General features: G+C 65.5%; 53 protein-coding genes, 2 tRNA genes, 1 pseudogene and 1 riboswitch (2 of these 57 running past the window's edge). Of the genes and pseudogenes, 32 read left to right on the plus strand and 24 right to left on the minus strand.

What is annotated here, in order from left to right:
* Positions 1–741, plus strand: partial view of an MFS transporter gene (locus ACE10W_RS41715; RefSeq protein ID WP_011083388.1) — the 3' end only. The gene continues 948 nt to the left of window position 1, outside the view; only the last 741 of its 1,689 coding nucleotides appear in the window; its start codon lies beyond the left edge, outside the window; it ends in the stop codon at positions 739–741.
* Between the two features lie 155 nt (positions 742–896).
* On the opposite strand, the gene ACE10W_RS41720 is transcribed toward ACE10W_RS41715, so the two are convergent.
* On the minus strand, positions 897–1,112 hold the full coding sequence (locus ACE10W_RS41720; RefSeq protein ID WP_011083389.1) for a hypothetical protein: 216 nt from the start codon (positions 1,110–1,112) through the stop codon (positions 897–899).
* A 165-nt stretch (positions 1,113–1,277) separates the two neighbouring features.
* Positions 1,278–1,601, minus strand: a complete 324-nt coding sequence (locus ACE10W_RS41725) for a hypothetical protein (protein ID WP_011083390.1) — start codon at positions 1,599–1,601, stop codon at positions 1,278–1,280.
* A 254-nt stretch (positions 1,602–1,855) separates the two neighbouring features.
* Here ACE10W_RS41725 and ACE10W_RS41730 point away from each other — a divergent pair, with 254 nt between their 5' ends.
* The gene (locus ACE10W_RS41730; protein WP_011083391.1) at positions 1,856–2,911 is read left to right on the plus strand and encodes a polysaccharide deacetylase family protein; all 1,056 of its coding nucleotides are present in this window, start codon (positions 1,856–1,858) and stop codon (positions 2,909–2,911) included.
* A 165-nt stretch (positions 2,912–3,076) separates the two neighbouring features.
* On the opposite strand, the gene ACE10W_RS41735 is transcribed toward ACE10W_RS41730, so the two are convergent.
* From ACE10W_RS41735 to ACE10W_RS41755, 5 genes are all read right to left on the minus strand, one after another.
* Complete coding sequence (locus ACE10W_RS41735) at positions 3,077–3,445, minus strand: hypothetical protein (protein WP_011083392.1); 369 nt, start codon at positions 3,443–3,445, stop codon at positions 3,077–3,079.
* 167 nt (positions 3,446–3,612) lie between these two features.
* Positions 3,613–3,688: transfer RNA gene (locus tag ACE10W_RS41740), tRNA-Thr, on the minus strand.
* A 99-nt stretch (positions 3,689–3,787) separates the two neighbouring features.
* Positions 3,788–5,518, minus strand: coding sequence for a heme biosynthesis protein HemY (locus ACE10W_RS41745; protein ID WP_304549745.1), 1,731 nt, complete (start codon positions 5,516–5,518; stop codon positions 3,788–3,790).
* A 36-nt stretch (positions 5,519–5,554) separates the two neighbouring features.
* Positions 5,555–6,766, minus strand: a complete 1,212-nt coding sequence (locus ACE10W_RS41750) for a COG4223 family protein (RefSeq protein WP_304549747.1) — start codon at positions 6,764–6,766, stop codon at positions 5,555–5,557.
* A gap of 89 nt (positions 6,767–6,855) precedes the next feature.
* Positions 6,856–7,602, minus strand: coding sequence for a uroporphyrinogen-III synthase (locus ACE10W_RS41755; RefSeq protein WP_370205254.1), 747 nt, complete (start codon positions 7,600–7,602; stop codon positions 6,856–6,858).
* 151 nt (positions 7,603–7,753) lie between these two features.
* On the opposite strand from ACE10W_RS41755, the gene tsaD reads away from it, so the two are divergent.
* From tsaD to ACE10W_RS41770, 3 genes are all read left to right on the plus strand, one after another.
* On the plus strand, positions 7,754–8,827 hold the full coding sequence (gene tsaD, locus ACE10W_RS41760; protein ID WP_304549751.1) for a tRNA (adenosine(37)-N6)-threonylcarbamoyltransferase complex transferase subunit TsaD: 1,074 nt from the start codon (positions 7,754–7,756) through the stop codon (positions 8,825–8,827).
* Positions 8,828–9,015: 188 nt separating this feature from the next.
* A complete protein-coding gene (locus tag ACE10W_RS41765) occupies positions 9,016–9,996 on the plus strand; it encodes an NAD(P)H-dependent glycerol-3-phosphate dehydrogenase (protein WP_304549753.1) in 981 nt (326 codons plus the stop codon).
* Positions 9,997–10,147: 151 nt separating this feature from the next.
* Positions 10,148–10,561, plus strand: a complete 414-nt coding sequence (locus ACE10W_RS41770; protein WP_028174950.1) for an EVE domain-containing protein — start codon at positions 10,148–10,150, stop codon at positions 10,559–10,561.
* 26 nt (positions 10,562–10,587) lie between these two features.
* Here ACE10W_RS41770 and ACE10W_RS41775 read toward each other — a convergent pair whose 3' ends face one another.
* Positions 10,588–11,667, minus strand: coding sequence for an adenylate/guanylate cyclase domain-containing protein (locus ACE10W_RS41775; protein ID WP_304553942.1), 1,080 nt, complete (start codon positions 11,665–11,667; stop codon positions 10,588–10,590).
* A 123-nt stretch (positions 11,668–11,790) separates the two neighbouring features.
* Between ACE10W_RS41775 and ACE10W_RS41780 the strand changes: the two genes are divergently transcribed.
* Positions 11,791–12,246 (plus strand): SRPBCC domain-containing protein, encoded by a 456-nt coding sequence (locus tag ACE10W_RS41780; RefSeq protein WP_011083400.1) that lies wholly within the window; start codon positions 11,791–11,793, stop codon positions 12,244–12,246.
* A 14-nt stretch (positions 12,247–12,260) separates the two neighbouring features.
* Here ACE10W_RS41780 and ACE10W_RS41785 read toward each other — a convergent pair whose 3' ends face one another.
* Positions 12,261–13,430, minus strand: coding sequence for a DNA topoisomerase IB (locus ACE10W_RS41785; RefSeq protein WP_011083401.1), 1,170 nt, complete (start codon positions 13,428–13,430; stop codon positions 12,261–12,263).
* Positions 13,431–13,821: 391 nt separating this feature from the next.
* Here ACE10W_RS41785 and acs point away from each other — a divergent pair, with 391 nt between their 5' ends.
* Both acs and ACE10W_RS41795 read left to right on the plus strand, forming a co-directional pair.
* Entirely contained in the window at positions 13,822–15,768 is a 1,947-nt protein-coding gene (gene acs / locus ACE10W_RS41790) for an acetate--CoA ligase (RefSeq protein ID WP_304549756.1), read from the plus strand.
* Between the two features lie 432 nt (positions 15,769–16,200).
* Positions 16,201–16,716 (plus strand): L,D-transpeptidase, encoded by a 516-nt coding sequence (locus ACE10W_RS41795; RefSeq protein WP_161532776.1) that lies wholly within the window; start codon positions 16,201–16,203, stop codon positions 16,714–16,716.
* Positions 16,717–16,769: 53 nt separating this feature from the next.
* On the opposite strand, the gene ACE10W_RS41800 is transcribed toward ACE10W_RS41795, so the two are convergent.
* The gene (locus ACE10W_RS41800; protein WP_161532777.1) at positions 16,770–17,354 is read right to left on the minus strand and encodes a thermonuclease family protein; all 585 of its coding nucleotides are present in this window, start codon (positions 17,352–17,354) and stop codon (positions 16,770–16,772) included.
* A 233-nt stretch (positions 17,355–17,587) separates the two neighbouring features.
* On the opposite strand from ACE10W_RS41800, the gene ACE10W_RS41805 reads away from it, so the two are divergent.
* Both ACE10W_RS41805 and ACE10W_RS41810 read left to right on the plus strand, forming a co-directional pair.
* On the plus strand, positions 17,588–19,618 hold the full coding sequence (locus ACE10W_RS41805) for a methyl-accepting chemotaxis protein (protein ID WP_304549759.1): 2,031 nt from the start codon (positions 17,588–17,590) through the stop codon (positions 19,616–19,618).
* A gap of 141 nt (positions 19,619–19,759) precedes the next feature.
* Positions 19,760–21,190: an FAD/NAD(P)-binding protein gene (locus tag ACE10W_RS41810; RefSeq protein WP_304549761.1), complete on the plus strand. Its 1,431-nt coding sequence runs from the start codon at positions 19,760–19,762 to the stop codon at positions 21,188–21,190.
* A gap of 48 nt (positions 21,191–21,238) precedes the next feature.
* Here the strand turns inward: ACE10W_RS41810 and ACE10W_RS41815 are convergent, their stop codons facing one another.
* Positions 21,239–21,445, minus strand: coding sequence for a DUF1674 domain-containing protein (locus tag ACE10W_RS41815; protein WP_304549762.1), 207 nt, complete (start codon positions 21,443–21,445; stop codon positions 21,239–21,241).
* 189 nt (positions 21,446–21,634) lie between these two features.
* On the opposite strand from ACE10W_RS41815, the gene ACE10W_RS41820 reads away from it, so the two are divergent.
* The 3 genes from ACE10W_RS41820 to purH all read left to right on the plus strand — a co-directional run bounded on the left by ACE10W_RS41820 (position 21,635) and on the right by purH (position 26,619).
* Entirely contained in the window at positions 21,635–22,981 is a 1,347-nt protein-coding gene (locus tag ACE10W_RS41820) for an RsmB/NOP family class I SAM-dependent RNA methyltransferase (protein WP_028174958.1), read from the plus strand.
* A gap of 159 nt (positions 22,982–23,140) precedes the next feature.
* A complete protein-coding gene (locus ACE10W_RS41825; protein WP_028174959.1) occupies positions 23,141–24,859 on the plus strand; it encodes a heparinase II/III family protein in 1,719 nt (572 codons plus the stop codon).
* Positions 24,860–24,918: 59 nt separating this feature from the next.
* Positions 24,919–25,001, plus strand: a riboswitch (ZMP/ZTP riboswitch).
* Between the two features lie 25 nt (positions 25,002–25,026).
* The gene (gene purH, locus ACE10W_RS41830; RefSeq protein WP_304549764.1) at positions 25,027–26,619 is read left to right on the plus strand and encodes a bifunctional phosphoribosylaminoimidazolecarboxamide formyltransferase/IMP cyclohydrolase; all 1,593 of its coding nucleotides are present in this window, start codon (positions 25,027–25,029) and stop codon (positions 26,617–26,619) included.
* A 128-nt stretch (positions 26,620–26,747) separates the two neighbouring features.
* Here the strand turns inward: purH and ACE10W_RS41835 are convergent, their stop codons facing one another.
* Positions 26,748–28,133 (minus strand): MFS transporter, encoded by a 1,386-nt coding sequence (locus tag ACE10W_RS41835; protein WP_011083411.1) that lies wholly within the window; start codon positions 28,131–28,133, stop codon positions 26,748–26,750.
* 98 nt (positions 28,134–28,231) lie between these two features.
* Between ACE10W_RS41835 and ggt the strand changes: the two genes are divergently transcribed.
* The gene (gene ggt, locus ACE10W_RS41840) at positions 28,232–29,983 is read left to right on the plus strand and encodes a gamma-glutamyltransferase (RefSeq protein ID WP_074076448.1); all 1,752 of its coding nucleotides are present in this window, start codon (positions 28,232–28,234) and stop codon (positions 29,981–29,983) included.
* 97 nt (positions 29,984–30,080) lie between these two features.
* Entirely contained in the window at positions 30,081–31,376 is a 1,296-nt protein-coding gene (locus tag ACE10W_RS41845) for an MFS transporter (protein ID WP_028174963.1), read from the plus strand.
* A 133-nt stretch (positions 31,377–31,509) separates the two neighbouring features.
* Here the strand turns inward: ACE10W_RS41845 and ACE10W_RS41850 are convergent, their stop codons facing one another.
* Positions 31,510–32,175 (minus strand): glutathione S-transferase family protein, encoded by a 666-nt coding sequence (locus tag ACE10W_RS41850; RefSeq protein WP_060909632.1) that lies wholly within the window; start codon positions 32,173–32,175, stop codon positions 31,510–31,512.
* 149 nt (positions 32,176–32,324) lie between these two features.
* Here ACE10W_RS41850 and ACE10W_RS41855 point away from each other — a divergent pair, with 149 nt between their 5' ends.
* From ACE10W_RS41855 to panE, 4 genes are all read left to right on the plus strand, one after another.
* Positions 32,325–32,921: a DUF2239 family protein gene (locus ACE10W_RS41855; protein ID WP_011083415.1), complete on the plus strand. Its 597-nt coding sequence runs from the start codon at positions 32,325–32,327 to the stop codon at positions 32,919–32,921.
* A gap of 69 nt (positions 32,922–32,990) precedes the next feature.
* Positions 32,991–34,355 (plus strand): MATE family efflux transporter, encoded by a 1,365-nt coding sequence (locus ACE10W_RS41860; RefSeq protein WP_304549770.1) that lies wholly within the window; start codon positions 32,991–32,993, stop codon positions 34,353–34,355.
* 108 nt (positions 34,356–34,463) lie between these two features.
* Positions 34,464–35,072, plus strand: coding sequence for a 2-hydroxychromene-2-carboxylate isomerase (locus ACE10W_RS41865; protein WP_028174966.1), 609 nt, complete (start codon positions 34,464–34,466; stop codon positions 35,070–35,072).
* Positions 35,073–35,274: 202 nt separating this feature from the next.
* Complete coding sequence (panE, locus tag ACE10W_RS41870) at positions 35,275–36,198, plus strand: 2-dehydropantoate 2-reductase (protein ID WP_271555739.1); 924 nt, start codon at positions 35,275–35,277, stop codon at positions 36,196–36,198.
* Positions 36,199–36,387: 189 nt separating this feature from the next.
* Here the strand turns inward: panE and ACE10W_RS41875 are convergent, their stop codons facing one another.
* The 4 genes from ACE10W_RS41875 to ACE10W_RS41890 form a co-directional block, all read right to left on the minus strand.
* Complete coding sequence (locus tag ACE10W_RS41875) at positions 36,388–36,981, minus strand: cytochrome c (protein WP_028174967.1); 594 nt, start codon at positions 36,979–36,981, stop codon at positions 36,388–36,390.
* Between the two features lie 189 nt (positions 36,982–37,170).
* A complete protein-coding gene (locus tag ACE10W_RS41880) occupies positions 37,171–38,451 on the minus strand; it encodes a sorbosone dehydrogenase family protein (RefSeq protein ID WP_304549773.1) in 1,281 nt (426 codons plus the stop codon).
* A gap of 380 nt (positions 38,452–38,831) precedes the next feature.
* A complete protein-coding gene (locus ACE10W_RS41885; RefSeq protein WP_304549775.1) occupies positions 38,832–39,818 on the minus strand; it encodes an NAD(P)-dependent oxidoreductase in 987 nt (328 codons plus the stop codon).
* A gap of 76 nt (positions 39,819–39,894) precedes the next feature.
* A tRNA-Gly gene (locus ACE10W_RS41890) sits at positions 39,895–39,969 on the minus strand.
* Positions 39,970–40,243: 274 nt separating this feature from the next.
* On the opposite strand from ACE10W_RS41890, the gene trxA reads away from it, so the two are divergent.
* On the plus strand, positions 40,244–41,167 hold the full coding sequence (gene trxA, locus ACE10W_RS41895; protein WP_028174970.1) for a thioredoxin: 924 nt from the start codon (positions 40,244–40,246) through the stop codon (positions 41,165–41,167).
* Between the two features lie 115 nt (positions 41,168–41,282).
* Positions 41,283–41,960 (plus strand): LON peptidase substrate-binding domain-containing protein, encoded by a 678-nt coding sequence (locus ACE10W_RS41900; protein ID WP_011083424.1) that lies wholly within the window; start codon positions 41,283–41,285, stop codon positions 41,958–41,960.
* Positions 41,961–41,973: 13 nt separating this feature from the next.
* Here ACE10W_RS41900 and ACE10W_RS41905 read toward each other — a convergent pair whose 3' ends face one another.
* Positions 41,974–44,412 (minus strand): EAL domain-containing protein, encoded by a 2,439-nt coding sequence (locus ACE10W_RS41905; RefSeq protein ID WP_304553943.1) that lies wholly within the window; start codon positions 44,410–44,412, stop codon positions 41,974–41,976.
* On the opposite strand from ACE10W_RS41905, the gene ACE10W_RS41910 reads away from it, so the two are divergent.
* Positions 44,368–44,562 carry a hypothetical protein gene (locus ACE10W_RS41910; RefSeq protein WP_304553955.1) on the plus strand — a complete coding sequence of 65 codons (195 nt, stop codon included), beginning with the start codon at positions 44,368–44,370 and terminating at the stop codon, positions 44,560–44,562. The two genes, ACE10W_RS41905 and ACE10W_RS41910, sit on opposite strands and share 45 nt — an antisense overlap.
* 94 nt (positions 44,563–44,656) lie before the next feature.
* Here the strand turns inward: ACE10W_RS41910 and ACE10W_RS41915 are convergent, their stop codons facing one another.
* From ACE10W_RS41915 to ACE10W_RS41930, 4 genes are all read right to left on the minus strand, one after another.
* Entirely contained in the window at positions 44,657–45,250 is a 594-nt protein-coding gene (locus ACE10W_RS41915) for a cytochrome b/b6 domain-containing protein (RefSeq protein ID WP_304549778.1), read from the minus strand.
* 62 nt (positions 45,251–45,312) lie between these two features.
* Positions 45,313–45,591 carry a PepSY domain-containing protein gene (locus ACE10W_RS41920; RefSeq protein ID WP_028174973.1) on the minus strand — a complete coding sequence of 93 codons (279 nt, stop codon included), beginning with the start codon at positions 45,589–45,591 and terminating at the stop codon, positions 45,313–45,315.
* Between the two features lie 220 nt (positions 45,592–45,811).
* Positions 45,812–46,630, minus strand: a complete 819-nt coding sequence (locus ACE10W_RS41925; RefSeq protein WP_304549781.1) for an SDR family oxidoreductase — start codon at positions 46,628–46,630, stop codon at positions 45,812–45,814.
* Between the two features lie 62 nt (positions 46,631–46,692).
* Positions 46,693–47,043 (minus strand): hypothetical protein, encoded by a 351-nt coding sequence (locus ACE10W_RS41930; RefSeq protein ID WP_028174975.1) that lies wholly within the window; start codon positions 47,041–47,043, stop codon positions 46,693–46,695.
* 91 nt (positions 47,044–47,134) lie between these two features.
* On the opposite strand from ACE10W_RS41930, the gene ACE10W_RS41935 reads away from it, so the two are divergent.
* The gene (locus ACE10W_RS41935; RefSeq protein ID WP_211433342.1) at positions 47,135–47,668 is read left to right on the plus strand and encodes a TetR/AcrR family transcriptional regulator; all 534 of its coding nucleotides are present in this window, start codon (positions 47,135–47,137) and stop codon (positions 47,666–47,668) included.
* Positions 47,669–47,742: 74 nt separating this feature from the next.
* Complete coding sequence (locus ACE10W_RS41940) at positions 47,743–47,940, plus strand: Trm112 family protein (RefSeq protein ID WP_011083431.1); 198 nt, start codon at positions 47,743–47,745, stop codon at positions 47,938–47,940.
* 214 nt (positions 47,941–48,154) lie between these two features.
* Here the strand turns inward: ACE10W_RS41940 and ACE10W_RS41945 are convergent, their stop codons facing one another.
* On the minus strand, positions 48,155–49,375 hold the full coding sequence (locus tag ACE10W_RS41945) for a ubiquinone biosynthesis hydroxylase (protein ID WP_304549788.1): 1,221 nt from the start codon (positions 49,373–49,375) through the stop codon (positions 48,155–48,157).
* Between the two features lie 217 nt (positions 49,376–49,592).
* Between ACE10W_RS41945 and tesB the strand changes: the two genes are divergently transcribed.
* The gene (tesB, locus tag ACE10W_RS41950; RefSeq protein ID WP_028174978.1) at positions 49,593–50,456 is read left to right on the plus strand and encodes an acyl-CoA thioesterase II; all 864 of its coding nucleotides are present in this window, start codon (positions 49,593–49,595) and stop codon (positions 50,454–50,456) included.
* 3 nt (positions 50,457–50,459) lie between these two features.
* Here the strand turns inward: tesB and ACE10W_RS41955 are convergent, their stop codons facing one another.
* Positions 50,460–51,338 carry a DUF4339 domain-containing protein gene (locus tag ACE10W_RS41955; protein ID WP_028174979.1) on the minus strand — a complete coding sequence of 293 codons (879 nt, stop codon included), beginning with the start codon at positions 51,336–51,338 and terminating at the stop codon, positions 50,460–50,462.
* 238 nt (positions 51,339–51,576) lie between these two features.
* Here ACE10W_RS41955 and ACE10W_RS41960 point away from each other — a divergent pair, with 238 nt between their 5' ends.
* From ACE10W_RS41960 to ACE10W_RS41990, 7 genes and pseudogenes are all read left to right on the plus strand, one after another.
* On the plus strand, positions 51,577–51,915 hold the full coding sequence (locus ACE10W_RS41960; protein WP_008142802.1) for a P-II family nitrogen regulator: 339 nt from the start codon (positions 51,577–51,579) through the stop codon (positions 51,913–51,915).
* Positions 51,916–51,986: 71 nt separating this feature from the next.
* Positions 51,987–53,289, plus strand: a pseudogene (locus ACE10W_RS41965) (ammonium transporter).
* 81 nt (positions 53,290–53,370) lie between these two features.
* Positions 53,371–53,685 carry a helix-turn-helix transcriptional regulator gene (locus ACE10W_RS41970; RefSeq protein WP_011083437.1) on the plus strand — a complete coding sequence of 105 codons (315 nt, stop codon included), beginning with the start codon at positions 53,371–53,373 and terminating at the stop codon, positions 53,683–53,685.
* 28 nt (positions 53,686–53,713) lie between these two features.
* Complete coding sequence (locus ACE10W_RS41975) at positions 53,714–54,067, plus strand: SRPBCC domain-containing protein (RefSeq protein WP_304549798.1); 354 nt, start codon at positions 53,714–53,716, stop codon at positions 54,065–54,067.
* 40 nt (positions 54,068–54,107) lie between these two features.
* A complete protein-coding gene (locus ACE10W_RS41980) occupies positions 54,108–54,710 on the plus strand; it encodes an ATP-dependent Clp protease proteolytic subunit (RefSeq protein WP_011083439.1) in 603 nt (200 codons plus the stop codon).
* A 447-nt stretch (positions 54,711–55,157) separates the two neighbouring features.
* Positions 55,158–55,496: a P-II family nitrogen regulator gene (locus ACE10W_RS41985; protein ID WP_008142813.1), complete on the plus strand. Its 339-nt coding sequence runs from the start codon at positions 55,158–55,160 to the stop codon at positions 55,494–55,496.
* A 37-nt stretch (positions 55,497–55,533) separates the two neighbouring features.
* Positions 55,534–55,655, plus strand: partial view of an ammonium transporter gene (locus tag ACE10W_RS41990; RefSeq protein ID WP_028174983.1) — the 5' end (the start) only. It continues 1,327 nt past the right edge of the window; 122 of the gene's 1,449 nt are visible here — the first part of the coding sequence; the start codon lies at positions 55,534–55,536; its stop codon lies off the right edge, out of view.

Here is a 55,655-nt window from a genome sequence, read left to right on the forward strand (position 1 = left end):
ACAGAACCGGTGCTGACGGCGACCGCGCTGGTGCTGGCCGGCGCGGTCTGGATGGCCGCCGTCGCGCTGTTCAATATCGGCGTGCAGCTCTCGGCACCGCGCTGGGTCGCAGGCCGGTCGCTGGCAGCGTTCCAGGCCTCGATCTCCGGCGGCATCGCGATCGGCGCGTGGGGCTGGGGCCATCTCACCGACTATGCCGGCGTCGAGGTCGCGCTTCTGGTCGCGGCAGGCCTGATGCTGATCTCACCGCTGCTCGGGATCTGGCTCACGATGCCGCGCGTCGGCGCCCGCAACGAGGACGCCGAGGTGCTGGCCGATCCCGAAGTCAGGCTGTCGCTCACCGGCCGGAGCGGACCGCTGGTGGTCGAGATCGAATACCGGGTGTCTCAGGAGAACGCGCGCGCCTTCCACAATGTGATGCAGGACGTGCAGCTCTCAAGGCAGCGCAACGGCGCCTATGGCTGGTCGATCGCGCGCGACATCGCCGACCCCGAATTGTGGACCGAGCGCTATCACTGCCCGACCTGGTTCGACTATCTGCGCCAGCGCAACCGCTCGACCCTATCCGAACGCGCGCTGCATCAGCAGGCGATCGATTTCCACATCGGCCCCGAGCCGGTGCGCGTCCGCCGCATGCTGGAGCGTCCGTTCGGCTCGGTGCGCTGGAAGGAAGAGACGCCGGACCAGGGAGCAAGCGAGGTGCTGCCCGTGGTTGCGACCGCGGCGGGGAGCAGCACGTAGGTTCTGCCGTCGTCCCGGCGAAGGCCGGGACCCATAACCACAGGCAAAAGTTTGGCGAAGACTCGGAGTTGCGACCGAGTCCTGTACAGCTAGTCGCGCTCTATCGATAGATCACGCGGTATGGGTCCCGGCCTTCGCCGGGACGACAAGCACGTTTACTGCCCGTGCTCCGTCAGCACCTTGTCGCAGCCCTTGCTCAGCCGCGTGCGGTTCTGCTTCAGGCAGGCGAGCACAGCCTGGTCGCCATTGTTCATCACGGGGCGGCAGAAGCGCGTGACGTCGCGCGCGCAGGCGTCGTGTCCGGGCTGTTGTTGCGCGGAGGCGCCAGATGCGCACAGGAGCAAGGAAATAACGAAAAGAAATCTGGTCATCGCGTAATGCCTCTTACCCGGAAGATGTGCGGGCGAAGCTAGTGCGACGATCCCGGAGCCGCAACGGCTTTATTGACAGGCTGCATCGCGCCACAGCGTGGCCCCGGCTTGACGCCGGGGCACAACGCGAGGGGAGCTAACCGACGCAACGATCGCTGTGTGCTCTTACTGGTTGCCCTGAGCGTCAGCGACCTTGCGTGACGCGCCCTTGGCGAGGTCCTTGTCCATCACCGCGCGGCAGCCGGCGCTCAGATCCGAGCGATGCTTCATCATGCACGCGGTGATCTTCGGGATGTTGGGGATCTCCGACGAGCACAGGCGGAAGGCATCGCCGGTGCACTGCTGCTGCGCCTCGGCCGAGAAGGCGAAGCTCGAAGTCGTCGAGACGATCGAGACGATGGCGGCGAAGCCCAGAGCCAGGCTGGTGTCGCGGATCTTGCTGCTCAAGGACTTGGAGGTGAGCGACTTGGCCGTAAACGACTTGGTCATTTGAAGCTCCCATTGGCGCCGCTGCAAGCGGAGCCCGTTGTTGATGGGAACTACGATGCTCCAGCAAAACAGTTTCCACTGTGATGACGGTCACGGGGCGCACCCAAACTGTGACATCGGTCACATTGGCGCACCTCGCTGAAAATCCGGCGCAAACGCCGTCGCGTTGGTGTCACGTTAACTGTTCCTTCGCATTAATGGCTCGTCGCGCGGGAAATTCCGCAGGTTTGGTTGCGTAATTGGAAAGAGTAGCGATGCGTAATGCGTTGGGCCTGATGCTGGCCAGTGTAGTTGCGGCGGTCGTGATCGCCGCCGGCGGTTGGTTTTATTATTCCGCGAGCGCCGATCCGGGCGCCCCCAAGACAGTTGCCGCCCGTGCCGCCGACCCGTTGCCGGCACAGACGAAAATCGCCGCCAAGGACGACGTCGCGACCACCGCGGCGATCGCGGCGAAGCCGACGGCCGTTGCCCAGGCATCCGCGCCTACGCCCGCCCCGGTCGCGCCAGTTCAACCGAAGCAGGCCTGCGCCAATCCAAACGCCCTCGGCGTCGCCCGCGTGGTCGAGATCGACACCACCGGCGGTCCCGGCTTCGGCTTCGAGCACTTCAAGCAGTTCGATTTCCTCACCGACAAGGAGGTCGTGCTGACCTTCGACGACGGTCCGTGGCCGGTCAACACACCCGCGGTGCTGAAGGCGCTCGCGGATGAATGCACCAAGGGCCTGTTCTTCTCGGTCGGCAAGCACGCGACCTACCACCCGGAAATCCTGCGCCAGGTTCTGGCCCAGGGCCACACGGTCGGCACGCACACCTGGTCGCATGTCAACCTGAACAGCAAGAAGATGACGGAGCAACAGGTCAAGGACGAGGTCGAAAAGGGCTTTAGCGCAGTGAGGTTCGCGCTCGGCACCAATCCGGCGCCGTTCTTCCGCTTCCCGCAGCTTCAGCACAATCCGGCGATGGTGACCTATTTCGGCACCCGCAACGTCGCGATGTTCTCGACCGACATCGATTCCTTCGACTTCAGGAAGGGCGCGACGCCGGAGAAGATCGTCGAGACCGTGATGGGCAGGCTCGACAAGCTCGGCAAGGGCATCATCCTGATGCACGACTTCCAGAAGCACACCGGCGAAGCCATGCCGGCGCTGCTCGCGCGGCTCAAGGCCGGCGGCTACAAGGTCGTGCAGATGAAGGCCAAGACCACCTTCCAGACGCTGCCGGAATATGACGAAGCGCTGCTGAAGGACCTGAAGGTGCCGACCTCGAGCGCGCGTCCGATCGGAAGCGTGGTGCAGACGGTTTCGCAGTAGCGCGTTCGACCGGATCGAAAACTCTTGCGTGATGGCCGGGCTTGTCCCGGCCATCAACGTTCTTGGGCCTGCGTGGAAAGGTCATGGATGCCCGGGACATCTGGCGCGAACACGCGCCTCGCGTTTGCCTGAGGCGTGACGGCGAGGGTGGGGCGCAAAGACCGCTTACCAATAGATGCCGTGGCGATGCAGCTCGCTGATGATGCGGCCTTCGGTCCAGGTACGCTTGTGCTTCGGCTTGTTGACTTTCGCCGTGGTCTTCGTTGCGGTCGCGGCGGGCGCTGAAGTCGTCGTGGCTACGGCGGGTGCCGCGGCAGGCGCAGGCGCCGAGATCGCCGGCGGACGGTCGACATATTTCGGTGCTTCGGTGACGGGTGCGGCTTCACTCACTTGCGTCGTCACGGCGATTGTCGCCGTCGCTTGCGGCGCCGAGGCCTGTTCGCTCGCCGTGGCCAGCGAGAGGCTGCGTGGACCGGCCGCCTGAGCAGATGCTGAAGCCAGGACCATGGCGGCCACCAGAATGATCTTGCGCATGTGAAATCTCCCCGTGTTGGCGTGACCGGGACGCTATGGGAGATACACGCGACATTATGTGATCACGATCACGCAGGCGACTGGGCGATCCTGAACCCGCGCACTCATGCCGGCTGTACGCGTCGGTTGAGACGCTTGTCTGTGATGATGGGATGAATTCGGGGCGCTGGTGCCGCAAGAGGGATTCGAACCCCCGACCCCGTCATTACGAATGACGTGCTCTACCGACTGAGCTATTGCGGCGAACCCTGCCGGGCTCGGACGATGCCGGTCCCGATACGCGCGCTCCTGATATCGGGCATGGCCCGAATTGGCAAGAACAAGCCGGGTGCGAAATGCGGCTTAGGCGCCCCAGCGGGACCAGAATCCGCGCCAGCCGCCGGCCTGGGCCTTGGGCGTGCCGATTTGTTCCGTAAATTCATCGCTCGGGCCCTCGTCATCGATCCCGGGATCATCCGGGGCGCGGACGATCGGGATGACGGCGGGGATCGGGACAGGTGCGGGCTTGCCGAGGTCGGCGCGGGTCCGGAACACCGGCGTTGCCGCCGCCGGCGATGATTCGGCCGGCTCGGGGGCCGGTCTGACCGGCTCCGCAGACGTCATCGCAGGCTCTTCCTTGGCCGCCGGAGGTGAATTGTCCTGCTCCGCCGGGACCGATGCAGCCGGAGCCGGTTCCAACAGGGTGTCATTCGCGGGCGCCATCACCCGTTTCGGCGGCGGGGCCGCCAGCATGGCTTCCTCGAAGGCCGAGGATTCGATCAAGTCCCCCTTGTCGGAAGGAAGGCTCGCGACCGGCGTCTGCCATTGGAAGGCGTCGAGGCGGCCGGTGACCGGGGAGACCGGGCGCCAGCGATCGCTGACATAGCCGTCGGCGGTCCAGGCCGGATCGTGCCGAGCACGCACCGCGCGCAAGGTCCAGGCGCGGGCGCGGCCGCCGTCGCCGTGCTCGGTGCGCTCGATCTCGGCCATCAGCAGTGCGACCCGCTGGGTCGGATCGTTGACATAAGGCGCCAGCACCGCCCGTGCGCGGCTGAATTCGGAGGCATCGATCGCGGCGCGTGCGAGCGCGAGCTGGCCTTCAATATGGCCGGCCTTGTCGGCAGGCGTCTTGGCTGCAAGCGTCTCGACCCGCTGCAAGCGCTGCCGCGCGGAATCGCCGAGCTTCACATGTGCATAGGCCTCGGCGAGATCCGGATGCGGATTGGCGAGCCAGGCGGCCTCGACCAGCTTCATGGCGCGGCGCACCTGATGCGCCTCGCTCTCGAACTTTGCGGCGAGCACCGCGGCCGGCACCAGGGTCGGTGCAAGCTTGATCGCCTCCATCACGCTCTCGCGTGCGACGTCGCGATCCATCGTTTGCAATTCCAGCGCGCGTGCGGTGAGCAGCACGCCGCGCTGGCGACGATAGGCCGGCTTGTCGATCAGGCCCGCGGACAGGTTCGAATCGAGGATCGCCAGCGCGCCGCTCCAGTCGCCGCGCGCGCAGCGGAAGCCGAGCACCGCATGCGAGGCCCAGGTCGACGACGGCGACAGCTTGATCGCTTCCTCCGCGATCATGACGGCGCCGACCGCATCGTCGGCGCGCTGCGCCTCGATGAACAGGCCGCGCAGGCCGAGCAGCCGCGTATCCTCGCGCTCGGCCATGGCACGGAAGGCGCGCTGCGCCTCGTCGCGATTGCCTTCGAGCTGCGCCGACTGCGCATGCAAGAGAAGCGCGAGCGGATCGTTCGGCGCATGCCGCCGCGCCGTCTCGGCGTGACGGCGGGCGAGCGCGGTATCGCCATGGCCGATCGCGAGCAGGCCGTGGGTGATGGCATGGCGGCCGCGCGCGTGGCGCTTTTCGTGACTGCGGCGGCGCAAACGCCCCGGCGTCCGCCAGATCGTCGTCAGGATGCTCCAGACCAGCACGACTGCCGCGGCAAAGAGGCCAAGCAAGAACACGAATCTGGGCAACGTCGTTGAGGCGCGGAAGCCGCCCGCCGTCAGGACGAGATCGCCGGGCTGATCGGCAACCCAGGCCGCGCCGGCCGCCGCCAGCGCAATCAAGACGAGGAAAAGGACGATGCGAAGCATGGCGATCCCTATACGCGCTGATTGTTGCGCGAAGCTTTATTGAGCAGGCTTGACGAGATCCGCCATGGCATCGTCGGCGAATTTGCGGGAGGCGGCGAGCGCGGCATCGCGGGCATTGGCCTTGTCGAGCCAGGCCTGCGCCGGCGCGCGATCGGCATCGGGCAGCGTCTTCAACTCGCGCCGCGCCTCGACGAAATCATTGCGGAGCGCAGCAGCCGTCACCCGCGCCACGATGGCGCCGCGATCATTGCCGACCCCGTCGGTCCGTTCGATGCGGACGAGCTTTGACGCTCCGGCCTGGAGGCGCTCGACGATGCCGCCGCCGCTGGACTGGGCATCCGCCGGCGGCGACAGCTTTGACACGATGTTGAGGAGCTCGCGGCTCAGCGCGACGGGGGTCGGGATACCCGACGATGCAAAGGTGTCGAGTGGCTTCAGCATCTCGGGCTTGGCCGCCAGCGACCGCGCCGCGGCGAGCTGCGCCTCATAGGGATCGCCATGGCGCACGGCGACGTCGAGCAGGGCCGCCGCCACCACATGGCGCAGCGGCTTGTCGTCCATCGTCCTGGCGTCGGCGATCTTCTCGCCCTGCTGCGCAAGCTCGGCCCGCTCCGTCTTGCCGGCGCGCTCGAGCTGCGCGATGCGGTCGTAGAGCGCGGCAAGATCAGGCGAAGCGGCGCCCGGGGCAGATTTCGCATCGTTCAGAGCGCTCGCGGTCTTGTCGGACTGTGCGCGCAGATTGGCTATGTCGCTGCGCAGGCTGCCCACGGATTTTTCCAGCGCATCGATCCGCGCCACCATGGCCGGATCGGCGGCGGGCTTGCCGGCCTTGGCTTCGACCGCGGCAACGCGACCGCTCAGAGCGTCGACCGTCGCACTCGTCACTTGTGGCGCGGCAGGCGGCGCCTGCACGGCGGGCCAGCCCAGCATCCAGCCGACCGCGATCACGACGGCCGCCGCCACCGCACCGGAGAACGGTGCAATGACCCAGGGCGAAACCGGAGGCGACGCGGGAGCGGGCGCAACCGCGGCCTGCGCCTCGGCGCGCTCCGGCTCGGCGTCAGCCTGCTCGGATTTTGCCTGCTCGGGCTCGGTGTGCTCGCTCACCGGCGGAGCCTCGGGCTCGCCCGCCACCTCCTGCGGCTGGGTCGAGACATCGGTCGCCTCGAGGTCGATGGTCGGCGGGGGGCGCTTGGCACGACCGGACTCGGGGGCCAATCCTGCGTCTTCAGGCTTGTCGTCGGCCATCGTGACGGTTCCTCACACTTCCATACCTTGCACAGATCCCTGGCGTAGATCTTGGGCAGACCCGATCGCGTCGGATTCGGCCCGACCTCTTACGCCAAACGGGTCTGCAAAGCACGCTCCAAGGTGTCAAATAAGGCATTTTCGTCCGGTTTCGCGGCCACCAGAACCTGCGACGCACCGGCATCGCGCAGCACGCTTGCGACCGTCTCGGACAGGCAGCATTGCGGGATCGCCAGCGCCGAGATTTCGACGCCTTCGTCCCGCGCTGCATCCAGGAAGGCTCGCGCGCTGCGCCGGGAGTAATGAAGCACCGCCTCGATCCCATGCGCGGCAAAACCCTCGCAGACATCGCGCGGGAGAACGTTGACCGGCGCCATGCGATAGGTGGTCTGCGTCACCACGTTGAAGCCTTCGGTGCCGAGTTCGCCGCCGAGATCGCGCGACAGATCCGCGCCGGCGAGATAAAGCAGCGTGCTTTTCTTTTTCAGCACCTTGTCGCGCGCACTCCGGACGACCGTGTCGCGCAGGGCCGCGGAATCGCCGCCGGCGATAATCACCTCGGCAAAGCCGGCGTCTCGCGCGGCAGTCGCGGTGTGCTCGCCGACCGCGAACAGCGGCAGCTTCAACAGGCCGAGATCCTGCAATTGCGGCGCGACGGCACGGATCGCATTGGCCGATGTGACGATGATGGCGCTATAGTTCGCCTCGCTCTCGTCGTGGAAAGCGACCGGCTCGAATTTGAGCACCGGCGCGAGCAGCACCACGTGTCCCCGCGCGCGCAAATTGTCCGCCGTCGCCTCATTGTCGGGATGCGGCCGTGTGACAAGAATGGACATCGCTCGTGTTCCCGAACCGCGTGACGGTGACGCATTCGCAAAGACGGCCGCGCGTGACGATTGCGCAAGCCGACCCCGGAATGCTACCGGACGTACCAGAACTCTGCTTTCCGGATGAGCGCAAGGGCGCAAATTGGATAACAATTCACCAATGCTGGTATTGGGCATCGAAACCACCTGCGACGAGACCGCCGCGGCCGTGATCGAGCGCGCGCCCGACGGCAGCGGCAAGATCCTGTCCAACATCGTGCGGTCGCAGGTCGATGAGCATGCCCCGTTCGGCGGCGTGGTGCCGGAGATTGCCGCCCGCGCGCATGTCGACCTGCTCGACGGCATCATCGACCGCGCCATGCGCGAGGCCGGCATCGGCTTCGCCCAGCTCAATGGCGTCGCGGCGGCCGCGGGACCGGGCCTGATCGGCGGTGTCATCGTCGGGCTCACCACCGCGAAGGCGATCGCTTTGGTGCACGACACGCCGCTGGTCGCGGTCAACCATCTGGAGGCGCATGCGCTGACGCCGCGGCTGACCGACGGAATCGAATTCCCGTACTGCCTGTTCCTCGCCTCCGGCGGCCACACCCAGATCGTCGCGGTCACCGGCGTCGGCCAATATGTGCGGCTCGGCACCACCGTCGACGACGCCATCGGCGAAGCCTTCGACAAGGTCGCGAAGATGCTGGGCCTGCCCTATCCCGGCGGCCCGCAGGTCGAGCGCGCGGCAGCAAGCGGCGATGCCGCGCGCTTCGCCTTTCCGCGGCCGATGCAGGGCAGGCCGGATGCCAACTTCTCCCTGTCGGGATTGAAGACCGCGGTGCGCAACGAAGCGAGCCGGATCGCGGAGATCACGCCGCAGGACATCAGCGATCTCTGCGCAAGCTTCCAGGCCGCCGTGCTGGAGGCGACGGCCGACCGGCTAAGTGTCGGCTTGAGACTTTTCCGCGAACAGTTCGGCGCGCCGCGCGCGCTCGTAGCCGCCGGCGGCGTCGCCGCCAATCAGGCGATCCGCAGCGCGCTGCATGACGTCGCGCGGCAGGCCAAGACGCAACTGATCATGCCGCCGCCTGCGCTCTGCACCGACAACGGCGCGATGATCGCCTGGGCCGGCGCCGAGCGCCTCGCGCTGGGAATGACCGACACGATGGAAGCCCAGCCCCGCGCACGCTGGCTGCTCGACGCGAATGCGACGGCGCCCGCGGGCTACGGCAAGACGCGAGCGGGATTCTAAATGGAGAGGCGTCTCCACGAGCTCCACTTCACCTCGCCCCGCTTGCGGGGAGAGGTCGGATTGCATCGTAGATGCAATCCGGGTGAGGGGGACTCTCCGCGAATCCAGCTGCCACCTCCCTTGCGGAGACTCCCCCTCACCCCAACCCTCTCCCCGCAAGCGGGGAGAGGAAGCGGAGGGAGCGAGCGATGACCGCGTTCCAATCCGTTGCGGTGATCGGAGCGGGCGCCTGGGGCACGGCGCTGGCGATGGTGGCAGCGCGGGCCGGGCGGAGCGTCACGCTCTGGGCGCGCAATGCCGAGCATGCGACGCGCATCGCGTCGACCCGCGACAATCCGCGGCTGCCCGGCGTGCGGCTTGCGCCGGAAATTGTCGTGACGAGCGAGCTGGCGCTCGCCGCGCGCGCGGACATGCTGCTGATCGCAACGCCGGCGCAGCATCTGCGCGGCGCTGTCAACATGCTGGCCTCGCACATCGCAAGACCGACACCGGTCGTCGCCTGCGCCAAGGGCATCGAGCACGGCACCCACAAATTCATGACCGAGGTGATCGCCGAAGCCGCGCAGCACGCGCAGCCGGCGATCCTGTCGGGCCCGAGCTTTGCCGACGACGTCGCGCGCGGCCTGCCGACGGCGGTGACGCTGGCGGCGAAGGAGGAAGAGCTGGCCAGCAGCCTCGTGCAGGCGTTGGGCTCGCCGACGTTCCGGCCCTATCACTCCACCGACGTCCGCGGCGTCGAGATCGGTGGCGCCGCCAAGAACGTGCTGGCGATCGCTGCCGGCATCGTGGTCGGCCGCAACCTCGGGGCCTCCGCGCTCGCCGCGCTGACCACGCGCGGCTTCAGCGAGCTGGCACGGCTCGGCCGCGCCTGCGGCGCGCGCCCGGAAACGCTCTCGGGCCTCTCCGGCCTTGGCGACCTGCTCCTGAGTTGTTCAACCGCGCAATCGCGCAATTTCGCGCTCGGCATTGCGCTCGGCCGTGGTGAGGCGGCGCCGGCGGGCAAGCTTGCGGAAGGCGCATTCACCGCGCCGGTGCTGGTCGAGCTCGCGGCCGCACGGAACGTCGACATGCCGGTCTCGCAGGCCGTCGCTGCCATCCTCGACAACAAATTGACGATCGACGCAGCGATCGAGGGGCTGCTGACGCGGCCGTTCAAGGCAGAAGAATAACATCTTCCGTCATGCCCGCGCTTGTCGCGGGCATCGACGTCTTGGTATTGAACACGGAAGCAGAGACGTGGATGGTCGGGCATAGGCGAGCGAAAGCGACGCCGTCCTTCGGACGGCTATGCCCGGCCATGACGAACGGATAGGGCGCGCGATGAACTACTGGCTGGTGAAATCCGAACCGTCGGTGTGGTCCTGGGACCAGCAGGTGGCGAAGGGCGCCAAGGGCGAAGCTTGGACGGGGGTGCGCAATTACACCGCGCGCCAGAATCTCGTCGCCATGAAGAAGGGCGACAAGGCGTTCTTCTATCATTCCAACGAGGGCAAGGAGATCGTCGGCATCGCGGAGATCGTCAAGGAGGCCTATCCGGATCCGACCGACAAGACCGAAAAATTCGTCTGCGTCGACATCAAGGCCGACAAGCCCTTGAAAACCCCGGTGACGATGGCCGCGATCAAGGCCGAGAAGAAGCTCGCCGACATGGCGCTGGTGAAATATTCGCGCCTGTCGGTGCAGCCGGTGACGGCGGAGGAGTGGAAGCTCGTCTGCAAGATGGGCGGGATGTAGGAGTTATCCCATCTACGCTGTCCGACTTACGTCTCCGGCAGCGCAAAGACCTCGCATGGCGCGGCAATGCCGCGCAGCGGATGCGATCCAAGCGCAACGAGAGCCATGTCCGTCTCGGCGGCGAGCGCGCCCGACACCAGCACGGTCTCGCGAAGCGGCTTGCACAATCCCTCGAGCCGGCTGGCGAGATTGACGGCGGGACCGATCGCCGTGAAATCGAGGCGGTTGGCGGCGCCGATATTGCCCCACAGCATCTCGCCGAGATGGAGCGCCGCGCCAAACGACAGCGGCGGCAGGCCCTGGTTGCGGCGCTCGTCGTTGAGGTGGGCCATCCCCGCCCGGGCCGCGCCTGCGGCGCGCAAGGCCGCATCGCAGGCGCGGCGCGGTGATGCCTCGACCACCGGAAAGATCGCGAGCACGCCGTCGCCGATGAATTTCAGCACCTCGCCGCCAAAGGCGTGAACGGCACCGGCGATGCGGTCGAACCAGGCGTCGAGCGCCGCGATCACCTGGGCCGGCGGCGTGGTTTCCGACAGGATCGTGAAATTGCGCAAGTCCGCATAGAGTAGCGCGGCCTGAATGGTTTCGCCGAGATCGCGCCGCAGCGGTGCCGCCAGCACCCGTTCCGCGCTGCGTTTGCCGAGATAGGCATCCAGCGTCGCCCGCAACGTGGCGCGCGCGGCGAGCACGGCAAGGGGCGTCGCGGCAAATCGCGCAGCCTGGCGCAGTTGTTCGATTTCATCCGCCGTGAACGGACGCGGCCCGATCCAGCCGAGCACCGGTCCATCGAGCCGACCGACGATGTCTTCGTGCACCTCGCCGTCCGCAATGCCGCGGAGCCAGCGGCGACCGGCATCGCTGGGCGGGTCGGGCGCCAATCCGCCTGGTGCAAAGCCGAGCGCTTCGATCACCGTGCCGGTCCCGGCGCGCCACAGCCAGGTCCGCTTCGCGATCAGCGGGTGCGGCACCTCTAGCGTCAGGGCGCCTGCCGCAAGCGGCACGCCGTCGGCGACCAGATGCGCGCCGAGGTGCGCAAGCAGGCGGTCGGCCCCCTGACTATCGGAGGCGGCATCGACGAGCCAGGCGAGGGTCGGGGCGAGGTGCATGGCCCGATGATGACGAAGCAGGGCCGTCTTTGTCACGGGCAATCCTTGACGGAGCGCAGGGCCGCCGCCATGTCCCGAGGGCAGCCCAAGGGCAGCTCAAGGCAAGACGAGGGATGATCGCCGATGACCGAACCGTTCATAGTGCGACGCGAGACCCAGATCGCAGCCCCGCGTGCCACCGTCTTCGCCTATTTGACCGATCCCGAGAAGATCTTGAGCTGGATGGGTTCCGACGCGACGACGGAACCGCATCCCGGCGGGCTCTATCTGCTCAAGGGTATCGGCCCGCGCGGCGCCGCCGCCCGCGGCGCCTTCCGCGAGGTCGTGCCGGTGCATCGTCTGGCCTACACGTTTGGCTGGGAGGGCGGCCAGGAAGTACCACCCGGATCGAGCCTGATCGAGATCGACCTGATCGAGCGCGACGGCGGCACGCTGCTGCGCATGACCCATAGCGGGCTGCCGACCGAGGAACAGGCCGCCGCACACGCGAAGGGTTGGGCGCACTATCTGGAACGACTCACCACCGCAGCCGCGGGCAACGATCCCGGTCCGGATAACGGCGTCTCGACCAAGTCGTAGCTCTTGTGGGGTCGTTACACCGCCGCGGTCGCGACCACCTGCGCCAGAAGCTGCTCGCGCCTCGCCTGCGAGCGCTGGCCCTTCATGGTCGCGGCGAAACGCTCGAGAATGCCGTCCTCGAAGGCGGTGACGATGGTGTCGTGGACATAGCTCTTGCGGCAGATCGCCGGCGTGTTGGAGAGCTTGTCGGCCGCGGCACGGATCGCGTCCAGCACCTGCTTCTTGCGGCCGCGCTGGCTGGTCGCCGGCGTGATCCGCGACAGCGATTCCACCACGACGGCGGAGGCCATCAGGGTGCGAAAATCCTTCAGCGAAATCTTGATGCCGGCGATCTCGCGCAAAAACGCGTTCACCTGCGTGGTGTTGACCGCGCGCACGATGCCGTAGGCATCGCGATACTGGAACATGCGTTTGCCGGGAACGCCGCGCAGGATGCCGATGGCGCGCACCAGCTTGGCCGCGTCGCACTCCTTCCGCACCGCCTTGCCGCCCTTCGCCTTGAAGGTCAGCACGAAGCAATCGTCTTCCAGCGTCACGTTCGACTTCAGCAGCGTGGTCGCGCCGCGGGTTCCGTTGAGGCGGGCATAGGATTCGTTGCCGGGACGGATCGCGGTGCGCGCGATCAATTCGATCACGGCCGAGAGCGCGAATTCGCGTGTCGGCTCGTCACCCGACAGGAACGCCGACACCTTGCGCCGGATCTTTGGCAGCGCGCCGACGAGCTTCTCCAGGCGATGCGCCTTGCGGTGCTCGCGGACCTTCTCCCAGTCGGCGTGATAGCGGTATTGCAGCCGGCCCGCGGCATCGCGTCCCACGGCCTGGAGATGCGTGCTCGGATCGGCCGAGTAGCGCACCTCGCGATAGGCCGGCGGCACCGCCATGGCGTGCAGCCGGCGGATGGTGCGGGCGTCGCGGATATGCGCGCCGTTGGGACGGACGAAGGAATAGCCCTTGCCGCGCTTGATGCGGCGGATGGTCAGCTCGTTCTGGTCGCCGAGCCGCAGGCCCAGCTCCCTGGCCAGCGCCTCGACCGTCGCCGCGGGCGCCGTGTCGAAGACCTTTTTCGGGCTGAGACGCCCCGAAACGGCCGGTTTCGGCCATTGTCCCAGGGCTTTGGCCAGCGCAACAGCTGCAGGATCGGCTGAAGCGGGCCGCATCGTCCCGAGATTCTGCTGATCCATCATAGTGTTACGCCTTAGCCCTGCCTGTTACCGGTCAATGCCGCTGTTCTGATTTTTGTTCCTAGGGGGTCTCTTTGGACCCGGGTTGGCCATTTAGGGTGTTCCGAACCGTATTGCGAGTCCCGAATCAGTGAGAGACGGTTCCCAAATACCTCCGGACGGCGCATGGGGCTCTGCGCAGGCCTGTTCCGGGGATCTGGGTAAAGAGCCGAAAGGCGCCGCCCGGCCTGTTTCAGATTTGCGACAGCCGGCCCGCGCACCTTGATCCTCCGCATGGCAGGCCGCTCGCCGAAGGTCCAGCTTGTGCACCTTGTCGGGTCCGGTTAGCCCGACGCATAATCAGCCCAATGATTGATGTCGGCATTGCCTGAGCTTGCCGCATGTGGAGGGAAATATGTCCGAGAAGATTTACGACGTGCCGGCGGAATGGGCAAAGCGCGCTTGGGTCGACCAAGCCAAGTACAAGGAAATGTACGCCCGCTCGATCTCGGACCCGAACGGTTTCTGGGCCGAACAGGCCAAGCGCATCGACTGGATGAAGGCGCCGACGAAAATCGAGAACGTCTCCTTCGCGCCGGGCAACGTCTCGATCAAATGGTTCGAGGACGGCGTCCTCAACGTCGCCCATAACTGCATCGACCGTCATCTGCACAAGCGCGCCAACCAGATAGCAATCATCTGGGAAGGTGACGATCCCTCGCAGTCCCGCCACATCACCTACAAAGAACTCCACGACGAGGTCTGCCGGATGGCCAACATCCTGCGTACCCGCAACGTCAAGAAGGGCGACCGCGTCACCATCTACCTGCCGATGATTCCGGAAGCGGCCTACGCGATGCTGGCCTGCGCGCGGATCGGCGCGATCCACTCCGTGGTGTTCGCGGGCTTCTCGCCCGACAGCCTCGCCCAGCGCATCAACGACTGCCAATCCAAGGTGATCATCACCGCAGACGAAGGACTGCGCGGCGGCAAGAAGGTGCCGCTGAAGGCCAATGTCGACGCAGCGCTCGCCAAGGCCGACGGCGTCGACTGGGTCGTCGTGGTCAAGCGCACCGGCGGCAAGATCGACATGAACCCGACCCGCGACCTCTGGTATCACGAGGCGGCGGCGATGGTGACGACGGAATGCCCGGTCGAGCACATGCACGCCGAGGATCCGCTGTTCATCCTCTATACCTCAGGCTCGACCGGCCAGCCCAAGGGCGTGCTGCACACCTCCGCCGGCTATCTCGTCTATGCCGCGATGACGCATCAATACGTCTTCGACTATCACGACGGCGACATCTACTGGTGCACCGCCGACGTCGGCTGGGTCACGGGCCACAGCTACATTCTCTACGGGCCGCTCGCCAACGGCGCGACCACGCTGATGTTCGAGGGCGTGCCGAATTATCCGGACAATTCCCGCTTCTGGAACGTCATCGACAAGCACAAGGTCAATACCTTCTACACCGCGCCGACCGCGATCCGCGCGCTGATGCAGGGTGGCGACGAGCCGGTGAAGAAGACCTCGCGCGCCTCGCTGCGCCTGCTCGGCTCGGTCGGCGAGCCCATCAATCCGGAAGCCTGGGAGTGGTATCACCGCGTCGTCGGCGAGGACCGCTGCCCGATCGTCGATACCTGGTGGCAGACCGAGACCGGCGGCATCCTGATCACGCCGCTGCCGGGCGCCACTAAGCTCAAGCCGGGCTCGGCGACGCAGCCCTTCTTCGGCGTGGTGCCGGAGATCGTCGATGCCGACGGCAAGGTTCTGGAAGGCGAGACCACCGGCAATCTCTGTCTCACCCGGGCATGGCCGGGCATGATGCGCACGGTCTATGGCGATCACGCGCGGTTCGAGCAGACCTATTTCTCGACCTACAAGGGCAAGTATTTTACGGGCGACGGCTGCCGGCGCGACGCCGACGGCTATTACTGGATCACCGGCCGCGTCGACGACGTCATCAACGTCTCCGGCCACCGCATGGGCACCGCGGAGGTCGAGAGCGCGCTGGTTGCGCATGAGAAGGTGTCGGAAGCTGCCGTTGTCGGCTTCCCGCACGACATCAAGGGCCAGGGCATCTACGCCTATGTCACCCTGATGGCCGGCGTCCAGCCGACCGAGGATCTGCGCAAGGAGCTCGTGACCTGGGTGCGCAAGGAGATCGGCCCGATCGCCTCGCCCGACCAGATCCAGTTCGCGCCGGGCCTGCCCAAGACCCGGTCCGGCAAGATCATGCGCCGCATCCTGCGCAAGATCGCCGAGGACGAGCCGGGCAGCCTGGGCGATACCTCGACCCTGGCCGATCCCGCCGTGGTCGACGACCTCGTCAAGAACCGGCAGAACAAGAAGTCGGCGTAAGCCAAGGTCTCGTGCCCCGGACGCAGCGCAGCGCGCACTTCAGCGGTGCGCTGCAGGGCCGGGGCCCAACTGTCCACACGCAAAGAACTGGGTCCCGGCTCTGCGCCTCGTCACTTCGTGCCGCGCCTTGTCCGGGACACGCGACCAAACCTCGCTCCGCACTCTGTCGCCCCCCGAAACAACAGCGGTTCACACCCTCACGCTCTTGTCAGGGCGCTTGCCGGCATGGCCGTATCTTTCCCGCCGAGTGTTGTTTTCCGGTCATTTACTTTATTTCGAACATTTCCTTTGTTCCCCCTGCTGGCTGGCCCTCGGCGGCCGCGCGTAGAAACCATCCGGTTAACAGGCGCGGTTAAGAATGTCCGGGCAAGGCGGCGATTGCCGGGTTCTGCGTAGATTTGGACGACCCGTACGGGGCAAGGGGAAGCATTGATGGCGATGAGGATTGCTGTGGCGCTGGCCGCCACCATCGGGGCAGGGATATTGATGTCAACGGCGGCGGAGGCGCGGCCGGAAATGGTGGGGACGCACCTGGCCGACTATTCGCCGGGCACCATCGTGGTCAAGACCAACGAGCGGCGACTCTATCTCATTCTCGATAACGGCCACGCCGTGCGCTATCCGGTCGGCGTCGGCAAGTCCGGCAAGCAGTGGGCCGGCACGACCCGTATCGACGGCAAATACCGCAATCCGGCCTGGTCGCCGCCCGCCGAGGTGAAGCGCGACAAGCCGCAGCTTCCCGACGTCATTCCCGGCGGCTCGCCGCGCAACCCGATGGGCGTTGCGGCGATGACGCTCGCCGGCGGCGAATATGCGATCCACGGCACCAACGTGCCGGGCTCGGTCGGCGGCTTCGTCTCCTATGGCTGCATCCGCATGCTCAACGACGACATCACCGATCTCTACAGCCGCGTCTCTGTCGGCACGACGGTGGTCGTGACACGCTGATCACCGGGATCGGAGAGAATTGAAAGAGCCGCGTCCTCGACGCGGCTTTTTTGTTACCAGAAGCGCCACCCCCGCGCGCACCAGCCGTCGCGATGGCCGCCATTGTAGCTGCGCGCATAACCACCCGCGAGCAGCACGGCCGAGACGTTGGCAGTGCGTTTGGTCGCGACGTCGGCAAGAACACGCCCGTACTTGTCGGGGCCGAGATTGGTGATCGTGACGCCGCCCTGGCCGAGCAGGTTGCGCAGCGCGTCGGTGGCGGCTTCAGCCTTCTCCAGTTCCTCCTGGCAGGACGCTTTCATCTCCGGCGCATCGATGCCGCGCAGGCGCACGCGCACGACGAGATCGCGGCCGCCCTGCTGATGCACGCGCGCGAGAAAAGTGTCGCCGTCGATGGTGCGGATGACGTCGACGGGCTGACGGCTAGCGGAATTGCCGGATTGCTGGAGGATGATCTCGGTATCTTGCGACCGACCGTCGGCTCCATGCGGAACGGGCGCTCCGTGCCGGAAGGTGAGCACGATCGCCGCCGCGACGCCGACCACGAACATCCACGGCAACAGGCCCGCGAAGCGGCGGCCGAACGGCGAACCGCCGAACTGCGGCCGATAGGCATTGGGGCGATCGTGGAAGCGCATCAACTCACGCTAGGACTGAGTCGGGGAAACCGGCAAGGCACGATCGGCACCCGGGCTGATCGGTGATCGCCTGATCGCCCCGATCGTTGCCCGACGAAGAATCGTACCTATGCGCGGCGCGCTGTTCCAAACGCTCTCCGTTCGATACCTCCTGTAGTTGTACGGAGTTTAAGATTCACGCGTTGTTTAGTAAAAGGGCGGAGTACTCGGTTTGCGTGTAGGGAGCGGTAAGCATGGCATCGTTCAAGGTTCGCATCGGTACAAAACTGGGATTGACCGCGAGTGCGGGTGTCCTTCTCGTCGGCGGCATGCTCGCCAACCAGCTCATTCGCAACGAGCAGATCGCGGACCTGAGCCGGCTGGTGGTCATCAACACCGCGAACAAGGCCAACGCCCAGGGCGCCGAACTCGCAGTGACCCGGGCACGCCTCGCCATAGCGGAAATCGGATCCGCATCCTCCGCCGACGGTCTCGCCAAACATCTCGAAACATTGCGTGGCTCCATCGCCGGTGCCACGACCGAAATAGACGCCGCATTGGAACGGTCCAAGCGTGCCGAAGCCAAAGAGCTTTGTCGCGAGGTGAAGATCCTGCTCGACGCCTCTTTGAAGGCCGGCAACGATCTCGGCGAGGCTCGTGGCACCGCCGTCGCCGAATTCGCCGCGGCAAGCCAGATCGAGGAGGCCTGGAACAAGGCCCTCGAGACCCTGTTGGCGTCGTCCGCAATCGCCGCATCGCAGAACCGGCTCAACATCGAGGTCGCGTTGCGCGAAGCCGACGCCTTGTTCAAGGCGGTCAGCGCGGCCGACTGGCATTTCACGGCGACCGGAGACGCCGTGCAGAAGGACCGCATCGCCGAACGCGCCGACGCCATGATCCGCGTTCTGAAACAGGTCCGTCAGTCCGCCGACGACAAGAAGATCGCCGACGGTGTCGACGCGCTCGCCGCGCTCGCCGGACGCTACAAGGCGGCAACCGGCGCAGCCATCAAGGCGGAGGAAGCCAAGAGGCGCATTTTCGACGAGCGGGTGCTTCCGGCCGCCAAGGAAATCACGACGCGCGTCGACAAGCTGGTCGCCGCCAACAACGAATATATGGCTCTGCGGCAGAGCCAGCTCGTGACCGCGCTGGAGCAGGCGACCCAGGTCAGCCTGGCCGTCGGCGTCCTCGTGATCCTAGTCCTGGCCGGCTCGGCCCTGTTTTCCGTGCTGAGCATCGCCCGGCCGATCCGTCGCATCGGCGACGTGCTGCTGCAACTCGCCGGCGGCAACAAGGCCGTCGAGATTCCCTACACCGCCCGCGGTGACGAAGTCGGCGACAACGCTCGCGCGGCCCGCACGTTCAGGGACAACCTGATCCGCATCGAGCAGATGGAGGCCGACCAGAAGGATCAGGAGGCCGCAGCCGCTGCGCAGCGCAAGCAGGAAATGATCCGGCTGGCGGGCGCGTTCGAGGATGCGGTCGGCGGCATCATCAACTCGGTTTCGGTCGCCTCGCAGCAGCTCGAATCCGCCGCCGGCACGCTGTCGGGGACAGCGGAAGAGACCGAGCAGCTTTCCGGAATGGTGGCCGCGGCCTCCGAAGAAGCCTCTGCCAATGTCGGAGCCGTGGCGTCCGCCGCCGAGGAGATGAGCGCATCGGTCGTCGAGATCGGCCGGCAGGTCCATGATTCCAGCCGCATCGCCGGCGAAGCGGTGCGGCAGGCCGAGCGTACCGACCTCCGGATCAACGAATTGCTCAAGGCCGCGGGCCGGATCGGCGACGTCGTCAAATTGATCACCGCAATCGCGGAGCAGACCAACCTGCTGGCCTTGAACGCCACCATCGAAGCGGCGCGCGCCGGCGAGTCGGGTCGCGGATTTGCCGTGGTGGCGAGTGAGGTCAAGGCGCTCGCAGCCCAGACCGCGCGGGCAACCGACGAGATCGGCGCACAGATCGCCGACATGCAGACGGCGACGGAAGACTCCGTCGGTGCCATCAAGGAGATCGGCACGACCATCTCCAGGATTTCGGACATCTCGACCACCATTGCCGCCACCATCGAGGAGCAGGGGGCTGCGACGGCCGAGATCGCACGCAATGTCAGCGAAGCGGCCAAGGGAACGGTCGAGGTCGCCGACAAGATCGCTCAGGTCAGTCATGGCGCCGGCGCCACCGGTTCGGCGTCGACACAGGTGCTGGCATCCGCGCGCTCACTCTCGACCGAGAGTGGCCGCCTCAAGAACGAGGTCGCGAAATTCCTCGATACGGTGCGGGCCGCCTGAGGACCCGCCCCTCCTGCGGCCGGCCCGAGGCCGGTCGCAAGCCATCTTTCTCATGTGACGAACAATCAACGGCTTTGGGAAACCCCCACGCCGAGCCCCCGCTCGCGCCTGGGTCAAACAGATAAACTGGGGGATTGGGCGATGATCATCAGCATTGTCGGCGGTGGCGCGACCGGCATCACGATCTTGCGTCATCTGGCGGAGCTCGCCGCATCAGGGCGAGACCACGGCGCGATCAGCGGAATTCAGCTCTTCGACAAGTCCGGTTTCGATGGCGGCGTTGCCTATCGCACGCAGAGCGACCGCCATCTGCTCAACATGAAGGCGTCGACGATGTCGATCCGTCCGGGCGACGCGGACGAGTTTCTGCGCTGGCTTCGGGCCCGCGGCCTCTCCTGCCACGGCAACAGGCACCTGCCGCGGATGGTCTATCGGGACTACCTCGACGCCGTGCGACTGGCCGCGATCGCGCAATGCCGCAGCGCCGGCGTGCCCGTTCATGTCGAGCATGCCGAAATTGTCCGCATGCGGTTCTCGCCGGATCGCGATGTCCTGCTGACGACCGACCGCAACATCACGCATATCTCATCAGTGCTGATCCTCTGTACCGGTCACAACGCGCCCGACGACCATTACGGCCTCGCCGCAAACCCGAACTACATTCGCGACCCCTACGCCCAATTCACCTTCGCCGATCGCGACGGCGTCGAGGTCGGCATCCTCGGAAGCGGGCTCAGCGCGGTCGACACCGCGGCGGCGCTGGCCAAAACCCACCAGTCCGTCAGGATGACCTGCTTCTCCAGAAGCGGCCTGTTTCCGACGGTGCAGCCGGTGACGAGTCCCGCCATCGCAAATGGCTTCCGCGACGCCCTGGATCGCTATGTGGCCAGCCGTGAGCAAATCGAAGCGGACGCCTTTGCCGCCCGCCTTTCCGGACTGCTGCTGGAGACCACCGGAATTCGCTGCGATCTGTCTTGCCGCAACGTCGGCGGCGATGCGCTGGCCGATCTCGAGCACAACATCGGGCGAGCCGAGTCCGGCGAGCCCAGCGTCTACTCCTATCTCGTCAGTGTCATCGACGTGATGTGCGATGCCTGGAGCCGGATGCGCGATGTCGAGAAGATGCGCTTCATGGACGTCTACAATTCCGGCTGGCTCCGCAATCGTTCGGCGATGCCGCTGGAGAACGCAATCCGTATCCGCGACCTGATGCGCTCGGGCAGGCTCTCGGCCCACGCCCGGCTGCGCAACGTGACCGGCATCGGCGGCCGATTTCGCGCGATCCTCGGCGATGGCGATCGTCACGACGTCGATTACGTCATCGACGCGACAGGACCGTCCTACCGGCTGGACCCGAGCCCGCTCTATCAGGACATGCAGCGGCAGGGGCTCATCGCGTTCGACGCACTCGGCGGGATTCGCTGCGGCTCCGACGACGGCCGTGTCCACGACCGCCACGGCACAGCTCATCCGAACGTGTACGCGGTCGGTGGCCCGACCAAGGGCACGCACTTCTACGCCGCCGCCGTCGACATCAACCTGCGCCGCGCCCAGGAGCACCATTATCTCTAGCGGCCGGGACGAGCCTTGCCCGCATCGTCGACCGATCCGGCTGACTGCTCAGAAGTCGGACGCGATGCCCTTGCGCTCCCAATCGCCGTAGCGGGTCGGCTCGGGTCCCTTCGGCCCCTGCAACTCCTTCGGCGTCGCCTTGGCGTCGTCCTCGGCCTGCGCCGCAGCCTGTCGGCGCGCCTCGGCCTCGGCCAGCGCGCGCTGGGCTGCCGGCGACAGCGGCTTGCGATCGGAAACGGGTAGCTGGTCACTCATCGCCAGGTCTTCTAGCGCAGGACGAGCCGCAATGCGACGTCCAATAACGCATTCCTGAAATCGGGCCCAAAGGGCTGAAAAAGCCGGAAGCGATTCTTACATTTGGCATATTCGCGTGCCAGAGATCGCTTCCTCAAGGCATGCGCCGATATCGGCGGAACTGCCGCTCGCTCAGAACCTTGCTTCCGCATGCCATCTCAACGTTTCGCCCCACCATCCGAAGTGCCTGGTCTCGCGGCGCGGCGGATTGCCGCCGACATCGTCGACGGCGTGCTGCACAAGCACCGCACGCTTGACGACCAGCTCGACGGCAGCGGCGCCCATCCCGGACTGAAGACGCTGGCCGACCGCGACCGCGCGCTGATGCGCCGCCTGGTCGCGACCGTGCTGCGCCGGCTCGGCACGCTCGGCCATGTGCTGTCCCGCCTGCTCGACAAGGGCATTCCCTCCGAAGCACCGCGCGCGCAGAGCGCGCTGCTGATCGGCGCCGCCCAGATCCTCTGGATGGACGTGCCCGATCATGCCGCCGTCGATCTCTCCGTCCGCCTCGTGCAATCCGACCGGCGCGCCGCGCGCTATGCCGGCCTCGTCAACGCCGTGCTGCGCCGCTGTGCGCGCGAGGGCCAGGCGCTGGTCGAGGAAGTCGCCACGCAATCGCTGGACCTGCCGCCATGGCTGCTGGCGCGCTGGCGCGCACATTATGGCGAGGCCGCCGCAAGAGACATGGCGCTGGCGCTCGGCCATGAGCCGTCACTCGATCTGACCGTGAAGTCGGACGCCGAACAATGGGCGAGCCGCCTGCACGGCGAGACGCTGCCGACGGGGACGGTGCGGATGCTGCTGCACGGCTCGGTGACCATGCTGCCCGGCTTCGCCGAGGGACAATGGTGGGTGCAGGATGCCGCCGCCGCATTGCCGGCCCGGCTGTTCGGCGACATTAAGGGCAAGTCCATTGCCGATCTCTGCGCCGCCCCCGGCGGCAAGACCGCGCAACTGGCGCACGCCGGTGCGCATGTCACGGCGATCGACCGCTCGCCCGCCCGGGTCGCACGGCTGCGCGAGAATCTGGCGCGGCTGTCGCTCCAGGCCGAGACCGTCGTCGCTGACGCCGCGGAATGGGCCGGCCCCGCCGAAGGTTTTGACGGTATTCTGATCGACGCGCCCTGCACCTCGACCGGCACGATCCGCCGTCATCCCGACGTGGCCTGGCTGCGACAGGAGTCCGACATCGCCGCCCTGACCGCGCTCCAGCAGCGGCTGCTGCGAAAATCGGTCTCGCTGCTCAAGCCGGGCGGGACGCTGGTCTACTGCACCTGCTCGCTGGAACCCGAAGAGGGCGAACAGGCCATCGCCACGCTGCTGGCCGCAGAGCCTGCGCTTCGCCGCGTCCCGATCGAGGCGTCGGAGGTCTCAGGGCTCTCCGAGATCATCACTGCCGAGGGCGACCTGCGCACCCTGCCCAGCCATCTGCCGAACGCCGATCCCAAGCTCGGCGGGCTCGACGGATTCTTTGCAGCCCGGCTCGTTAAATCCTGATTTTGCACTGGTTTTTGCAACCTCGGCGTTGATTCCCACCGTTCAAGGTGGTGTCAGACGGTCGATTTTGGGATTAATAAGGATTCGTCGGAATCCTCCTCTCCCCCTTCAAGGCAAGGCGTGTCGGTCGCTCAACGCAGACGTATCTCGACGCTGGTGATGAACCGCTTCGCGCGGAACATGCTCGCGCGCGCGAGCGGCGGCTCCGTTGCGCTGTCACGGGTCTGGCCCGGCCGCACCGACCGCCTGATCATCGCGCCGCATGATCTGCGCACCGCGGACGCGACCCGCGCCGCCGAGATCTATGCCGGCCGCTTCGTCTTCGCCGGCAAGATCGTCAATTGCCACGGCCGCTCGATCTTCGATCTCGAGCCGCCGTCGGAGGATTGGGAGGTTGCGCTGCTCGGCTTCGGCTGGCTGCGCCATCTGCGCGCCGCCGACACCGCGCTGACGCGCGCCAATGCGCGCGCGCTGGTCGAGGACTGGATCGCCAACCCCGCCAACAAGCGCCGCCCCGTCGCGCGGCGCGCCGACGTGCTCGCGCGGCGCGTGATCTCGCTGCTGTCGCAGGCGCCCCTGGTGCTCAACGACACCGACAACAAATTCTACCGCCGCTATCTGCGCGCGCTGGCCCGCGAGATCCGCTTCCTGCGCTACACCATGGTCAACATCCCGGACGGGGTGCCGAAGCTCCAGGTGCTGATCGCGCTGTGCTACACGACACTCTGCCTCGCCAACCAGGCGCGCCATATCCGCAGCGCCTCGAAAAAACTTTCGGACGAGTTGCAGCGGCAGATCCTGCCCGACGGCGGACACATCTCCCGCAATCCGGGCGCGCTGATCGAGCTCCTGATCGACCTCTTGCCGCTGCGGCAGACCTTTGCCGCGCGCAACATCGCGCCGCCGCCGGCGCTGCTCAACGCGATCGACCGCATGATGCCGATGCTGCGCTTCTTCCGGCACGGCGACGGCAATTTCGCGCTGTTCAACGGCATGAGCGCAACGCCCTCGGACCTGCTCGCCACGCTGCTCGCCTATGACGACACCCACGGCGCGCCAATGGCGAACATGCCGCATACCGGCTTCCAGCGCCTCGATGCCGGCCAGACCACACTGATCATCGACACCGGGCCGCCACCGCCGGCCGGCGTCAGCCACGACGCCCATGCCGGCTGCCTGTCGTTCGAATTGTCCTCCGGCATCAGCCGCATCGTCACCAATTGCGGGATGCCGACCACGGGCCGCGACAATTGGCGGCCGTTCGCGCGCAGCACGGCGGCGCATTCGACGCTGACCTATCACGACACCTCTTCATGCCAGTTCGTGGAGATGTCGGCGATGAAGCGGCTGTTGCATGGCTCGCCCGTCACCAGCGGCCCGGTCGAGGTCGAGAGCTATCGCGAGGTCGTTCAGAACGGCACGCTGCTCACGACGTCGCATGACGGCTATCTCGCCAAATTCGGCGCGATCCATCGCCGCGTCCTGATGATCGCCAATGACGGCGCGCGCATCGACGGCGAGGACACGCTGTCGCCGCCGCAAGGCGGACGTTTCAAGGGTGCGGATGCCGATTTCGCGGTCCGCTTCCATCTGCATCCGGCGGTGAAGGCGAGCCGGCTGTCGGATGCACGCGGCGTCATGCTGGTGCTGCCGAACCGCGACGTCTGGACCTTCGAGGCGCTCGACGACAAGGTCGATCTCGAGGACAGCGTGTTCCTGGCCGGCAATGACGGCCCGCGCCGCACCGCGCAGATCGTGGTCCGGCAGGATGCCCGCCAGGCGCCCTCGCTCCGCTGGAGCTTTGTCCGCTCCACCGCTTCGCCCGCTGTCACCAATGCCCGCCGCAACGCCCGCCGCGAGCCGGAACTTCCGCTGTAAATGCGCACGATTCGGCCCCATCTCATCGTTGTGAAAACGGCCGAAAGCTGCTATCGAGCGCTCGCTCGCGCGACTGGCGACCTTGGATGGAGCACCATCGGGAAGCGCGGGACTTAAGACGCCGCGCGCCTGGGCATAGACACTCCTTAAGACAGAGGATCTTGCTCATGACTGACCATCCCCGCCGCGTCACCCGTGCCCTGCTTTCCGTCTCCGACAAGACCGGCCTGATCGAATTCGCCAAGGCGCTTGCCGCCCATGACGTCGAACTGGTTTCGACCGGCGGCACCGCCAAGGCGATCGCCGCGGCCGGCCTCAAGGTGAAGGACGTTTCCGAGCTGACCGGCTTCCCCGAGATGATGGACGGCCGCGTCAAGACGCTGCATCCGACGGTGCATGGCGGCCTGCTCGCGATCCGCGACAACAAGGACCATGCGGATGCGATGAAGGCGCACGGCATCGCGCCGATCGATCTGCTCGTCGTCAATCTCTATCCGTTCGAGGCGACCGTGGACAAAGGCGCGGGCTTCGAGGATTGCATCGAGAACATCGACATCGGCGGCCCCGCGATGATCCGCGCCGCGGCCAAGAACCATGACGACGTCGCCGTGGTGGTCGAGGCGGAGGACTACAAGGCGGTGCTCGACGAGCTCGCCGCCAACAAGGGCGCAACCACGCTGAAGCTGCGCCGGCGGCTTGCCGCGAAGGCCTATGCGCGCACCGCGGCCTACGACGCCGCGATCTCGAACTGGTTCAACCGGCAGCTCGAGATCGACGCACCTGATTTCCGCGCCTTCGGCGGCAAATTGATCCAGTCGCTGCGCTACGGCGAGAACCCGCACCAGACCGCGGCATTCTATGCGACTCCCGACAAGCGCCCGGGCGTCTCGACCGCACGGCAGCTGCAGGGCAAGGAGCTCTCCTACAACAACATCAACGACACCGATGCGGCCTATGAGTGCATCGGCGAGTTCGACGCCAAGCGCACCGCGGCCTGCGTCATCGTCAAGCACGCCAATCCCTGCGGCGTCGCTGAGGGCTCCGACCTCGTCAGCGCCTATCGCAAGGCGCTCGCCTGCGATTCGACCTCGGCGTTCGGCGGCATCATCGCGATGAACCGCGCGCTCGACGCCGACACCGCGCGCGAGATCACGAAGATCTTCACCGAGGTGATCATCGCGCCCGACGCGAGCGAGGAAGCGATCTCGATCATCGGCGCGCGCAAGAACCTCCGCCTGTTGCTCGCGGGCAGCCTGCCCGATCCGCGCGCGCCGGGCCTCACCGCCAAGACGGTGGCCGGCGGCCTGCTCGTGCAGAGCCGCGACAACGCCGTGGTCGACGACATGACGTTCAAGGTGGTGACCAAGCGTGCGCCCACGGACGCCGAGATGCGCGACCTCAAGTTCGCGTTCCGGGTGGCCAAGCACGTCAAGTCAAACACCATCATCTACGCCAAGGATCTCGCTACCGTCGGCATCGGCGCGGGCCAGATGAGCCGGGTCGATTCAGCCCGCATCGCGGCGCGCAAGGCGCAGGATGCGGCGGCTGAGCTGAAGCTCGCCGAGCCGCTCACCAAGGGCTCGGTGGTGGCCTCGGATGCGTTCTTCCCGTTCGCCGACGGCATGCTCGCCTGCATCGAGGCCGGCGCTACCGCCGTGGTGCAGCCCGGCGGCTCCATGCGCGACGACGAGGTGATCAAGGCCGCCGACGAGCACGGCATCGCCATGGTGTTCACGGGAACGCGGCATTTCAGGCACTGATTTCGCCGTCATTCCGGGGCGCGCGCAGCGCGAACTCTGGTACGCAATTGCGCACCTGAGAATCTCGCGCGACAACTTCTGGATTCCGGGTTCATCGCTCCGCGATGCCCCGGAATGACGGCGGGAAGCTACTCCCGCACCCGCATCAAGAGCCCCAGTCCCGCGACGAAGAACACCACCAGCACGGCCATGCCGGCCTTCTGGCTGGCCGTCACCGCCGTGATCATGCCGATCAGCAGTGGGCCGATGAAGGACGTCACTTTCCCGGTCAGCGCGAACAGGCCGAAATACTGCGCGATGCGATCCTTTGGCGCGAGGCGGATCAGCAACGTGCGCGAGGCAGCCTGAAGCGGACCGCCGGCGGCGCCGATCAGGCAGCCCAGCACGAGATAGGCGCGTTCGGCCGCGCTCGAGAACAGGGGAGCGCCCGGCTGGGGGGCCGCGACCTTGACGAACAGCACGCTGTCCTTGTCGACCAGAAGGATCGCCGCCACCGACAGCAGCAGAATCAGCATGCTGCCGGCGATGACGCGCTTCGGCCCGAGATGATCGTCGAGCTTGCCGCCGAGCCAGGCGCCGAACGCGCCGGCGATGGCGAGCATGATTCCGAAGGTGCCGATCTGGATCGTGTGCCAGCCGAAGGTGCCGGCGGCGTAGATGCCGCCGAATGCGAACAGCGACACCAGGCCGTCGGTGTAGATCATGTTGGCGAGCAGGAACGCCGCGAGCGATTTCTGCTGCGGCAAACTCCTGATCGATTGCTTCAGCTCCGACAGGCCTTTGCGTAGCGCCTCGCGCACCGGCCGCTTCGCCGGATAGTCCGGCGTGAACAGGAACATCGGGGTCACGAAGATGATGAACCACACCCCGGTCAGCGGTCCGGCGGCGCGATCACCCTGATGGCTGGCCGGATCAAGCCCGAACAGCGGCGTGAAGCCGAGCAGCGTGCGTCCGGTCTCGGGATTCGCAGCGAGCAAGCCGAGCACGATGATCAGGCTGACGATGCCGCCGATGTAACCCGTAGCCCAGCCGGTGCCGGAGAGTCGGCCGATTCGCTCGGGCGGCACCAGGGTCGGCATCATCGCGTTGTTGAAGAGGGTGGCGAATTCCGCGCCGACGCTGGCGAGCGCGACCGCGGTGAGCAGGGGCGGAATGACTGAGGGATCGCCGGGCTTGCCGATCCACAGTGAGCAGGACGCCAGCACCAGCAGCGTGCCGAACCCCGCGATCCATGGTTTCCTGCGGCCCGAGGCATCCGCGATGGCCCCCAGCACCGGCGACATCAGCGCGATGGCGAGGCCCGCAGCCGCCATCGCAAAGCCCCACAGCGATTGGCCTGTGGCGGCATCTGGCGCGATGCTGGTGGCGAAATAGGGCGCGAACACGAAGGTCGTGATCAGCGTGAAATAAGGCTGCGCAGCCCAGTCGAAAAAGATCCAGCTGATGACAGCGGCGCGCGGCGGATAGGTCCGCAGCACGCCGGCCATGCGCGCATCCGAGGCGATCGTCGTCATCACGCAGTCCTCATCACGAACAGTTTTGCCTGTCTTGGGGCAAACCGTATAGCATAAGCGACGCGTGTGAACTGTCCCGAGGACCCGGCGGAAATTTGATGATGTCGTCATTTTCGACCCGGCGGACGTTTTTCGCCTTCCTGGCCACTCTGGCGCTTGGTCTGGCATCTGCGACCGCGCAGGATGCGCGGCGGGGCTATGTCCCGCCGGCGCTCGACACGGTGCATGCCGTTGCAGCCGAGCACGGCATGGTGGTGGCGCAGGAAAAGATATCGGCGCAGGTCGGCGCCGATATCCTGCGACGCGGCGGCAATGCCGTCGATGCCGCGGTCGCGACCGGCTTTGCGATGGCGGTGACCTATCCGCGCGCCGGCAATATCGGCGGCGGCGGCTTCATGATGATCCATTCCGCCGAGCGCAACGAGGACATCGCGATCGACTATCGCGAGACCGCGCCGGCAGCGACCACGCCGCAAATCTTCCTCGGCCCCGACGGCAAGCCCGACATTGCGAAGTCGCGCGATTCCGCGCTCGGCATCGGCGTGCCCGGAACCGTCGCAGGCCTTGCCCTGGCATTGGAGAAATATGGCTCGGGCCAGTTCACGCTGGCGCAATTGCTCGAGCCTGCGATCGCGCTCGCCCGCGACGGCTTCGTCGTCAGCGACGACATCGCCGACACGCTCCCGGGCTGGCACCGGCGGCTGACACGCTGGCCTTCCGCGGCCAGGATCTTCTCGCGCCCCGATGGCGCGCCGCTCAGTGACGGCGACAGGCTGGTGCAGGGCGACCTTGCCGATACGCTGGCGGCCGTCGCCGCGCAGGGACCACGCGGCTTCTATGAGGGCGCGGTCGCGGACAAACTCGCCAAGGCCGTGTCCGAGGCGGGCGGCATCATGACGCCAGCCGATCTGAAGACCTATCAGGCGGTGATCCGCACGCCGGTGCGCGGCACTTATCGCGGCTACGACATCGTGTCGATGCCGCTGCCTTCCTCCGGCGGCGTGGTGCTGGTGGAGACCCTCAATATCCTCGAAGGCTTTCAGCTTGCCGACCTCAAGCAGGGATCGCCGGCATCGCTGCATCTCCTGATCGAGGCCATGAAGCGTGCCTATGCAGACCGCGCGCGCTATCTCGGCGATCCCGCCTTCGTCAACGCACCGATCGAGACCCTCACGGCAAAGGACTACGCCGCCAAGCTGCGCGCGGGCATCTCCACCAGCCGCGCCACGCCGTCGAAGCAGCTGGTCTCCGCCGCCGCCTCGCCGCGCGAGGGCAGCAACACCACGCATTTCTCCGTCGTCGACAGCCGCGGCAACGCCGTCAGCAATACATACACGCTGAACTTCAGCTATGGCGTTGGCCTCGTCGCCGAGGGCACCGGCGTGCTGCTCAACAACGAGCTCGACGATTTCACCGCGGCGGTCGGCGCGTCCAACGCCTACGGCCTTGTCGGCTTCGAGGCCAACCTGCCAGGGCCCGGCAAGCGACCGTTGTCGTCGATGTCGCCGACCATCGTGCTGAAGGACGGCAAGCCGGTGCTGGTGACGGGTTCGCCCGGCGGCAGCCGGATCATCTCCACAGTGCTCCAGGTGATCGTGAACGTGCTCGATTACAAAATGGATGTGGCCGCCGCCGTTGCCACACCGCGGCTGCACCATCAATGGCTGCCGGACGAGGTGCGCGTCGAGCGCGGCTTTCCCGACGATGTCCTGTTCGAGCTGAAGGCAATGGACCATCCCATCGTCGAGCCGATGGGACAGACTTCCGCCAATTCGATCGCGGTGACACCGAATGGCCCCCTCGGCGCACCCGATCCGCGCACACGCGGCGCAGAGGCGGCAGGGCAGTAACTCATCCGCCGCATGGCACGGAAGCGGGCGCCGGCTTGCGCCCGCTGCTGCGCGTGCTACCACCGCGCAACTTCAAGAAACTGCCGGGGAAACACACATGACCACAGCCGATCCGAACCAGCGCATCGAACGCGCCGAGATCGAGGACACCAGCCTTCTCGCCTTCTATCGCGACATGAACGCGCCGGAGCGGCGGACGTTCTGGGCCTGCGCGGCGGGCTGGGCGCTCGACGGCATGGACTTCATGATCTATCCGCTGGTGATCGGCACCATCATCGCGCTGTGGAAGGTCGATGCGGCCTCGGCGGGTCTCGCCGGCACCGTGACGCTGCTGGCCTCTGCGATCGGCGGCTGGCTCGGCGGCTACCTCTCCGACCATATCGGACGGGTCAGGACGCTCCAGATCACCATCATCTGGTTCTCGTTCTTCTCGCTGGTCTGTGCCGTCGTGCAGAATTTCGACCAGCTCCTGATTGCACGCGCCGTGCTCGGCCTCGGCTTCGGCGGCGAATGGGCGGCGGGCGCCGTGCTGATGGGCGAGGCGATCCGGCCGCAATATCGCGGGCGCGCGGTCGGCTCGGTGCAGTCGGGCTGGGCGGTCGGCTGGGGTCTCGCCGTGCTGTCGCAGGCGATCCTGTTCTCGCTTCTGCCGGCCGAGACGGCCTGGCGCTGGATGTTCGTGATCGGCGCGCTGCCGGCGCTCTTGGTGTTCTACATCCGCCGCTCCGTCACCGAGCCGGAGATCGCAGCCGAGGCCCGTGCCAGGCATGCGGAAACGGGCAGTCATCCGAAGCTTTGGGAGATCTTCACCTTCCCGATGGTGAAGACCACGATCCTGGCGTCGCTGATGGCGACGGGTTGTCAGGGCGGCTACTACGCCGTCACCTTCTGGGTACCGCAATTCCTGACCAAGGAGCGGCATCTGTCGATCGTCGGCTCGACCGGCTATCTCTCGACGCTGATCATCGGCTCCTTCATCGGCTATCTCACCGGCGCCTGGCTCGCCGACCGGATCGGACGGCGCAATCTGTTCCTGATCTTCTCGCTCGGGGCCATGGCGGTGGTGCTGCTCTATACGCAGCTGCCGCTGACCAACGAGATCCTGTGGGTGCTCGGCTTCCCGCTCGGCTTTTTCGCCTCGGGCTATTTCTCGGGGATCGGCGCGTTCCTGACTGAGCTCTATCCGACACGGCTGCGCGGCTCCGGCCAGGGCTTTTGCTACAATTTCGGCCGCGGCATCGGCGCGCTGTTTCCGTTCCTCGTCGGTGCGCTGTCGGCGACGACGTCGCTTGCGAACGCAATCGCGATGTTTGCGGTGGTAGCCTACGCGCTGTTCTTCATCGCCGCCTTCGCGCTGCCGGAGACGCGCGGTCGCGTGCTGCACGCGGATTGACTACTCGGCGTCATCCCGGGCGGCTCGAAGAGCCGGACTATGGTGCGCAATTGCGCACCTGAGGATCTCGAGATTGTGGCGCGAGATTCCGGGTTCGGTGCTGCGCACCGCCCCGGAATGACGGGAGAGTGGCTTACCGCCCCACCTGGTACGGCCCGCCTTTTTCCAGCGCTCTGGCGTAGGCCGGCCGCGCATGGATGCGCTCCAGGAACGCCATCGCCCTGGGATGGCCCTGCTCCAGCCCGCCGCGCGCTTGCGCGGCTTCGAGCGGAAAGCTCATCTGGATGTCGGCTGCGGTGAACTCGTTGCCGGCGAACCACTCGCTCTTCGCAAGCTCGCCTTCCCAGTAATCCATGTGCTGCTTGAGCTGCGGATTGACCAGCGCGGTGAGCGCCTGGTTCGAGACCTTGCGCACCAGCGGACGAAGCAGCGCCGGCGCACGCTTCGGCATCAGCGTGAACAGCAGCTTGAGCAGCAGCGGCTGCATCGCCGAGCCTTCCGCATAGTGCAGCCAGTAGGTGAAGCGCAGTCGCTCCGGCGTGTTCGGCGGCGGGATCAGCCGGCCGTTGCCGTAGGTGGCGATGAGATATTCGATGATCGCGCCTGACTCGGCGATGGTGTTGCCGTTGTCGGTGATGACGGGCGACTTGCCGAGCGGATGGATCGCGCGCAGCTCCTTCGGCGCGCGCATGTCGGGCTGGCGCTGATAACGCACGATCTCGTAGGGCACGCCCAACTCCTCGAGCAGCCACAGCACGCGCTGCGAGCGGGAATTGTTGAGGTGATGGACGGTCAGCATCGGCGGGATCCCCAGGCTAGGCGTGGTCTGTTGGCCGCGTACGTGCCAGCCCGGGAACGCAATGTCGAGCCATCCGGACGGATATTTTAACCCGGGTATATTGACGCCGATAATTTACCCGGGTATTAAATGGTCAACGTCATCGGGATATGGCAATGATTTCAATGCAGAGGACATTCACGGCCTTCCAGGGCCAGCGCCGCCTGGCGTCCGGGTCGGCCGGAGAGGTCGCACTGGTCGTCAAGCGGATCGTGCCCCCGCCGGACGAGCCCATCATCATCTTCGAGGACGCCACGGGCCGATCGATCGACTTCGATCTGCGCGGCGGCGATCGCGAGGTGCTGGCGCGGGTGGCGAAGCTTGTCCCGCCTCCGGTTGAGGAGACCGCACCACCGAGCGAGCCGCGCGGGCGCGGCCGGCCGAAACTCGGCGTGGTCGCGCGCGAGGTAACGCTGCTGCCGCGGCACTGGGAATGGCTCAACGCGCAGCCGGGCGGCGCCTCGGTCGCGCTGCGGAAACTCGTCGACGAGGCACGGCGTGCCAGTGGCGACAAGGACCGAGAGCGGCAGGCGCGCGATGCGGCCTATCACTTCATGTCGACCATGGCGGGCAACCTGCCGCAGTTCGAGGAAGCTTCGCGGGCGCTGTTCGCGGATGACCGGCGGCGCTTCACCGGGCTGATCGCCGACTGGCCCACCGACATCCGCGACCACATCGTCAAGCTCGCCTACAGCGACCGCGCGTAGACCGCGCGGCGCTCAACCCTATCGACGGCCCAAGCCGCGCCTCGCGCGGCAACGGTTTCGCACGCCCTGATGAAAGGCAAATCCATGTCCGCCGTCACGCCGCTCTGGACAACATTCCTCCGCTTCCTCGCGCCCTTGATGCTGAGCAACGCGCTGCAATCGCTGTTCGGCACCGTCAGCAACGTCTATCTCGGCCAGATGATCGGCGTCGACGCGCTCGCGGCGGTCTCGGCATTCTTCCCCGTGATGTTCTTTCTGTTCGCCTTCGTCATGGGCTTGAGCACCGGCGCCACGGTGCTGATCGGCCAGGCGTTTGGCGCCGGTGAACATGGCCGGATCAAAATCGTTGTTGGCACGACGCTCGCGGTCGGCCTGCTGCTCTCGATCTCGCTTGCACTGGTCGGCGGGTTGTTCAGCCGGCCATTGATGATGGCACTTGCGACGCCCACGGACATTCTCGACCAGGCCAGCGCTTATGCGCGCGTCATGCTGCTCACGATGCCGCTCGGTTTCGTCTTCCTGCTGATGACGGCGATGATCCGCGGTGTCGGCGATGGGCTCACGCCTCTGCTGGCGCTGGCGCTGTCGACCGCGATCGGCCTGATCCTGACGCCAATGCTGATCCGCGGCGCGTTCGGATTGCCGGCGGCCGGCATCACCAGCCCGGCATGGGCGGCCGCGATCGCCAACGTTCTGACACTGATCGTGCTGGCCCTCTATTTGCTGCGGAAGAAACATGCGCTTGCTCCCGATGCCGCGCTGCTGCGTCATCTGCGGCTCAACGGCGCGGTGCTCGGCAAGATCCTCGGCATCGGATTGCCGAGCGCGATCGGCATGGTGGTGATGGCGGTCGCCGAGCTGGTGCTGCTGGGCCTCGTCAACGGCTTTGGCTCCGACGCCACCGCGGCCTATGGCGCCGTCAACCAGGTGATGGGCTATACGCAGTTCACGGCGATGTCGATCTCGATCACGGTCTCGATCCTCGGCGCGCAGGCCGTCGGCGGCGGCGACAGGGGCCGGCTCGACGGCATCGTTCGCACCGGACTTGCCTTCAACCTCGTCCTGACCGGCGGTCTCGTGGCGTTGATCTATCTCGCGCCACGCGCCGTGCTCGGCATCTTCATCACCGATGGCGCCGTGCTCGATCTGGCGAAGGAGTTGCTCACCATCGCCTTGTGGAGCTCGGTGCCGTTCGGCCTGGCAACGGTGTTTTCCGGCGCCATGCGCGCCGCCGGCGTGGCGCTGACGCCGATGCTGCTTTCGATCTTCGCGATTCTCGCGATCGAGCTGCCGGCCGCGGTCATCCTGAGCCGCACGATTGGCCTGAAGGGCGTATGGGCCGCCTATCCGATCGTGTTCTGCGCCATGTTCGTTTTGCAGATGGGCTATTACCTCCTGGTGTGGCGCAAGCGGACGATCCGGCGTCTGATCTGACCCGGATCATCAAGGTATTATGACCATCATTAAACGGTGGACCTGTGGCGCGCGCTGCGCCAGAATGGACGAAAAGCCAGATCAAAAGTCAGGTCAGGGAGAACGATTTTGACCCGCACAGCCCCGCAATTCCTGTTCGATTTCGGCAGCCCGAACGCCTATCTCAGCCATCTGGCGATCCCGGCGATCGAGCAGCGCATCGGCGTCAAATTCGAGTATGTGCCGATCCTGCTCGGCGGCATCTTCAAGTCGACCAACAACAAGTCGCCGGCCGAGACGCTCGCCGGCGTCAAGAACAAGCGTGAATTCCAGGCGGTCGAGACCGAGCGCTTCATCAAGCGCTTCAAGGTTCAGCCCTATGTCTGGAATCCGCACTTCCCCGTCAACACGCTGAACCTGATGCGCGCCGCGATCGCGGCGCAGCTCGAGGGCGTGTTCGAGAAATACGTCGAGGCCGCCTTCCACCACATGTGGCGCGAGCCGAAGAAGATGGACGACCCGGAAATCGCGGCGAAGGCGCTGGCATCCTCCGGCCTCGATGCGCAAAAGCTGTTCGCCCGCGCCCAGGAGCCCGAGGTCAAGGGCAAGCTGATCAAGAACACCGAAGAGGCGGTCGCGCGCGGCGCGTTCGGCTCGCCGACCTTTTTCGTGGGCAACGAGATGTTTTTTGGCAAGGAGCAGCTGCGCGAGGTCGAGGAGATGGTATCGGGAAAGTGATTCCCTCATCTCCCCGAAAGCTAGCAATCTCCCCGACGTCGTCCTGGCGAAGGCCAGGACCCATAGCCGCCAAAGGTTATTGATGTGACGAGCTGGGGCTCCAACTTGTCCGACAACATGCAGTCGGGGTAATGGGTCCTGGCTCCCGTGCGCAATTGCGCACTAGGCCAGGACGACAGCAAGAAGAAAAAAGGACAATCCCATGCGCATCCTCGTGGTCGGCGCCGGCGCCATCGGCGGCTATTTTGGTGGCAGGCTGTTGCAGGCCGGCCGCGACGTCACCTTCCTGGTCCGGCCGCGGCGCGCCGGCGAGCTTGCGAGCGCCGGCCTCGTCATCAAGAGCCCGAACGGCGACGTGACTCTGAAGGCTCCACCGACGGTCGAGGCCGACAAGCTGAAGGACAAGTTCGACGTCGTGCTCCTGAGCTGCAAGGCGTTCGATCTCGACGATGCCATCAAGTCGTTCGCGGCGGCGGTCGGGCCTGATACGGCGATCATTCCGATGCTGAATGGCATGAAGCATCTCGATACGTTGGATGCCAGGTTCGGCAAGGAGCGCGTGCTCGGCGGGCTCTGCGCCATCGCAGCGACCTTGAGCGAGAAGCGCGAGGTGGTGCAGCTCCAGCCGATGCAGGCGATCAGCTACGGCGAGCGCGACGGCAAGCTGTCCGACCGGGTCCGGGCGATCGACGAAGCCTTCAAGAGCGGCATCGTTGGGGCCACCGCCAGCCAGAACATCATGCAGGACATGTGGGAGAAGTGGGTGTTCCTCTCCTCGCTCGCGGCCTCCACCAGCCTGATGCGCGCCTCCGTCGGCAACATCCTCGCCGCCCCCGGCGGCAGGGATTTCCTGCTCGGCATACTCGATGAGACCAGTGAGATTGCCGCCGCGTCAGGCTATCCGCCAGGAGGCCCGTTCTTCGAGCGGGTGAAGGGCAACCTCACCACCGAGGGCTCGCCGATGACCGCCTCGATGTTCCGCGACATCAAGGCCGGCCTGCCGGTCGAGGCCGATCACGTCATCGGCGATCTCATCGCACGCGGCGATGCCGCCAAGGTGCCGCTGCCGAAGCTGCGCATCGCCTATACGCATTTGAAGGCGTATGAGAAGCAGCGGGCGGGGTAGCGGCCCGCTACACACTCGGGTGTCGTCCCGGACAAGCGTAAGCGCAGATCCGGGACCCATAACCACGAGAATACATCGTACGCGACGTCGTCACTCCGAGTCCCCGTAACCACATCTTTCTGTGGTTATGGATCCCGGATCTGCGCGCGCTTGGGGCGCGCTTGTCCGGGATGACGGCGGAGTGTGGAGTTACTGCAAATGCGCCAGATAATGCGCGACCGCCGTAATCTCTTCTTCGCTCATCGCGTAGGCGACATCGGCCATCGCGGCGACGCCGCCGCCGACGCGCTGGCCGGCCTTGTAGTCGTGCAGCGCCTTCACGAGATATTCCTCGCGCTGGCCGGCGAGGCGCGCGACGGCCTTGGTGCCCGCGTAAGTGTCCGTGTGGCATGAGGCACAGCGGCGACCGGCCGCGACTTGTGTGCCTTTCTTCGACAGATCGGGATCCTGGTCTTCCGGCCCCTTCGGCGGCGCGAGCTGCGAGAAGTAAGCCCCTAGATTGCGGATGTCCTCGTTGTTGATCTCTTCGACGATCGGCTGCATCTGCTCGTTCTTGCGCGAGCCGGCGCGGAAGAACACCAGCTGCCATTGCAGGAATTGATCGGGCTGGCCCGCGAGCGAGGGGATGTTCTCGGTCTGCGAGATACCGTTCTCGCCGTGACAGCCGGCGCAGACCTCAGCCTTGGCCTTGCCGGCGGCAGTGTCGGCGGCATCGGCCGGGCAGAAGCCCAGCGTGACAAGCGCAATCGCGCTGATTGCGTGCGAGATGAACTGCCGGCGCATGATGGGGATTCCGATCTATCGAGATTGTCATTCCGGGGCGTGCGAAGCACGAGCCCGGAATCCATAACCACCAGTCATGGTTATGGGTTCCGGACTTGCGCGCAAGGGCGCGCAATCCGGAACGACGGTCATTCACGAAAAAGGCTGCGGCCGCCTCATGCCCACCGCAGCCTTTGATTCGCCCGCGCGCTACTTCTTGCTGTAGCTGATGCGATAGATCGCACCGGCCCAGTCGTCGGCGACGAGGATCGAACCGTCCTTGGCGAGGATGATGTCGTTGGGACGGCCGAGATAGCCCTGGTCACCCTCGATCCAGCCGGAGGCGAACACCTCCTGCTTGGCATTCTTGCCGTCGGGCCCGACGATCACGCGCATGATGCGGCCGCCCTGGTACTTGTGGCGATTCCAGGAGCCGTGCTCGGCGATCAGGATGTTGTTCTTGTACTCGGCGGGGAATTGATCGCCGGTGTAGAACTTCATGCCGAGCGGAGCGACGTGCGCGCCGAGATTCAGCACGGGCGGCGTGAACTCGGAGCACTTGTGACCCATCGCGAACTTCGGATCGGGCAGGTCACCCTGGTGGCAATAGGGATAGCCGAAATGCTCGCCCATCTTCGAGATCATGTTCAGCTTGTCGCTGGGCAGATCGTCGCTGATCCAGTCGCGCGCGTTTTCGGTAAACCAGTACTTGCCGGTGCGCGGATCGACGTCGCCGCCGACCGAGTTGCGAACGCCGAGCGCATAGATCTCGGCGTTGCCGGTCTTGGGATCGACGCGGCGGATCTGCGAGACGCTGGTCGGGGGAACGCCGACGTTGAAGGGCGGTCCGAACGGCAGGTAGAACCAGCCTTCCTTGTCGACTGCGATGTACTTCCAGCCATGCGCGGCATAGGAAGGCATGTCGTCATAGACGACCTTGCCGTCGCCGAGCTTGTCCAGATTGGCTTCCGCGTTGTCGTAGCGGATCAGCTTGTCGACCGCGATGACGTACAGCGCGCCATCCTTAAAGGCGAGACCGGTGGGCATGTTCAGCCCCTTCAGGATGGTCTTGACCTCTTTCTTGCCGTTGTTGTCCTTGATGGCATAGACGTTGCCGAGGCCGAACGAGCCGACGAACAGCGTGCCCTTGTCACCCCAGGCCATCTGCCTCGCGGCGAGAACGCCGGGCGCATAGACCTCGATCTTGAAGCCCGCCGGCAGCTTGATCTTCTTCATCATCGCCGCGAGCTCGGCCTCCGACGCACCGGTCGGTGGACCCGACGGCGGCGCGAGGCCCTTCTGCGCCTCGGTCTCGTCGCCCAGGAACCAGTCATCCGGCGGATGGGTCCAGAACTCCTTGGTGCCGGATTCGTATTTCTTCAGCGGCTTGTTCTTGTCCTGCTGTTGCGCATTGCCGACGCTGGTCCCCGCGAGAAGCGCAACCGCTGCAAGCGCCAGGACGGATTGAAAGACGGATTGATGGAATTTCATCGCGTCACTCCCCTAAGGCAGCCGTCAGGGCTGCACGTTATTTTGTTTTGCTAGTCGAGAGGCGAAGTTTGGAGCCTGTCGAGGCGACAGACGCAAAAAGGTTAGCACATCTGCGAGCGGTGAGAAGCGCGCCGCGTGCACTGCGGTTGCGCTCAATAAAAATTGAGACGGAATCTCTCCGAAGGCGAACGCGGCAGCGAAAACGATCTCGCTGCAACGCGGCATCGACGTGGCGCGTGGCTGATTTTCAGGCAGTAGGAGAGGCGGCCGCACAAAAACGCGAAAACAACCCCATGCACAGTAGACCGGCAAAGACCGTGCTGCGCCCGGTGACGCCAGGCAGACGTTTGACGCGTCGAGCAAAACAGCAAAGGCGGCGCTTACGAGGCGACGGGGTAGGGTCCGTCGTCAAACACCGCATCATGATAGCCCTTCGACCCGACCTCGCGCGCCAGCGCGCTGCGAAAATCCTGTCCCGCGCGGAGGCTGTGCAGCACACGCGCGAAGTCGAATTCCGGCCGCCACCCCAGCTCGTGCCGCGCACGATCGTTGACGTAGACGCGATCGATCTGCGGAAACAGGCGCCAGCCGTTCGCCGCATAGAGCTGCGCGCAATCCGGATAGAGCTCGCGCACGACGCCGGCCGCGTCGCGCGCCAGCGCCACGAGATGGTGCGGCTCGAACGGGCTCGTGGCCGACACGATGTAGCGGCCGAAGCCAAGGTCGGGCGCGCGGGCGACGGCGAGCAGATGGGCGCTCACCGCGTCCGCTATATCCAGCCGGCGATAGAGCAGCTCGTTGGCCTGCGCGTTGTCCAGCGCATAGGCCGACCGCATCGAAGGATCGTCGTCGTCCTCCGGGAAGAAACGCGAGGTCCTCAAGACGACGACCGGCAGCCCGCGCTCGCGAAAGAACAGCTCGCACAAATTCTCCGCCATCAGCTTGGTCGTGCCGTAGATGTTCTTCGGCACCGGCGACAGGTCCTCGGTGACCCACACCGCGGCCTGTCCGGCTTCGGGGCGAAGCTGCGAGCCGAACGCGCTGGTGGTGCTGGTGAAGACGAAGCTGCGCACGCCGGCGCTTACCGCCGCCTCGAGCAGGTTGAGCGTGCCGGTGACGTTGGTATCGACGAAATCCTGCCCGCTGTGGGTCGCCACATGCGGCTTGTGCAGCGTCGCGGTGTGGATCACGGCGGTGACGCCGTCCATCTGACGCCGCACGAAGTCCGGATCGACGATCGAGCCGACGGCATCGGTGAAGGGCGATGGCTTCAGGTCGACCCCGCGCACAGCGGACCCGCGCCCGCGGAGCGTGCGGAGAAGGGCCTCCCCAAGATGGCCAGCGCTGCCGGTGATGAGAATTGTCATTGCAGACCCAATACAGCCGCCAGCGGCGTGGAAAACCACGGCCTGACCCGGTTTGGCTGGATGCTCTGGGAAAAATTGGAGCGGGCGAAGGGGCTCGAACCCTCGACCCCGACCTTGGCAAGGTCGTGCTCTACCACTGAGCTACACCCGCATCCTGTGTCGGTCGCGTGACGCGCCGGCAACGGCTGTCGTATGCCAAAAGCGGGAGGGGAATGCAACAGCTACCGGCGGCATAGATTGGTATCTTCGGGCCTATATGGACCCCGAAATTGGCCAAATCGACCGAAAATGCCCCGGAACCGGCGAATCGGCCGCGACGGATTGAAATTCGGCCGCCCCGGCCCAATTTAGGAGCCGACAACGAAGCATATGCATTGGCGACGTGCTAAAGACCCGCCATTCCAGACATGAGACGAGGGAATCCCGTGACGATCATCGACCAGGGTAACGGAGCGGCGGGCCCGGCTGCGGCCGATCTGATCAAGGACACCACCACCCAGACCTTCGTGAAGGACGTCATCGAGGAATCGAAGCGCCAGCCGGTGCTGATCGACTTCTGGGCGGAGTGGTGCGGCCCCTGCAAGCAGCTCACCCCCGTGCTGGAAAAGGCGGTCAAGGCGGCGAAGGGCAAGGTCAAGCTGGTCAAGATGAACATCGACCAGCACCCGGCGATCCCGGGCCAGATGGGCATCCAGTCGATCCCGGCCGTGATCGCCTTCGTCAACGGCCAGCCGGCCGACGGCTTCATGGGCGCGGTGCCGGAGAGCCAGCTCAACGCCTTCATCGAAAAGCTGACCAAGGGCGTGACGGCGCCGGGCGAGCCCAATATCGCCGAGATCCTGCAAGAGGCCGAGGCGGTGCTCGCCGAGGGCGACGCCGCCGCCGCGGCGCAGATCTATGCCGAGGTGCTCTCGCACGATTCGACCAACATCGCGGCGCTCGCGGGCCTCGCCAAGTGCTACACCGTCTCGGGCGCGATGGAGCAGGCCAAGCAGACGCTGGCCATGGTGCCGGAATCCAAGCGCAACGACCCCGCGGTGAAGGCCGTGCAGACCGCGATCGATCTCGCCGAGCAGGCGGAGCAACTGGGGCCGGTGGCGGAGCTGGAACAGAAAGTCGCCGCAAATCCGCTCGATCATCAGGCACGCTTCGATCTCGCGACCGCCCTCAACGCGCAGGGCAACCGGGCAGCCGCGACCGAGCAGCTGCTCGCGATCATCAAGCGCGACCGCAAATGGAACGACGACGGCGCCCGCAAGCAGCTCGTGCAGTTCTTCGAGGCCTGGGGCGGCACGGATGATGCAACCGTCGAGGGGCGCAAGCGCCTGTCGACCATCCTCTTTTCGTAGGCGCGCGGCTATTTTTGGAGCATGATCTTGTCGGAATACCGCTTCGCAATTTGTGCCAACGCGGCCCTCCGGCTCCGGATCATGCTCTAGCGCGCGGGACTTCAGCGGGGACCAGATGCCGATCAACATCGAATATCGCGGGCCCGCCGACCTTCCGGAGATCATTCCGGTATTCCCATTGCCGGGCGCGCTCTTGCTGCCGCGCGGCCAAATGCCGCTCAACATCTTCGAGCCGCGCTATCTCGCGATGGTCGATGATTCCTTCCGCGACGGCCATCGCCTGATCGGCATGATCCAGCCTGACGTGGCGCACTCGCCGAAGAACTCCGACAAGCCGGCGCTGTTCCGCGTCGGCTGCGTCGGCCGCATCACCCAGCTCGCCGAATCCGGCGACGGCCGCTACATCCTCGAGCTCACCGGCGTCTCGCGCTTCAAGGTGGTCGAGGAGCTCGAGGTGCTCACCGCCTACCGGCAGTGCAAGGTGGATTTCTTCACCTATGTCGACGACTTCACCGCGCGGATGGGCGAGGACGAGGTCGATCGCGAGGCGCTGCTGGCTGTGCTCGCGGACTTCTTGAAGGCCAACAATCTCAAGGTCGACTGGGAGGGCGTCGAGAGCGCGCCCAACGAGGCGCTGGTCAACGCGCTGGCGATGATGTCGCCCTACGGCCCCGCGGAAAAGCAGGCCATGCTGGAGGCGCCCGACTTGAAGACCCGCGCCGAGATCCTGATCGCGGTGACCGAGATGGACCTCGCCAAGAAGCGCACCAGCGGCGATCCGCCGTTGCAGTGAGGGCCTGAATTGCTCAGGCAGCGCGAACGGCTGCGCCGGCACCTCGCCGCAGCATTCTGGCGATGTCGGATGCAGGCATCGGCCGGCTGAAATAGTAGCCTTGCGTTTCGAGGCACCCCTCTTCGCAGAGGATATCCAGCTGCTCCTTGGTTTCGACGCCTTCGGCGGTCGTCGTCTTGCCGAGGCTGACTGCGAAACGAACCACTGCGCGCGCGAGATGGCGCGCCTCTGCCCTTGCGCTCGAAAGTTCGTTGACGAAACTGCGGTCGATCTTGATCTTGTCGAACGGGAACTTTTGCAGAAAGCTCAGCGATGAATAGCCGGTGCCGAAATCGTCCAGGGCGATTCGCACACCGAGCTCGCGCAATTGGCCGAGGACGGCGAAAACGGCTTCGCTGTCATGCATGATCACCGTCTCGGTGACCTCGAGCTCGAGCCTGTGCGGCGCAACTCCCGAACTCGCCAGCGCGCCGATAACGACTGGAACAAGCTCCTTGCTCCTGAACTGAGCGGGAGACAGGTTGACCGCGATCCTGACATGCGGGGGCCATTTGGCGGCTTCCGCACAGGCGGCTCTCAGGACCCATTCTCCCAGCGGCACGATCAAGCCGGTCTCCTCCGCGAGCGGGATGAATTCGCTCGGCATGACCAGACCTTGCTGCGGGTGATGCCAGCGTAGCAAGGCCTCGAAACCATTGACCTTGCCGGTCGCGGGGCTGACGAACGGCTGATAGTGGAGCTCGAACTGACGGCCGGCAATCGCATCCCGCATGTCGCGCTCCAGGTTGCGTCGCGCATGCATGAGCTCGTCGAGTTCCGGCTCGAAGAAGCGGAATGCACCACGTCCACCACTCTTGGCCGAGTAGAGGGCGAGATCCGCGCTCTTCATGATCACGTCGGAATCGTTGCCATCGCGCGGCGCGATGGCGATGCCGATGCTGGTGCCCACCGTGACCCGGTGATCACCAAGATCGAACGGTTCGCAAAGCGCCTTCCTGATGTTCTCGGCAAGGGCGGCGGCCTCCACGGCCGGGTTGGTCACGTAATCGATCACGGCGAACTCGTCGCCGCCCAGCCGGGCGATCAACGCGGTTTCCGTGGTGCATTCGCGCAACCGCGCGGCGACGGCGCGCAGCAGGGAATCGCCCGTCGGATGTCCCAGCGTGTCGTTGACTTCCTTGAAGCGGTCGAGATCCAGCATGAGCACGGCCAGATCGAGGCCGCCATTGCGCGTAACCGCAATGGCATGCTCCATCCGCTCCCTGAGCAGCACGCGATTTGGCAGATCTGTCAACGCATCGTGTTGTGCCATATGAGCGATCTTGGCCTCGGACCGGCGCTGCTCGGTGACGTCAAGATGCGTAGCCACCCACCCGCCGCCGGCCATTGGCTGCCGCGTCACGCAGATCAACCGACCATCCGTGAACTCGTCGATTCTGCTCGAGACTGCATCGAACGGCAACGCAGCCAGTTTCGAGAGGAATTGCTTGGCAGCGCCTTCGCTGGTGTCGCTCTTGAGGATGCCGGTCACGACGCGATGCCTGATGATGTCGGCGTGCGGTGTCCCCGTTCTCAACAGTTCCGGCGGCAGCTGATAGAGTCGGGCATAGCGCTCGTTGCAGACGACAAGTCGCTTCTCCGCATCGAACATGCACAGGGCCTCGACCATGTTGTTGATGGCCGTATCGAGCCTGAGTTTCTGCTCCTGGATTTCCTGTTGCGAATCTTCCACCTGCTGCCGGGCGAGCGAGAGCTCACTGATGATTTGCTCGAATCTGCTGGTTCTGGTCGCAAGGCGGCGATCCGCCAGCACGCCGACGAAGCTCATCCCGAGCACCGACAGGGCCACGCCCGCAATTGCCACGGCGAGGAAGGTCGGAGAAAGCGACAATGTATCGCTTGCCAGCGTAGGGTCTGGAACGATTTGCACGGCCCCCATGGCCGTGAAATGGTGCGACACGATGGCGAGCGTCAGCAGCAGCGCCGCAGCAAAGGTCCCCCACTTGTCCTTGTGGCCCAGGGCAACGGCGAGCGCAGCGTAGCCCAGCACCATGCCGAGGACGATCGAGATCAACACCAGCCCCGGCGACCAGGTCACGCGACCCGGGACCTCGAGGGCCCACATGCCGATATAGTGCATGCTTGCAATGCCCGCGCCGATGATGCCGCCACCGGCAGCTGCGCGCCACTGGCCGGAATTGTTGACGGCAACGCCAAAACCGCCCGAGGTCAGGATCATCGCCGCGGCGAGCGACAGCACCGTCAGGACGAGGCCGTAATTGGTCGGGACGCCGGGCTCGTAGGCGAGCATCGCGACAAAATGCGTTGCCCAGATTCCGTAGCCGATGGCGGCGCCGGCAATCGCAACCCAGATCAACCGCGCCCAGGCCCGCGAGGCGACCGCACGATGAAAGATGCTGACCGCAACGATACTTGCAACGAAGCATACCAAGCCGGCAAGCAGGACGAGACGCCAATCGTGTTCGGCCGTAAGGCAGGAAAAAACGCGGAACATCCAATAGCGCTCCCCTCGTCAATATCGTCGATGGTGGATCGCCTAGACGTTCTTCGCGTTAATTTTGTGCAACGCCTGATTGCATGATTACCAGCGGGTTAACGCGGCCTGTGCAATTCGATCTGCGGAAATTTGCGCCATCGACGGCCGGCGGACGTGCGCCGTGATCGGCAACGAACGTCTAGAGGTGAGTGCGGATGCGCTTGCGTCCGGTGATCATCGCGCGGGTCAGGTTCTCGCGCTGGAGAATCCCCATCAGCACCACGCCCACGACGTGCAGCACGACCAGGACGATGACCGCGTCCGATGAATAATGGTGGGCGTCTTCGACCCACCAGACGCCGAAGAAGGTGACGGTCACCGACATCGCTCCCGTGATCGTGGAGACAGCGAGCGAGGCCAGCAGCGCCACCAGCATCAACGTGCCGGCGGGATTGAGACCGATGTAGCGGCCGGTCATGCCGCGGCGCAGGTTCCAGAGATAGCCTGGCGCCGCGCTAAGCCTGACGCCGACCATGCGGAAGCGCGAATAGCGGCTTCCCCAAAAACCCCAGACCAGGCGGAAGGCCAGGAGCCCAAGCACCGTATAGCCGACGATGCGGTGCAGGCGGTCAAAGACGGTGGGGGTGAACCACGCGGCCAGAACACAGATCGCCAGGGCCCAGTGCCAGAGGCGCAACGGGAGGTCCCAGACCGCGATCGTGCGCGGAGCAGTTCGATCCGCGGGGCTCCTGTCGGACGCCCCGCGCGCTTCTGGCACCGCTTCTTCGATCAAGCGAAGACCACCCTCAAGCCTTCCTTTGCGCAGATCACTTCGCGCAGGTCATTTCGCGCAAGTCATTTCGCGATCGTGTGCTTCAGGCTGAGATCTTCGGGGCTGTAGAACAGCTCGTAGAGCTTGCCTTCCTTGACGCCATAGACCTCATAGCACGAGCCTTCGACCTTGGAGCGCCGCACTTCGTAACCGAGCGCCTTGGCCTTGGCTTCGGCTTCGCTCGCCGGCTTCCACGACGCCTTGTCGAGCTTGGTGCAGTTCTTGAAACCGTCGGCCATGGCGGCGGATCCCGTGCCAATCCCGATCGTCAGTACCATGGCAACAACACGAATGACCTTCACGAACGTCTCCTCCTTTGTCGTGAGCGCTGCGCGGGAAGCCGCGAAGCGGGACGGAAGGAAGCAAAGCACATGATGAAGTCAATGCGGTTCGGAGCCGGTTCGCTTTAGAGATATTCTAACGATCCGAGAAAGATCAGCGCTCTCCGCATGCAGCACGCATTTGAACGGCCGCTGCGGCCTTACGTCTCACGGGACGGAGGCACGCTGGCAGCCGGGCTGGTCATCCCTGGATCGCGCTTCGCGCAGCGGGGTAGTTGCGTTGCAGCCAGTCCGCCCAGGAGAGCCGTCCGCGAACGCCTTGGCTGACGACGAAGCCCATGCCGCGCGCCTTCGCGTCCGAAAGATTCATCGGCAGGATTTTCCGATGCAGCCCCCGGGCGTGCTGATACCGGCGGGCCAGCGAGACCAGCTCGAGATCTTCGGGGCCGCCAATCTCCGCGCGCTCGCCACGCATCCCGTCGAAGGCGCAGGCCACGACGTGGTCGGCGACATCCGACGTATCGACGGGATTGAACAGCGTCGTCGGTACCGGCCACACCGGAAGCCAGGCGAGGCCCGAGAGCAGGCTGTCGAGCAGATAGTAGAACGGCATCGCGCGAACCACCGACCAGGACAGAGCCGATGCACGCACCAGCCGTTCGCCGGCAAGCTTGACCCGCGCGTAGGGCAGGGTTGCCTCATCGAGGCCGACGATCGAGACGTGGAGGAAGTGCCGCACCCTGGCCTCCCCGCAGGAGGACAGCAGGCGCCCGGTGCCCTCGACGTCCACGGCGGAGGGCGAGGTGAAGAAGTCTGTCGGGCGAATGCCGCCGCGCCGCGCGATCGGCGAATAGGTCGCCGCGTTGATGACCGTGTCGACGTCATGCAGCGCGTCCCGCAACCCGGCGCCTGTGGCGAGGTCGCCGATCGCCCATTCGACGTCCGGTCGCGTGCCCGGCGATCGCGCAAGCACCCGGACGTGACGTCCGTCGCGAACGAGGCGATCGACGATATCCCGGCCGAGATGGCCTGTGCCCCCGGTGACGAGTGTCAGAGCCATGTTTGAAGCTCCATCTGCAACGGCTCGCCGTCCGCCGTAGCGGGAAGGCGTCTACGGCGAGCTCAGTAGCCGGCAACCGTCATGGCAACGACGGCGCTGAGCGCCATCCAGCCGAAGTGCCGGCCGCGTGTCGCCCATGCGTTGGCGAAGGCGGAGAAACCGAACACGCAGGCCATGGTGATGACGATCCAGTGGCGCGCCGGCGCCGAGTCCATCCAGGGCGCCGCGATCAGGAGCACGCCGCCGCCGATCCAGGCGACGGTCGATGCCTGCCAGACCAGGCGGATCAGGGTGCGCAGCCGTTCCGGCTCGATGCTCGCGCGAGCAAAGACCTTGGTCTCGCCGAGGATGCCATGGATGAGGGCCACGACGATGGTCAGGACGCCGGCGCACTGGAGCAACAGATCACGCATCGATATCTCCGTACATAACTGTATGGAGACATAGGGGCTGGCCTGCCGCCTGTCAATACACTAGTGTATGGTCAAGTTCCGGGAACCTGGCATGACCGAACAGCTCTCCGCCGACGATTGGATCAAACAGGGGCTGAAGGCGCTCGCGAAAAGCGGCTTCACGGCGCTGAAGGCCGACCCGCTGGCAAAGGCCATCGGGGTTTCGCGCGGCAGCTTCTATTGGCATTTCGCCGATCTCGGCGCGTTCCATGCCGCCGTGCTGAAACGCTGGCGCGAGATCGCGGCCGAGCAGATCATTGCCGATGTCGAAGCCGCCAGCGACGAGCCGCTGAAGGCGCTGCTGCGCAGGTCCTTCGGCGCGCGGCTCGATCTCGAACGCGCGGTCCGCAACTGGGCGGCATTCGATGCCGCCGCGCAAGCCGCGGTGCGCGCGATCGACCGCCGCAGGCTCGACTATATCGAGCAGCTCCTGGACAAGCGCGGGCTAGACCCGGCGACGGCGCAGGCTCGCGCGCAGATCCTCTATTGGACATTTCTCGGCTTCGCCCTGTCGGGCCCGCCGGTGCCGGCGGCACGGCTCCAGGGCCTGCTCGACGACCTGCTACGGATGATCTCTGCCGAGTGACCCGTTCCAATGGAACGGGTCACTCGGCGGGCGCGAATTTCTGTGCTAGAGGCAGCCGATCGCCGGAGACCACAATGAACGCGCCCACCGAACGCCCCGAAACCAGCGTCGATCCGAAATTGCTGGAGATTCTGGTCTGCCCGCTGACCAAGGGTCCGCTGGAGTTCGATTCCGCAAAGCAGGAGCTGATCTCGCGCAGCGCCAAGCTCGCTTACCCGATCCGCGACGGCATCCCGATCATGCTGCCGGAAGAGGCGCGGAAGATCGATTGAGGTCGCAGTCTTGCGCAGCGGCCGCGCAACAATCGCGATGTCGTCCTGGCGAAGGCCAGGACCCATAACCCCAGGGAGGGGTTTGGCGCGACGCTGGTAACTCCGTGTCTTCGCAAGACTATTGCTGCGGCGTATGGGTCCCGGACCTGCGCGCGCTTGGGGCGCGCTTGTCCGGGACGACGAGCGGAGGGTGGAGCGCCAGCGAGGATAAGAACTACAGCGCCTCGCCCTTCAGCAGCCGCGGCACCTCGCCCGTCAGGCCCGCGGCCTGGCGGATGAAGAGATTCTTCAGCGGCGGGGCGCGGTCGACGAGACCGAGGCCGATGTCGCGCACGGTGCGCAGCAGCGTCGACTGGTTGGAGAACAGGAAGTTCAGCGAGTTGGTGGCAACGCCCATCGCCATGGTGTCGAAGCGGCGCCAGCGCTGGTAGCGCTCGAGCACGTCGGCCGCGCCGAGATCCATGCCGAGCCGCGCGGCATCGACGACGACCTCGGCCAGCGCGGCGACGTCCTTCAGCCCCATGTTGAGGCCCTGGCCTGCGATCGGGTGGATGACGTGGGCGGCATCGCCGACCAACGCGAGGCGCTCGGCGATGAAGGAGCGCGCCACGAAATAGGACAGCGGAAATGCGCGCGGCTTGTCGAGCGCCTTGACCTCGCCGAGATGCAGGCCGAAGCGCTGCTCGAGCTCGCCGTGAAACTCTTCGTCGCTGAGCGCGATGATGCGCGCGGCCTCAGCCCGGCGCTCGGTCCAGACCAGCGAGGAGCGCTTGCCCGAGAGCGGCAGGATCGCGAAGGGACCCGCGGGCAGGAAGTGCTCTTCGGCGCGGCCTTCGTGGTCGCGCTCATGGCCGACGGTGACGACGATGCCGGACTGGTCATACTCCCAGCCATTGGTGGCGATGCCGGCGCGCTCGCGCAGCTTCGACCTCGCACCATCGGCGGCGACCAGCAGGCTGGCCGCGATCACGCTGCCGTCGCCGAGCGTCACGTCGATGCCGTCGGAACGCGCGTCGTAGGAGGCGACCGTGGTGGCGCGGAGATCGATGCCCTCGGCCTCGGCACGCACCACCAGCGCGTCGATCAGGCGGCGGTTCTCGACCATGTGCGCAAAGGGCTCGCCCGGCGCGACGTCGCCGGCGAAGTTCAGGAACACCGGACGCGTGGCGTCCTCCAGCTTGGAATCGGTGACGACCATGTCGAGGATCGGCTGCGCCTCGCCCCTGACGTCGTCCCAGGCACCGATCGCCTCGAACAGGCGGCGGCAAGCGGCGACGATCGCGGTGGCGCGCGGGTCCCGGCTCGGCCGCGTGCTGAGCGCGGGATCGGCGACGATGACGGGAATCTCGGGCCCGAGCCCCTGGCGGAGCGCCAAGGCCAGCGCCAGGCCCGCAAACGCGCCGCCGCCAATGACAATGCTACCCTGTACCGACATACCAAGCTTCCCGGCCAATACTTCGCCTGTTCTTGGTCTTGCTAGCAGACTTGAGGTGGGCGAAACAGTGCGGTGAAAAACAAGGGCGGAACGGCCCAATTCCGTCATTCCGGGGCGCGCGGAAGCGCGAACCCGGAATCCAGAGGTTATCGCTCGGGATTCCGGGTTCATCGCTGGCGCGATGCCCCGGAATGACGAGATTTTCGAAAGCGCCATCATGTCCAAAAGCCTGATCGACCTGATCTCGATCCTCGACCTCGAACAGCTCGAGGTGAACCTGTTCCGCGGCAACAGTCCGAAGACGAGCTGGCAGCGGGTGTTTGGCGGCCAGGTGATCGGGCAGGCGATGGTCGCGGCCTGCCGCACCGTCGAGGGCCGGCTGCCGCATTCGCTGCATTGCTATTTCATCCTGCCGGGCGATCCGCAGATCCCGATCATCTACCAGGTCGAGCGCCTGCGCGACGGCAAGAGCTACTCGACCCGCCGCGTCACCGCGATCCAGCACGGCAACGCGATCTTCTCGATCATGGTGTCGTTCCATGCCGAGGAGGAGAGCGCGTTCGATCACCAGGACAAGATGCCGGACGTGCCGCCGCCGGAAAAGCTGACGGCGGAGGAAGTGGCGAAGCAGCCGCTGTTCAAGGAGATGCCGGAGTTCATTCGCCGCTACTATGAATCCGACCGTCCGATCGAGCTGCGCCCGGTCGAGCTCGGCCGCTACTTCGGCCAGAAGATCGAGGACGGCCGCATCCACGTCTGGATCAGGACCGCGGCGAAGCTGCCCGACGATCCGGCGCTGCACATGTGCGCGCTGGCCTATGCGTCGGACTTCTCGCTGCTCGACGCGATCATGGCGCGCTACGGCCGCACGCTGTTCGACAAGCGCATGATGCCGGCGAGCCTTGACCACGCGATGTGGTTTCACCGCCCGTTCCGCGCCGACGAATGGCTGCTCTACGCGCAGGATTCGCCGAGCGCGCGAAGCGGCCGCGGGCTGACCCGCGGCTCGATCTTCAAGCCCGACGGCACGCTGGTCGCCTCCGTCGCGCAGGAAGGCTCCGTGCGCGAGCGGAGGGCGTAACGCCTAGAGGGAGCCGCGGGGGGCGAGCTCGGTCTGCGACGCAAACCAGTTCATGATCCAGCGATACACCCACGGGATCGGGATGATGAGGCTGAACAGGATTGCGGCCACGATTCCGCGCCAGAGAATCTCAAGACCGCTGCCCTTGAAGACGATCTCGCGCCGCGTGCCTTCAATGCTGCGGCAGAACCAGCGCATCTGAGCCGCGGCAACCCAGGCCCAGCCGATGATGGTAATGATCGAGATCGCGAACAGCAGATTCCAGCCGACATAGGCCCAGACCGAGCCGGTGAAGCTGAGGCCGAGCGGCTGCCCATTGGAGGCGAGGTTCGCGACGATCCATTTGATGAGGAGCCAGTAGAGAACGATCTGCACGAGGAACAGCAGGTTGCTCAGCAACTGGCTGCCGATGAAGCCGATCGCGATCGCCAGAACGATGAAGCCGAAAAACCAGGGCACCAGCGCCATCGCATTGCCGGTGAAGCTGAGGTTCGGGCGTCCCGGGACCTTCACGCAAGGCACGATCCATTTTGTGTACCAGACGAAGACCCACGGCGCCGGGATGACAAAGCACATGCCGATCAGCATCACGATGCTGCGCCAGGTGAATTCGAGGATGCCAAAATCGACCGACAGTGATCCGCCGGCGGCGCCACCATTGCCGCGGCCGCCCATCGTCGGCGGACCACCGGCCGGGATCATCGGCGGCGCGCCGCCGCCGACCAGGCCGGGGATCTCGGCGGCCTTCTGCCAGCCGGCCATGCCTTCGGTCCACACCAGCGTATCCGGGCGCACGACGCCCTGGGCGATGAGGTCGCGGAACTGCCCTTCGGGAAAGGGCCCCTGCTGCTTGCCCTCGGATGCGTAGAACCAACTCGCCATGAAACGTCCCCCTCAAACATACTTATGTACCGGCTGGGACGCTTCGGTTCACCGCATCCATGCCAAAAATGCATTGTGACGGATGAACGGCTGCCCTGTACAGAGGCGGCCGTTCACAACGCCAAACGTTTTTCCGCTTCAATCTGCAACTTTTTTATGCCATTTGCCCTGAAAGATGCCAGATTGACGCTGCGCCGGGGACATACGGCGCGGCGCATCCCGGGGAATAGGCCTGACCATGAAACTCGTCGTCGCGATCATCAAACCCTTCAAGCTCGATGAGGTCCGCCAGGCCCTGACGGCGATCGGCGTCCACGGCATGACCGTGACCGAGGTAAAGGGTTATGGCCGCCAGAAGGGCCACACCGAGATCTATCGCGGCGCGGAATATGTCGTGAACTTCCTGCCGAAGCTGCGCATCGAGATCGCGGTCGCCTCCGACGTCGCCGACAAGGCGGTCGCCGTGATCACCGCCACGGCGCGCACCGGGCAGATCGGCGACGGCAAGATCTTCGTCACGCCGATCGACCACGCGCTGCGCATCCGCACCGGCGAAACCGACAGCGACGCGCTCTAACGATTCTTCTTCGATCGCGCCGGGCAACGACGCCACAGCTGCGACGCAATTTCTATGCTGGGGGAAATGACATGGCGGGATTGTTGCGCCGCGCGGCCGTTGTGGCTGCGCCGGCCGGACTTATGTCAATCGTTGCCGCGCCGGCGCAGGCCGCGGGTTCCGAGATCAACACCGCCGACACCGCCTGGATGATCGTCGCCACCGCGCTGGTGCTGATGATGACGATCCCCGGCCTCGCGCTGTTCTATTCCGGCATGGTGCGCAAAGAAGAACGTGCTCGCCACCATGGCGCAGAGCCTTGCCGCCGTGACGATGATCTCGATTCTCTGGGTCGCGTTCGGCTATTCGCTCTGCTTTGTCGGCGACGGCCCCTGGATCGGCACGCTCGACCGCTGGTTCCTGGCGGGCATGACGCTCGACAGCGTCAACCCGGCCGCGAAGACCATCCCGGAATCGCTGTTCATGCTGTACCAGATGACGTTTGCGATCATCACGGTGGCGCTGGTCGCGGGCTCGGTCGCCGACCGCATGCGGTTCTCCGCTTATCTGCTGTTCTCGGTCGCCTGGTTCATCTTCGTCTACATTCCGCTGGCGCATTGGGTGTGGGGCGGCGGCTTCCTCGCCAGCATGGGCGTACTGGATTTCGCCGGCGGCCTCGTGGTGCATCTGTCGGCCGGCACCGCCGGCCTCGTCGCCGCCAAGGTGATGGGGCGCCGCCACGGCTACGGCACCGAAAATCTCTCGCCGTTCGATCTGTCGCTCGCCGTGATGGGCACTGGCCTGTTGTGGGTCGGCTGGTTCGGCTTCAACGGCGGTTCGGCCGGCGCGGCCAATTCGCGCGCGGTGCTGGCGATCATCGCGACCCATCTGGCGGCCTGCTCCGGCGCGCTGACCTGGGGCGCAATCGAATGGTCGACGCGGCGCAAGCCTTCCGTGCTCGGCATGATCTCCGGCGCGGTCGCTGGCCTCGGCACCATCACGCCGGCTTCGGGCTTCGTCGCGCCGTGGCATGGCATCGTCATCGGCATCATCGCCGGGGCGGTTTGCTACTGGGCCTGCACCTGGCTGAAGCACCGCTTCGATTATGACGATTCGCTCGACGTGTTCGGCGTCCACGGCATCGGCGGTCTGACCGGCACCCTGCTCGCCGGGGTGTTCGCAACCAGCGCCATCGGCGGCACCGCCGGCCTGCTCGAAGGCCATCCGCGGCAGCTTCTGATCCAGCTTTATGGGGTCGCCGTCACCTTCGTTTGGGCGGCAGGCGTCAGCTTCATCCTGCTCAAGCTGGTCGGCCTGTTCGTACCCTTGCGCGTATCCCGTGAGCACGAGCTCGAGGGACTGGATATTTCGCAGCACGGTGAGGCCCTGCAGTAAGCTGCGGGCGAGCGGTTCGAGGAATCGAGCAGCCTAAGCCCAGGACTTGCACATCACATAAGTGTATGCTTATGTGTTGCCATGATCGAAGCCGACATCTTCAAGGCGCTGGCCGACCCGACGCGTCGAAGGGTCTTTGAGAAGCTCGCTGGCGGAAGCCTGAATGCGAGCGCTTTGCGCGACGGATTGGAGATCAGCCAACCGGCGATGTCGCAGCACCTCGCGGTGCTGCGTGCGGCAGGCTTGGTGCGTGAACAGCGGCAGGGCCGCTTTGTGAACTACGAAGTCGACCCGGACGGAATCGTCGCCATCGGGGCATGGCTTGCGCGCTACCGCGCCTACTGGCCGAAGCGCATGGAAGCACTCGCCGATCTCCTCAAGGACATGGATCAATAAGGACCTGGATTAATAAGGACCTGGACCGATGAGCGACGCCGCGAAGCCTGATCGTCCCGACGAAGCCCTGGTGCTTGAATACGAATTCGATGCGCCGCCGGCAAAGGTCTGGCGCGCCGTGACCATTCCGGCCTTGCGCGAGCGCTGGTTGCCGGATTGCGACCTTGCGGGCGCCGAGCCGGAATCAACGATCGCAGGCGAAGAGGTGCGCTACCGGCTTCGCGATTCAGAGCCGCCGTTTCGCGAGAGCCACGTCATCTTCCGGATCGAGCCGAACGAGGACGGCGGCACCCGCTTCCGCATCATCCAGCAAGCCTGCGACGACCTCGCGAAACTGCCGCAGCCGGCCAACACCAATTGCCGCCTGATGATGGCGGCCTGACAGCAAAAGACTTCATCACCTGCAGACATGGAGGTCGCCAATGCGCGACATGCTTCAGCTCGTCCCTATGGTTGTCGAACAATCTGCCCGCGGCGAGCGATCCTTCGACATCTATTCGCGGCTCCTGCGCGAGCGCATCATCTTCCTCAACGGCGAGGTCAATGATGCGATGTCCGGACTGGTCTGCGCGCAATTGTTGTTCCTGGAGGCGGAGAATCCGAACAGGCCGATCAATCTCTACATCAATTCCTATGGCGGCGTGGTCACCAGTGGACTGGCGATGTACGACACCATGCAGTTCATCAAGGCGCCGGTTCATACGCTGTGCATGGGCACCGCGCGCTCGATGGGCTCGTTCCTGCTGATGGCCGGCGAGCGAGGTCACCGCGCCGCGCTGCCCAATGCGAGCCTTCACGTGCATCAGCCGCTCGGCGGCTTCCAGGGCCAGGCGTCCGACATCCTGATCCATGCCAACGAAATGCAGGAGACCAAGCGGCGCATCACCCGGCTCTACGCGCAGCATTGCGGGCGCACTGAGGCGGAGGTGGAACGAACCTTGGACCGCGACCACTTCATGACTGCACAGCAAGGGGTCGAATGGGGATTGATCGACCGGGTCTTTGCGGAACGCGACGCTACCTGACGGTCCGACGGCGGCTTCGGCCGGATACCGTCCGGCGAGCTTTGTTCTGCCCGAGCGGCTCGGCCGGTTGCGCGCATCCCGTGAGCACGAGCTCGAGGGGTTCGGTATTTCGCCGCACGGCGAAGCACTTCAGTAAGCTTTGCCCATAATTAGATACCTTCCAGCTGCCCGACACGTGAGCAACATTGTGTCGGCAGCCTGTCGTGCCCTCATTTTAAGCAGTCGTGACCAGTTCTTGAGCGCGACGTAATAGCGCACTGCACTGCGATACCCGTCAAACGCGAAAACCCCCGCTTTCATAATCCGTTAGGCAACACGCCCGTTCTGGCACGGCATTTGATTCTAGGGGGCGTGGCTGTGCCCGCGTAGTGAAACTTCTCCCTCGTGGCGAACCAGTCGAGAAACGCCCGGCCACGTCCGGACCGGGCCCAAGCGGGGATAGGACCCATGAAAATTGTTATGGCGATTATTAAGCCATTCAAGCTGGAAGAAGTCCGTGACGCCCTGACCGCCATCGGCGTTCACGGTCTCACGGTGACGGAAGTCAAGGGGTATGGCCGCCAGAAGGGCCATACGGAAATCTATCGCGGCGCTGAATATGCCGTGAGCTTCCTGCCCAAGATCAAGATCGAGGTCGCTGTCGCCTCCGACCAGGTCGACAAGACCATCGACGCCATCACGTCCGCCGCGAAAACCGGACAGATCGGCGACGGCAAGATCTTCGTCATCAACCTCGACCATGCGGTTCGTATCCGCACCGGCGAGGCCGATGCCGCGGCCCTTTGATTTCGCGCTCAACCTTATCCAATCAGGAGTAAATAATATGACGTTCAAGCGTCCCTATGGCGCGGGATTGGCGGCTCTCGCAGTCGGCCTGTTCGCTGCGACCGCAGCCTATGCCGAGCCAACGGTCAATAAGGGAGACAACGCCTGGATGCTGACATC

The organism is Bradyrhizobium sp. B025, assembly GCF_042257955.1.
Classification (GTDB): domain Bacteria; phylum Pseudomonadota; class Alphaproteobacteria; order Rhizobiales; family Xanthobacteraceae; genus Bradyrhizobium; species Bradyrhizobium diazoefficiens.

Bases quoted from the DNA above. Each gene is read 5' to 3' on its own strand.
- ACE10W_RS41720 (WP_011083389.1), bottom strand. From the start codon at position 1,112: ATGACCAGATTTCTTTTCGTTATTTCCTTGCTCCTGTGCGCATCTGGC.
- ACE10W_RS41725 (WP_011083390.1), bottom strand. From the start codon at position 1,601: ATGACCAAGTCGTTTACGGCCAAGTCGCTCACCTCCAAGTCCTTGAGC.
- ACE10W_RS41730 (WP_011083391.1), top strand. From the start codon at position 1,856: ATGCGTAATGCGTTGGGCCTGATGCTGGCCAGTGTAGTTGCGGCGGTC.
- ACE10W_RS41735 (WP_011083392.1), bottom strand. From the start codon at position 3,445: ATGCGCAAGATCATTCTGGTGGCCGCCATGGTCCTGGCTTCAGCATCT.
- ACE10W_RS41745 (WP_304549745.1), bottom strand. From the start codon at position 5,518: ATGCTTCGCATCGTCCTTTTCCTCGTCTTGATTGCGCTGGCGGCGGCC.
- ACE10W_RS41750 (WP_304549747.1), bottom strand. From the start codon at position 6,766: ATGGCCGACGACAAGCCTGAAGACGCAGGATTGGCCCCCGAGTCCGGT.
- ACE10W_RS41755 (WP_370205254.1), bottom strand. From the start codon at position 7,602: ATGTCCATTCTTGTCACACGGCCGCATCCCGACAATGAGGCGACGGCG.
- tsaD (WP_304549751.1), top strand. From the start codon at position 7,754: ATGCTGGTATTGGGCATCGAAACCACCTGCGACGAGACCGCCGCGGCC.
- ACE10W_RS41765 (WP_304549753.1), top strand. From the start codon at position 9,016: ATGACCGCGTTCCAATCCGTTGCGGTGATCGGAGCGGGCGCCTGGGGC.
- ACE10W_RS41770 (WP_028174950.1), top strand. From the start codon at position 10,148: ATGAACTACTGGCTGGTGAAATCCGAACCGTCGGTGTGGTCCTGGGAC.
- ACE10W_RS41775 (WP_304553942.1), bottom strand. From the start codon at position 11,667: ATGCACCTCGCCCCGACCCTCGCCTGGCTCGTCGATGCCGCCTCCGAT.
- ACE10W_RS41780 (WP_011083400.1), top strand. From the start codon at position 11,791: ATGACCGAACCGTTCATAGTGCGACGCGAGACCCAGATCGCAGCCCCG.
- ACE10W_RS41785 (WP_011083401.1), bottom strand. From the start codon at position 13,430: ATGATGGATCAGCAGAATCTCGGGACGATGCGGCCCGCTTCAGCCGAT.
- acs (WP_304549756.1), top strand. From the start codon at position 13,822: ATGTCCGAGAAGATTTACGACGTGCCGGCGGAATGGGCAAAGCGCGCT.
- ACE10W_RS41795 (WP_161532776.1), top strand. From the start codon at position 16,201: ATGGCGATGAGGATTGCTGTGGCGCTGGCCGCCACCATCGGGGCAGGG.
- ACE10W_RS41800 (WP_161532777.1), bottom strand. From the start codon at position 17,354: ATGCGCTTCCACGATCGCCCCAATGCCTATCGGCCGCAGTTCGGCGGT.
- ACE10W_RS41805 (WP_304549759.1), top strand. From the start codon at position 17,588: ATGGCATCGTTCAAGGTTCGCATCGGTACAAAACTGGGATTGACCGCG.
- ACE10W_RS41810 (WP_304549761.1), top strand. From the start codon at position 19,760: ATGATCATCAGCATTGTCGGCGGTGGCGCGACCGGCATCACGATCTTG.
- ACE10W_RS41815 (WP_304549762.1), bottom strand. From the start codon at position 21,445: ATGAGTGACCAGCTACCCGTTTCCGATCGCAAGCCGCTGTCGCCGGCA.
- ACE10W_RS41820 (WP_028174958.1), top strand. From the start codon at position 21,635: ATGCCATCTCAACGTTTCGCCCCACCATCCGAAGTGCCTGGTCTCGCG.
- ACE10W_RS41825 (WP_028174959.1), top strand. From the start codon at position 23,141: ATGAACCGCTTCGCGCGGAACATGCTCGCGCGCGCGAGCGGCGGCTCC.
- purH (WP_304549764.1), top strand. From the start codon at position 25,027: ATGACTGACCATCCCCGCCGCGTCACCCGTGCCCTGCTTTCCGTCTCC.
- ACE10W_RS41835 (WP_011083411.1), bottom strand. From the start codon at position 28,133: ATGACGACGATCGCCTCGGATGCGCGCATGGCCGGCGTGCTGCGGACC.
- ggt (WP_074076448.1), top strand. From the start codon at position 28,232: ATGATGTCGTCATTTTCGACCCGGCGGACGTTTTTCGCCTTCCTGGCC.
- ACE10W_RS41845 (WP_028174963.1), top strand. From the start codon at position 30,081: ATGACCACAGCCGATCCGAACCAGCGCATCGAACGCGCCGAGATCGAG.
- ACE10W_RS41850 (WP_060909632.1), bottom strand. From the start codon at position 32,175: ATGCTGACCGTCCATCACCTCAACAATTCCCGCTCGCAGCGCGTGCTG.
- ACE10W_RS41855 (WP_011083415.1), top strand. From the start codon at position 32,325: ATGGCAATGATTTCAATGCAGAGGACATTCACGGCCTTCCAGGGCCAG.
- ACE10W_RS41860 (WP_304549770.1), top strand. From the start codon at position 32,991: ATGAAAGGCAAATCCATGTCCGCCGTCACGCCGCTCTGGACAACATTC.
- panE (WP_271555739.1), top strand. From the start codon at position 35,275: ATGCGCATCCTCGTGGTCGGCGCCGGCGCCATCGGCGGCTATTTTGGT.
- ACE10W_RS41875 (WP_028174967.1), bottom strand. From the start codon at position 36,981: ATGCGCCGGCAGTTCATCTCGCACGCAATCAGCGCGATTGCGCTTGTC.
- ACE10W_RS41880 (WP_304549773.1), bottom strand. From the start codon at position 38,451: ATGAAATTCCATCAATCCGTCTTTCAATCCGTCCTGGCGCTTGCAGCG.
- ACE10W_RS41885 (WP_304549775.1), bottom strand. From the start codon at position 39,818: ATGACAATTCTCATCACCGGCAGCGCTGGCCATCTTGGGGAGGCCCTT.
- ACE10W_RS41900 (WP_011083424.1), top strand. From the start codon at position 41,283: ATGCCGATCAACATCGAATATCGCGGGCCCGCCGACCTTCCGGAGATC.
- ACE10W_RS41910 (WP_304553955.1), top strand. From the start codon at position 44,368: ATGAAAGATGCTGACCGCAACGATACTTGCAACGAAGCATACCAAGCC.
- ACE10W_RS41925 (WP_304549781.1), bottom strand. From the start codon at position 46,630: ATGGCTCTGACACTCGTCACCGGGGGCACAGGCCATCTCGGCCGGGAT.
- ACE10W_RS41930 (WP_028174975.1), bottom strand. From the start codon at position 47,043: ATGCGTGATCTGTTGCTCCAGTGCGCCGGCGTCCTGACCATCGTCGTG.
- ACE10W_RS41935 (WP_211433342.1), top strand. From the start codon at position 47,135: ATGACCGAACAGCTCTCCGCCGACGATTGGATCAAACAGGGGCTGAAG.
- ACE10W_RS41940 (WP_011083431.1), top strand. From the start codon at position 47,743: ATGAACGCGCCCACCGAACGCCCCGAAACCAGCGTCGATCCGAAATTG.
- ACE10W_RS41945 (WP_304549788.1), bottom strand. From the start codon at position 49,375: ATGTCGGTACAGGGTAGCATTGTCATTGGCGGCGGCGCGTTTGCGGGC.
- tesB (WP_028174978.1), top strand. From the start codon at position 49,593: ATGTCCAAAAGCCTGATCGACCTGATCTCGATCCTCGACCTCGAACAG.
- ACE10W_RS41955 (WP_028174979.1), bottom strand. From the start codon at position 51,338: ATGGCGAGTTGGTTCTACGCATCCGAGGGCAAGCAGCAGGGGCCCTTT.
- ACE10W_RS41960 (WP_008142802.1), top strand. From the start codon at position 51,577: ATGAAACTCGTCGTCGCGATCATCAAACCCTTCAAGCTCGATGAGGTC.
- ACE10W_RS41970 (WP_011083437.1), top strand. From the start codon at position 53,371: ATGATCGAAGCCGACATCTTCAAGGCGCTGGCCGACCCGACGCGTCGA.
- ACE10W_RS41975 (WP_304549798.1), top strand. From the start codon at position 53,714: ATGAGCGACGCCGCGAAGCCTGATCGTCCCGACGAAGCCCTGGTGCTT.
- ACE10W_RS41980 (WP_011083439.1), top strand. From the start codon at position 54,108: ATGCGCGACATGCTTCAGCTCGTCCCTATGGTTGTCGAACAATCTGCC.
- ACE10W_RS41985 (WP_008142813.1), top strand. From the start codon at position 55,158: ATGAAAATTGTTATGGCGATTATTAAGCCATTCAAGCTGGAAGAAGTC.